46 protein-coding genes and 13 pseudogenes (1 of these 59 running past the window's edge) are annotated in these 57,671 nt (G+C 61.7%); 24 read left to right on the top strand and 35 right to left on the bottom strand.

The genetic code is table 11. From position 1 onward, the window contains the following. Nucleotides 1-336, bottom strand: the 5' portion of a protein-coding gene (locus A4G99_RS27945; protein WP_223302127.1) for a hypothetical protein. It extends 78 nt beyond the left edge of the window; 336 of the gene's 414 nt are visible here — the first part of the coding sequence; it begins with the start codon at nt 334-336; the stop codon falls past the left edge of the window. 383 nt (nt 337-719) lie between these two features. On the opposite strand from A4G99_RS27945, the gene dpsA reads away from it, so the two are divergent. After that, complete coding sequence (dpsA, locus tag A4G99_RS22090) at nt 720-1,265, top strand: DNA starvation/stationary phase protection protein DpsA (protein WP_066148384.1); 546 nt, start codon at nt 720-722, stop codon at nt 1,263-1,265. 46 nt (nt 1,266-1,311) lie between these two features. Here dpsA and A4G99_RS26250 read toward each other — a convergent pair whose 3' ends face one another. Beyond that, nucleotides 1,312-1,476, bottom strand: coding sequence for a hypothetical protein (locus tag A4G99_RS26250; RefSeq protein ID WP_190303848.1), 165 nt, complete (start codon nt 1,474-1,476; stop codon nt 1,312-1,314). A gap of 553 nt (nt 1,477-2,029) precedes the next feature. Here A4G99_RS26250 and A4G99_RS22085 point away from each other — a divergent pair. Next, a pseudogene (locus tag A4G99_RS22085) lies at nt 2,030-3,626 on the top strand (class I adenylate-forming enzyme family protein). Between the two features lie 60 nt (nt 3,627-3,686). Here A4G99_RS22085 and A4G99_RS22080 read toward each other — a convergent pair. Next, a complete protein-coding gene (locus A4G99_RS22080) occupies nt 3,687-4,265 on the bottom strand; it encodes a TetR/AcrR family transcriptional regulator (RefSeq protein ID WP_223302126.1) in 579 nt (192 codons plus the stop codon). Between the two features lie 221 nt (nt 4,266-4,486). On the opposite strand from A4G99_RS22080, the pseudogene A4G99_RS22075 reads away from it, so the two are divergent. After that, nucleotides 4,487-4,850 (top strand): annotated as a pseudogene (locus A4G99_RS22075) (hypothetical protein). A 5-nt stretch (nt 4,851-4,855) separates the two neighbouring features. On the opposite strand, the gene A4G99_RS22070 reads toward A4G99_RS22075, so the two are convergent. Continuing rightward, complete coding sequence (locus A4G99_RS22070) at nt 4,856-5,767, bottom strand: CPBP family intramembrane glutamic endopeptidase (protein WP_223302125.1); 912 nt, start codon at nt 5,765-5,767, stop codon at nt 4,856-4,858. Between the two features lie 323 nt (nt 5,768-6,090). On the opposite strand from A4G99_RS22070, the gene A4G99_RS22065 reads away from it, so the two are divergent. Both A4G99_RS22065 and A4G99_RS22060 read left to right on the top strand, forming a co-directional pair. Further along, complete coding sequence (locus tag A4G99_RS22065) at nt 6,091-8,037, top strand: bacterio-opsin activator domain-containing protein (protein ID WP_066148382.1); 1,947 nt, start codon at nt 6,091-6,093, stop codon at nt 8,035-8,037. A 98-nt stretch (nt 8,038-8,135) separates the two neighbouring features. After that, the gene (locus A4G99_RS22060) at nt 8,136-8,498 is read left to right on the top strand and encodes a hypothetical protein (RefSeq protein WP_150123202.1); all 363 of its coding nucleotides are present in this window, start codon (nt 8,136-8,138) and stop codon (nt 8,496-8,498) included. A gap of 247 nt (nt 8,499-8,745) precedes the next feature. On the opposite strand, the gene A4G99_RS22055 is transcribed toward A4G99_RS22060, so the two are convergent. Continuing rightward, on the bottom strand, nt 8,746-9,456 hold the full coding sequence (locus A4G99_RS22055) for a DUF2270 domain-containing protein (RefSeq protein WP_066148378.1): 711 nt from the start codon (nt 9,454-9,456) through the stop codon (nt 8,746-8,748). Nucleotides 9,457-9,565: 109 nt separating this feature from the next. Here A4G99_RS22055 and A4G99_RS22050 point away from each other — a divergent pair, with 109 nt between their 5' ends. Together A4G99_RS22050 and A4G99_RS22045 are read left to right on the top strand one after the other, a co-directional pair. Then, nucleotides 9,566-10,456 carry an SDR family oxidoreductase gene (locus A4G99_RS22050; protein WP_066148376.1) on the top strand — a complete coding sequence of 297 codons (891 nt, stop codon included), beginning with the start codon at nt 9,566-9,568 and terminating at the stop codon, nt 10,454-10,456. A gap of 765 nt (nt 10,457-11,221) precedes the next feature. Then, nucleotides 11,222-11,791, top strand: coding sequence for a cysteine hydrolase family protein (locus tag A4G99_RS22045; protein WP_066148374.1), 570 nt, complete (start codon nt 11,222-11,224; stop codon nt 11,789-11,791). Between the two features lie 7 nt (nt 11,792-11,798). On the opposite strand, the gene A4G99_RS22040 is transcribed toward A4G99_RS22045, so the two are convergent. The 3 genes from A4G99_RS22040 to A4G99_RS22030 all read right to left on the bottom strand — a co-directional run bounded on the left by A4G99_RS22040 (nt 11,799) and on the right by A4G99_RS22030 (nt 13,861). Then, nucleotides 11,799-12,707: a hypothetical protein gene (locus A4G99_RS22040; protein WP_066148372.1), complete on the bottom strand. Its 909-nt coding sequence runs from the start codon at nt 12,705-12,707 to the stop codon at nt 11,799-11,801. A 97-nt stretch (nt 12,708-12,804) separates the two neighbouring features. Further along, a complete protein-coding gene (locus A4G99_RS22035; RefSeq protein WP_066148370.1) occupies nt 12,805-13,251 on the bottom strand; it encodes a DUF4112 domain-containing protein in 447 nt (148 codons plus the stop codon). Nucleotides 13,252-13,318: 67 nt separating this feature from the next. Continuing rightward, on the bottom strand, nt 13,319-13,861 hold the full coding sequence (locus A4G99_RS22030; protein ID WP_066148500.1) for a GNAT family N-acetyltransferase: 543 nt from the start codon (nt 13,859-13,861) through the stop codon (nt 13,319-13,321). 425 nt (nt 13,862-14,286) lie between these two features. Here A4G99_RS22030 and A4G99_RS22025 point away from each other — a divergent pair, with 425 nt between their 5' ends. Then, on the top strand, nt 14,287-14,769 hold the full coding sequence (locus A4G99_RS22025; protein ID WP_066148498.1) for a hypothetical protein: 483 nt from the start codon (nt 14,287-14,289) through the stop codon (nt 14,767-14,769). 7 nt (nt 14,770-14,776) lie between these two features. Here A4G99_RS22025 and A4G99_RS22020 read toward each other — a convergent pair whose 3' ends face one another. From A4G99_RS22020 to A4G99_RS22000, 6 genes and pseudogenes are all read right to left on the bottom strand, one after another. Further along, nucleotides 14,777-16,123, bottom strand: coding sequence for a serpin family protein (locus A4G99_RS22020; protein ID WP_066148368.1), 1,347 nt, complete (start codon nt 16,121-16,123; stop codon nt 14,777-14,779). A 54-nt stretch (nt 16,124-16,177) separates the two neighbouring features. Further along, complete coding sequence (locus tag A4G99_RS22015; protein ID WP_223302124.1) at nt 16,178-16,657, bottom strand: MaoC family dehydratase; 480 nt, start codon at nt 16,655-16,657, stop codon at nt 16,178-16,180. A 308-nt stretch (nt 16,658-16,965) separates the two neighbouring features. Then, entirely contained in the window at nt 16,966-18,420 is a 1,455-nt protein-coding gene (locus A4G99_RS22010; protein ID WP_066148366.1) for an MFS transporter, read from the bottom strand. Nucleotides 18,421-18,447: 27 nt separating this feature from the next. Next, the gene (locus A4G99_RS29045; protein ID WP_255359183.1) at nt 18,448-18,645 is read right to left on the bottom strand and encodes a universal stress protein; all 198 of its coding nucleotides are present in this window, start codon (nt 18,643-18,645) and stop codon (nt 18,448-18,450) included. 104 nt (nt 18,646-18,749) lie between these two features. Then, nucleotides 18,750-18,899 (bottom strand): annotated as a pseudogene (locus tag A4G99_RS29040) (universal stress protein); the annotation flags it as partial. 92 nt (nt 18,900-18,991) lie between these two features. After that, nucleotides 18,992-19,576 (bottom strand): FAD-dependent oxidoreductase, encoded by a 585-nt coding sequence (locus A4G99_RS22000; RefSeq protein WP_066148365.1) that lies wholly within the window; start codon nt 19,574-19,576, stop codon nt 18,992-18,994. 122 nt (nt 19,577-19,698) lie between these two features. On the opposite strand from A4G99_RS22000, the gene A4G99_RS21995 reads away from it, so the two are divergent. Further along, nucleotides 19,699-19,893, top strand: a complete 195-nt coding sequence (locus A4G99_RS21995) for a hypothetical protein (protein WP_066148363.1) — start codon at nt 19,699-19,701, stop codon at nt 19,891-19,893. Here the strand turns inward: A4G99_RS21995 and A4G99_RS21990 are convergent. Further along, nucleotides 19,863-20,087 carry a hypothetical protein gene (locus A4G99_RS21990; RefSeq protein WP_066148361.1) on the bottom strand — a complete coding sequence of 75 codons (225 nt, stop codon included), beginning with the start codon at nt 20,085-20,087 and terminating at the stop codon, nt 19,863-19,865. The genes A4G99_RS21995 and A4G99_RS21990 overlap by 31 nt on opposite strands. 106 nt (nt 20,088-20,193) lie before the next feature. On the opposite strand from A4G99_RS21990, the gene A4G99_RS21985 reads away from it, so the two are divergent. Then, a complete protein-coding gene (locus A4G99_RS21985) occupies nt 20,194-20,982 on the top strand; it encodes an NAD(P)-dependent oxidoreductase (protein WP_066148360.1) in 789 nt (262 codons plus the stop codon). Between the two features lie 3 nt (nt 20,983-20,985). On the opposite strand, the gene A4G99_RS29035 is transcribed toward A4G99_RS21985, so the two are convergent. From A4G99_RS29035 to A4G99_RS21945, 9 genes and pseudogenes are all read right to left on the bottom strand, one after another. Continuing rightward, nucleotides 20,986-21,609, bottom strand: coding sequence for a glycoside hydrolase family 15 protein (locus A4G99_RS29035; protein ID WP_255359182.1), 624 nt, complete (start codon nt 21,607-21,609; stop codon nt 20,986-20,988). A 79-nt stretch (nt 21,610-21,688) separates the two neighbouring features. After that, nucleotides 21,689-22,891, bottom strand: a pseudogene (locus tag A4G99_RS29030) (glycoside hydrolase family 15 protein); the annotation flags it as partial. Continuing rightward, on the bottom strand, nt 22,884-23,459 hold the full coding sequence (locus A4G99_RS21975) for an HAD hydrolase-like protein (protein WP_066148358.1): 576 nt from the start codon (nt 23,457-23,459) through the stop codon (nt 22,884-22,886). The pseudogene A4G99_RS29030 and the gene A4G99_RS21975, both read right to left, overlap by 8 nt. A 225-nt stretch (nt 23,460-23,684) precedes the next feature. After that, on the bottom strand, nt 23,685-24,899 hold the full coding sequence (locus tag A4G99_RS21970; protein WP_066148356.1) for an NAD(P)/FAD-dependent oxidoreductase: 1,215 nt from the start codon (nt 24,897-24,899) through the stop codon (nt 23,685-23,687). Nucleotides 24,900-25,082: 183 nt separating this feature from the next. Continuing rightward, nucleotides 25,083-25,868 (bottom strand): SDR family NAD(P)-dependent oxidoreductase, encoded by a 786-nt coding sequence (locus tag A4G99_RS21965; protein WP_066148354.1) that lies wholly within the window; start codon nt 25,866-25,868, stop codon nt 25,083-25,085. An 85-nt stretch (nt 25,869-25,953) separates the two neighbouring features. Further along, nucleotides 25,954-26,817, bottom strand: coding sequence for an MBL fold metallo-hydrolase (locus tag A4G99_RS21960; protein ID WP_066148353.1), 864 nt, complete (start codon nt 26,815-26,817; stop codon nt 25,954-25,956). A gap of 84 nt (nt 26,818-26,901) precedes the next feature. Then, entirely contained in the window at nt 26,902-28,593 is a 1,692-nt protein-coding gene (locus tag A4G99_RS21955; protein WP_223302123.1) for an alkaline phosphatase, read from the bottom strand. Nucleotides 28,594-28,912: 319 nt separating this feature from the next. Continuing rightward, nucleotides 28,913-29,907, bottom strand: a pseudogene (locus A4G99_RS21950) (PhoU domain-containing protein). A 174-nt stretch (nt 29,908-30,081) separates the two neighbouring features. Then, nucleotides 30,082-31,455, bottom strand: a complete 1,374-nt coding sequence (locus A4G99_RS21945) for a glycosyltransferase family 2 protein (RefSeq protein ID WP_066148349.1) — start codon at nt 31,453-31,455, stop codon at nt 30,082-30,084. A 391-nt stretch (nt 31,456-31,846) separates the two neighbouring features. Between A4G99_RS21945 and A4G99_RS21940 the strand changes: the two genes are divergently transcribed. Next, nucleotides 31,847-32,077, top strand: a complete 231-nt coding sequence (locus A4G99_RS21940; protein ID WP_066148347.1) for a hypothetical protein — start codon at nt 31,847-31,849, stop codon at nt 32,075-32,077. An 82-nt stretch (nt 32,078-32,159) separates the two neighbouring features. Here the strand turns inward: A4G99_RS21940 and A4G99_RS21935 are convergent, their stop codons facing one another. Beyond that, nucleotides 32,160-33,323: an enolase C-terminal domain-like protein gene (locus tag A4G99_RS21935; protein WP_066148346.1), complete on the bottom strand. Its 1,164-nt coding sequence runs from the start codon at nt 33,321-33,323 to the stop codon at nt 32,160-32,162. Between the two features lie 947 nt (nt 33,324-34,270). Then, nucleotides 34,271-35,734: pseudogene (locus A4G99_RS21930) on the bottom strand (aldehyde dehydrogenase family protein). 149 nt (nt 35,735-35,883) lie between these two features. Between A4G99_RS21930 and A4G99_RS21925 the strand changes: the two are divergent. Next, a pseudogene (locus tag A4G99_RS21925) lies at nt 35,884-36,749 on the top strand (fumarylacetoacetate hydrolase family protein). A gap of 232 nt (nt 36,750-36,981) precedes the next feature. Here the strand turns inward: A4G99_RS21925 and rpiA are convergent. From rpiA to A4G99_RS21910, 4 genes and pseudogenes are all read right to left on the bottom strand, one after another. Beyond that, nucleotides 36,982-37,854 (bottom strand): ribose 5-phosphate isomerase A, encoded by an 873-nt coding sequence (gene rpiA / locus A4G99_RS21920; protein WP_066148343.1) that lies wholly within the window; start codon nt 37,852-37,854, stop codon nt 36,982-36,984. A gap of 3 nt (nt 37,855-37,857) precedes the next feature. Continuing rightward, the gene (locus tag A4G99_RS27940; protein ID WP_255359167.1) at nt 37,858-38,631 is read right to left on the bottom strand and encodes an NAD(P)-binding domain-containing protein; all 774 of its coding nucleotides are present in this window, start codon (nt 38,629-38,631) and stop codon (nt 37,858-37,860) included. Nucleotides 38,632-38,695: 64 nt separating this feature from the next. Continuing rightward, nucleotides 38,696-38,872, bottom strand: a pseudogene (locus A4G99_RS29025) (NAD(P)-dependent oxidoreductase); the annotation flags it as partial. A 129-nt stretch (nt 38,873-39,001) separates the two neighbouring features. Further along, nucleotides 39,002-39,775, bottom strand: a complete 774-nt coding sequence (locus A4G99_RS21910; RefSeq protein ID WP_066148341.1) for a hypothetical protein — start codon at nt 39,773-39,775, stop codon at nt 39,002-39,004. A 270-nt stretch (nt 39,776-40,045) separates the two neighbouring features. Between A4G99_RS21910 and lpdA the strand changes: the two are divergent. The 5 genes and pseudogenes from lpdA to A4G99_RS29020 all read left to right on the top strand — a co-directional run bounded on the left by lpdA (nt 40,046) and on the right by A4G99_RS29020 (nt 45,334). Further along, nucleotides 40,046-41,468, top strand: a pseudogene (lpdA, locus tag A4G99_RS21905) (dihydrolipoyl dehydrogenase). A 122-nt stretch (nt 41,469-41,590) separates the two neighbouring features. Further along, on the top strand, nt 41,591-43,780 hold the full coding sequence (locus A4G99_RS30045) for a thiamine pyrophosphate-dependent enzyme (RefSeq protein WP_066148339.1): 2,190 nt from the start codon (nt 41,591-41,593) through the stop codon (nt 43,778-43,780). A gap of 90 nt (nt 43,781-43,870) precedes the next feature. Next, complete coding sequence (locus tag A4G99_RS29295) at nt 43,871-43,987, top strand: biotin/lipoyl-containing protein (RefSeq protein WP_303645618.1); 117 nt, start codon at nt 43,871-43,873, stop codon at nt 43,985-43,987. Then, a pseudogene (locus tag A4G99_RS21895) lies at nt 43,977-45,137 on the top strand (2-oxo acid dehydrogenase subunit E2); the annotation flags it as partial. The gene A4G99_RS29295 and the pseudogene A4G99_RS21895, both read left to right, overlap by 11 nt. A 113-nt stretch (nt 45,138-45,250) precedes the next feature. Further along, nucleotides 45,251-45,334 carry a hypothetical protein gene (locus tag A4G99_RS29020; protein ID WP_394337483.1) on the top strand — a complete coding sequence of 28 codons (84 nt, stop codon included), beginning with the start codon at nt 45,251-45,253 and terminating at the stop codon, nt 45,332-45,334. A gap of 1,482 nt (nt 45,335-46,816) precedes the next feature. Here A4G99_RS29020 and A4G99_RS21890 read toward each other — a convergent pair. The 3 genes and pseudogenes from A4G99_RS21890 to A4G99_RS27930 form a co-directional block, all read right to left on the bottom strand. Then, nucleotides 46,817-48,331, bottom strand: a complete 1,515-nt coding sequence (locus A4G99_RS21890; RefSeq protein ID WP_394337482.1) for a glycoside hydrolase family 2 protein — start codon at nt 48,329-48,331, stop codon at nt 46,817-46,819. 120 nt (nt 48,332-48,451) lie between these two features. Continuing rightward, nucleotides 48,452-48,790: pseudogene (locus tag A4G99_RS30040) on the bottom strand (glycosyl hydrolase 2 galactose-binding domain-containing protein); the annotation flags it as partial. Continuing rightward, on the bottom strand, nt 48,673-49,260 hold the full coding sequence (locus tag A4G99_RS27930) for a sugar-binding domain-containing protein (protein ID WP_223302122.1): 588 nt from the start codon (nt 49,258-49,260) through the stop codon (nt 48,673-48,675). The pseudogene A4G99_RS30040 and the gene A4G99_RS27930, both read right to left, overlap by 118 nt. A 116-nt stretch (nt 49,261-49,376) precedes the next feature. On the opposite strand from A4G99_RS27930, the gene A4G99_RS21885 reads away from it, so the two are divergent. Then, nucleotides 49,377-50,333 carry a mannonate dehydratase gene (locus A4G99_RS21885; protein ID WP_066148494.1) on the top strand — a complete coding sequence of 319 codons (957 nt, stop codon included), beginning with the start codon at nt 49,377-49,379 and terminating at the stop codon, nt 50,331-50,333. Between the two features lie 103 nt (nt 50,334-50,436). Here the strand turns inward: A4G99_RS21885 and A4G99_RS21880 are convergent, their stop codons facing one another. Further along, entirely contained in the window at nt 50,437-51,195 is a 759-nt protein-coding gene (locus A4G99_RS21880; RefSeq protein ID WP_066148492.1) for a sugar phosphate isomerase/epimerase, read from the bottom strand. 99 nt (nt 51,196-51,294) lie between these two features. On the opposite strand from A4G99_RS21880, the pseudogene A4G99_RS30035 reads away from it, so the two are divergent. The 4 genes and pseudogenes from A4G99_RS30035 to A4G99_RS27920 all read left to right on the top strand — a co-directional run bounded on the left by A4G99_RS30035 (nt 51,295) and on the right by A4G99_RS27920 (nt 55,232). Then, nucleotides 51,295-52,370 (top strand): annotated as a pseudogene (locus A4G99_RS30035) (SGNH/GDSL hydrolase family protein). A gap of 54 nt (nt 52,371-52,424) precedes the next feature. Then, nucleotides 52,425-53,339, top strand: coding sequence for a HEAT repeat domain-containing protein (locus A4G99_RS21870; protein WP_066148337.1), 915 nt, complete (start codon nt 52,425-52,427; stop codon nt 53,337-53,339). A gap of 73 nt (nt 53,340-53,412) precedes the next feature. Continuing rightward, nucleotides 53,413-54,582: an ABC transporter substrate-binding protein gene (locus A4G99_RS27925; protein ID WP_223302121.1), complete on the top strand. Its 1,170-nt coding sequence runs from the start codon at nt 53,413-53,415 to the stop codon at nt 54,580-54,582. A gap of 98 nt (nt 54,583-54,680) precedes the next feature. Next, nucleotides 54,681-55,232, top strand: a complete 552-nt coding sequence (locus tag A4G99_RS27920) for a hypothetical protein (RefSeq protein ID WP_342764542.1) — start codon at nt 54,681-54,683, stop codon at nt 55,230-55,232. Between the two features lie 36 nt (nt 55,233-55,268). Here A4G99_RS27920 and A4G99_RS21860 read toward each other — a convergent pair whose 3' ends face one another. Next, entirely contained in the window at nt 55,269-55,508 is a 240-nt protein-coding gene (locus tag A4G99_RS21860) for a hypothetical protein (RefSeq protein ID WP_066148335.1), read from the bottom strand. A gap of 222 nt (nt 55,509-55,730) precedes the next feature. Here A4G99_RS21860 and A4G99_RS21855 point away from each other — a divergent pair, with 222 nt between their 5' ends. Both A4G99_RS21855 and A4G99_RS30030 read left to right on the top strand, forming a co-directional pair. Next, nucleotides 55,731-57,497, top strand: coding sequence for an ABC transporter substrate-binding protein (locus tag A4G99_RS21855; protein WP_066148333.1), 1,767 nt, complete (start codon nt 55,731-55,733; stop codon nt 57,495-57,497). 50 nt (nt 57,498-57,547) lie between these two features. Then, nucleotides 57,548-57,671 (top strand): annotated as a pseudogene (locus A4G99_RS30030) (ABC transporter permease); the annotation flags it as partial.

Here is a 57,671-nt window from a genome sequence, read left to right as displayed (position 1 = left end):
GTCGGTCGGTAACCGAACCGTCCGCAGTCGATTCGTCCTTCCGTCGCGCCAGCGCTGTCGTGTCTCCGGCCGTCTCTCCGACGAGGTGTACGTTTCCGGTGCCTCGCAGACGATGAGGTCGTGGTACGGTAGCTGTGGGTCGTACCGACGAAGCGCTGCTCGATACTGTTCGGCGAAGCGGAGTGCCGCCCGTGCGGTGTGTCGACTGTCGAACCGTCGTCCCGCGATGGGAACCGGACTGGTTCCCGTTCGGGCGCAGATGATGTGATATGCACCGTCGTCCGTTTCGAGCGATTCGACACTTCGGCGAATGTCGTGGAGCGTGTGTCCTACCATGCGTGTGTCCGTCGCGTTCCCGCGCTATCGGGGTTCGTGGGGGTTCTCCGGCGGTGTGAGGCGGAAGTGCTACGCGTGTTCACCGTTTCATCGTTGCCCTGTTCCATGGTTTTAGGCTAGCCTAAAAACCTAAAAGTGTTTTGTTCGATGCATAAATGGTGCGTATCTCGACACGATTCGGACGATTTCACCACCCCACCGTTTTCGTCATCTTGATCGGTTTACCACCGTCAGAGACCTGGAAACCGTCGAAAACGGTGGTTGTGACCCCCTCGAAAACGGGGGCATCGACGCCGACAGCGTCCAAATAATTTTAGGGCATCCAAAAAAATTGTTTTCCTTTGAAAAGATATATGTGGCTCCCCAACGGAGTAGTAGTTGCAATGAGTGTTCAAGAGGAAGTCCGGCAGAAGGCCGGTACGGTCGAGGAGAACCCGCTTCGCCTCGAAGAGGCGAAGGCAGAACAGATCATCGACGCGTTGAACACGGACCTCGCGGACGCGTACGTGCTCTACCATCAGCTACACAAGCACCACTGGAACGTCGAAGGGGCCGAACACCACGACATCCACCTCTTCCTTCAGGAAGCGTACGAGGAAGTCGAGGAGGCCGCGGATGCGGTCGCGGAGCGCGTCCAGGCGATCGGTGGCGTCCCGCACGCCAGCATGGCGGCGCTCTCGGCGGCCGCGACGGTCGAACCCGAGGACGAGGACGTGTACGACATCCGAACCTCGTTCCGCCACGACCTCGGAATGTACGGTGACATCATCGAGAGCTACCGCGACCACATCGAGCTCGCCAACGGTCTCGGCGACTACGCGACCGAAGAAATGCTTCGGGAACAACTGGTGGAGCTAGAGGAGTACGCACACACCATCGCCCACTACCTCGAAGACGACACGCTCGTCCTCGAATCCGCGACGCACTGATTCCGTCGCTCTTCTATTCGTTTCGTTTTCGAAGAATTGTCGAGTATTACCGCAACGACGAGACGACAGTATCCGTTGCGATCCAGCCATCCGTGTTTCCGTCCTCGATGAAAACGAACCGCTCGGGCCGTGTTTCGCAGAGATCGATATCCGGAGTCGTCGATCGGGAGGGGGTGGTCGTTCCGTCAACGGCCCGTGAGTTGACAGCCATCGGAGATTTTTAGGGTGGCCTAAAACAAAAAGGGTTCGATTTTCGTTCGGCGTCATCGCGGACGACGGCACGGAGTACTCCGTTCGTTCTCAGCTTGAAGTAGTATATTCTGGATATATTATCGGAGCACTCTAAATGGTGTCAAAACGATATATATTGCGGTAGTTGCGATAATATACTGTGTGACGAATTGATTAGTTGTGTTTGCTTGACCGAGCAAATAACTAAGTGCGATTGCTATAAGACCAAAAACTACTGCGAATAGTAACCGTTTCTTACTCACCAGTGTCGATGTGGTGTTTTGTGTGGAGGTGAGCGAATTGCTGGGACCCATACTATCTCTATATTCTCGTCAAATCTAATTCTTTGCTTACTTTCATTTCGGGCAGGGAATTGGGCCATCTGTTTTTCACACTCTGCCTAAAACAGCCCACTGCCAAGTTCTCGGAAAAATGCATCTTTGACACCAAAGGTCCACTGATTTTCTCTGTGGGGTGCTACCAAGAGTCGAAATCTTTACCCCCTCTTCCGAAAACCATCTACATGACAGTTCATGAAGAAGGAAATGACGACGTTGGATTTCCTCGACCGCGCCGTTGACTGCTACGATGACGTGGTCGGCGTCATCGCGGACGACGGTACGGAGTACACCTACGAAGAATTCAGCGAGCGGGTCGACCGATTCGCGAACGTTCTGGCGGATCTCGGGGTCGAACAGGGCGACCGCGTGGCGATGCTGGCGTCGAACACCCACTACTTCCTCGAAGCGTTGTACGCGACCAACCATCTGGGCGCGGTGTACGTCCCGATGAACTACCGACTCGTGCCCGCTAACTACGAGTACATCCTCAACGACTGCGAGGCGTCGGTCGTCATCGCGGATTACGACTTCGCCGAAAAGGTCGAAGCGGTTCGGGATTCGGTCCCGGCCGAGTTTTTCATCGGCTACGAAGCGGACAGAATCGACGGCGACTGGCAGGACTACATGACCCTCGTGGACGAGCGTCGGCCGACGCGCCGGAGCGGGCGGATATCTCGGAGGACGACGACGCGAGCATCAACTACACGTCCGGAACCACGGGCGACCCGAAGGGCGTCGTTCGAACCCACCGCACCGAACACTGGCACGCCATCGTGCTCAACCAGCACATGGAGATTCGGGACGACGACACCTACCTCTGGACGCTCCCGATGTTCCACTGCAACGGGTGGGGCCACACCTACGCCATCACCGGAACCGGCGCTACGCACGTCTGTCTCCGGAAGTTCACCCCGGAGCGCACGCTCGAAAAGATTCGAAACTACGACGTGTCGTTCATGTGCGGCGCGCCGACGGTGCTCAACCGCGTCATCGCGTTCAACGAGAACAACCCCGACGTGGGGACGACGGGCGACCGCGAACTGCGCATCGCCACGGCCGGAAGCGCTCCCGCGACGGCGACCATCGAAACCGTCGAGGACGACATCGGGTGGCGCATCATCCATATTTACGGGTTGACCGAGACCGCACCCATCATCACCACGTCGAACTCGCCGCGCTCCTCGCCGAACGCGGACGCTCCCTGAAGGTCAAACAGGGGAGCGAGGTCATCTGCACCGACGTTCGCGTCGTTCACGACGACGGCAGCGACGTCCCCCCGGATGGAGAGACGATGGGCGAGGTCGTCGTCCGCGGCAATCAGGTGATGGACCGCTACCTGAACAAACCGGAGGCGACCGACGAGGCGTTCAACGACCGACTACCGGGCTACTTCCACACGGGCGACCTCGCGACCATCGACGAGGACGGGATGATCTCGATTCAGGACCGCAAGAAGGACATCATCATCTCGGGCGGCGAGAACGTCTCGTCCATCGAAGTCGAGGACGTGTTGTACGACCATCCCGACATCGCCAAGGCGGCGGTCATTCCCACGCCGAGCGACGAGTGGGGCGAACTCGTGACGGCCGTCGTCGTCCCGAAACCCGGCGTCGAACTGTCCGATGCGGACGTGGAGGACTTCTGCCGCGAGCGGATGGCGGGCTACAAGATTCCGCGCAAGATCATCGTGGACGACGACCTGCCGGAAACTGCGACCGGCAAAGTCCAGAAGTACCAACTCCGGCAGGAGTTCTGGGAGGACGAGGACCGACTCATCGGCCAGGGGTAGTCGTCCAAGCTATCGGATTTCAGTTTTTTCGGAGCAGGTCGTTCTCGATGATGTCGTCGATCAGTTCCGCATCGTGTCCGGCACACCGCCCCTGTTCGTCGTCGTCCGGGTGTGCATCCCGTGGAGGAGGAGGGCGAGGATGTGTTCCGCCGTCGTTTCCGTATCCACATCGCGGAAGGTGCCGTCCTCGATGCCCGAATCGAGAATTCGGACGAGTATGTCCCGTAACTCGGTATCTATCTCCGTGAGTTTCTCCCGATACGCGTCGTTCCGTGCCGCCTGTGCCCACAGTTCGATGAAAACCGACGACACTGCCGGTTCGTCCCCCGACGACGATATCACGACCGACTCCGATTCCGGTCGCGTCGGGTCGAGAAACGTATCGACGACGGAGCGGAGGTCCGCTTCGGGGTCGCCCGTCCGTTCCCGAAGTTGCTTCTCGACGAACTTCTCCGAAAACACGTCCAGCAGTGAGAGGAGCAACTCGTCTTTGTCCTCGAAGTAGTGGTAGATGAGCGACGGACTCTGTCCCAACTCCTCGCCGATGATCTTGATCGAGAGGTCCGCGTATCCGTGCTTCGCAAGCGCCCGAAACGCGGCCTCCCTGATTCGTTGTTCCGTTCCTCGCTGCTCGTTCATCGTGGTTAGTCGGTATTCGGCAACCGTCGGTATAAGTGGCGAGGAAACCGCCGTCCGCACACGTCGGATTATCCCGTATGTCGGCGACTCGAACTGAACAACCGACAGACACACGATGGATGGGAACGTTATGAGCCTCGGGGGGAACACAGTGGAACGATATAACACGACAGTTGGCCGTCTCGAAACCGAACTCCGGCGGAACGGAGGAGGGCTGTAGGATGGCGTGGATAGATACGATAATCATCTTCCTCGTCAGCCTGCTCATCGGCGGATTCGGCATCTACGTCGGTGCGAGGGTGACGACGGACCGCGCGGGAAGCTACGGCCACGCCATCATCACCGCACTTATCGGGTCGATAGTGTGGGGAATCATCAGCTTCTTCGTCGGGTGGATTCCCATCATCGGCGCGCTGCTCGCGCTCATCGCGTGGATCGGCGTCATCAACTGGCGCTATCCCGGTGGCTGGGGAACGGCCATCGTCATCGGATTGGTCGCGTGGTTCGCGGCTGCCATCGTCCTCTACATCTTCGCGCTGTTCGACATCATCACCGCTGGGGGCGCTGGGGATTCCGGGCGTCTGAGCCGTTCAGCGGAGTTCGGGGGTCGAGACGGACGAAATCGCCCCGTCCGTCCCGCGTAACCGAACCCACCAGACGATGGCCGCCACGCCGAGACAGATCGCGGCGACGCCGACGAGGCCCGCCTCCGGACCGAACGGTCCGCCGGTGACGACGCGCGGACCGACCTGCCGAGTGGCGACGAGCGTCACCGGGAGTCGAAGGCCGCTCACCGAAAACCCGTACACGCTCGTCTGGAAGAAGTTCCACGAGATGTGCAACCCGATGGAGATACCCAACTCGCCGGTGAGCACGTACCCGGACGCGAGCATGACACCGGCGAGGACGGCGACGAGCGTACTCGTGAGCGTCGCGTTCGGATTGAAGACGTGCAGGACGCCGAACACCACCGACGAACAGAGCGTCGCGGCCGCAACCGCCGCGTCCGCGGATACCCATCGAAACCAGCGGAACCCCTCGGCGAGGTTCGTGAGCAGGTAGCCGCGTATCAGCAACTCCTCGCTGATTCCGACGAAGACGAAGAGCAGCATCGAGAGGAGGAACGCGCCGACGAACGACACGTTCGGCGCGGTTCGGAGATAGCCGACGACTCGAACCCAGCCGAACGCGACTTCGGCGAAAAATATCGCGGTCATGAGCGCCACGCCGAGGACGAGGCCGAACCCGAGGTCCAACCACCACGACCGCGAGAGATGAAACCCGAAGTCGGCGAACCGGCGGCGGTCGAGAAACCGCCCGACCAGGTACGTGAACGAACACACCACGATCAGTTCGACGACGACCCGGACCAACAACCGCCCTTCGGGCCCGAACGATCCGAGTCCCAATACGACGAATACGGGGCGGAGGATCGGCCTGAACGCGAGTATCACCCCGAACGAGAGGATGGCGAGGACGATTCGGCGACGACGAACCGCCACGGGAGCCGAAGCCGCCGGTCCATCCCGTTCCAGAACACCGCTTTTATCGAAGTGAGCACTGTGAATACAGTACGGCGACCCGACTGTTAATCCTTGAGTTCGAAACCCGTGGCGGCGAACCTGTTTCGTCGCTTCCTCATCCCTCCTGCCCTCAAAAATATCGAGAAATTGAACGAAACACTGTCGTTTTAGGTAAGAAGCCTGCGTTCTCGAAACGGAGAGCGATCGTGTTCGGTCGCGGATAATCGCCCCGATCGAGTAACGGGTGACCGAGAAGTCGCCGAGACAGTTCGAGAACGAATCCATACAGCACTCACCAACCCATGTCGTTTACCAAGTCAGTCGAACAGTACGCTATCTTCCAGCTCGATCCGGACGGCACCGTCGTCAGTTGGAATCGCGGTGCGCAGAACCTCAAAGGGTATCGGGAGACCGACATCGTCGGCGAGCATTTTTCGGTATTCTATCCCGAGGCTGCCAGAGCGGTGAACTGGCCGGACAGGGAACTCGAATTGGCGGTCGAGAACGGTAGCTTCGAGGACGAGGGATGGCGTGTTCGGAACGACGGCACTCGTTTCTGGGCCCACGTCAACATCACTGCCCGCTTCGACGACGAAGGATCACTCAAGGGTTTCACGAAGGTGACGCGGGACCTCACCGAACGCCGTGAGCACGAACTCCACTTGCGTGCCTTTCGGAAGGCGATCGAACAGTCGAGGCACTCGATCTATTTCACGAACAGGGACGGCACGATCGAGTACGTCAATCCCGCGTTTGAGGTTATCACGGGCTACACCGCCGAGGAAGCTATCGGCGAGGACCCCCGATTCCTGAAGGCCGACGATACCACCGCCGACTTCTACAGGGACCTCCAGCGGACGATTCATGGAGGGGACGTTTGGATCGGCGAAGTCGTTAATCGGCGAAAGTCGGGCGAAACCTATACCGTTCACCAGACGACAGCACCGATCAAAAACGCCGAAAACAGCATCGAACGCTTCGTCACCATCAACACCGACGTCTCGGAACGCAAAGAACGTGAACGAACGCTTCGTCGGCAGCGCAACGAACTCGAACGACACCATCAGATCACCGAAAGCCTCCGTTCGTTAAATCGGGTCCTGACACGGGCATCGACCCGAAATGAAGCCGAACAGTTGGTCTGTGATCGCCTCGCCAGTTCCGAAGCGTACCGCTTCGCCTGGATCGCCAACAACGGTCCCGGGAACGAAATCGTGCCACATACCTGGGCGGGTATCGAGGACGAACGACTCTCGGACGTCACGATTACGACCGACGATAGCGACCTTGAACACAGTCCCGCCGGTCGGGCGCTCCAGTCCGGGACCGTCCACGCCGTCCAGGACATTCTCTCCGATCCGACGTACGAGCGGTGGCACGAACGCGCGGTTCAGTGTGGCTATCGGAGTTCGGCGGCCGTTCCGCTGGTGTACCGGGACACCGTCTACGGTGTCTTGGTGTTGTGTTCGAGCCGTCAGTTTGCGTTCGACGAGCACGAGCAACTCCTCCTTCAGGAGGTCGGCGAGCGTATCGGTCATACGATTCACGCCGCCGAAAACCAGCGACTCCTCCATGCTGATACGGTCGTCGAACTCGAATTTCGGTGTACGGATCCGAACGCCGTCTTCGTCGATGTCTCCGAGCGGTTAGACTGTTCGCTCTCCATATCCAAGTTAACGCCGACGGCTGACGGTGCCTTCGTCTCGTATCTCGAAGTGACCGACACGCCGCCGACTAGCGTATGCGAGCATCTCGGTCGGAACCCGAGTATCGACGACGCTCGTGTCCTCCGTGAACAGGGGAGCAGCGGAACGATCGAATGTCTCCTGTCTGGCAACTCTCCACTTCTCACTCTCACCGAGTACGGGGCGACGATACGGACGGTGGAAGTCGAACGAGGGGGCGCGACGTTGGTCGCGGAAGTCGCGCCGGAGGCGGATACGCGGGGCATCATCGAAGGTCTCCGACGGGAGTTCCCCGCGACCGAATTTCGATCCAAACAGTCGACAGATCGTTCGAGAGGGAACGTCGGGACTGCCGAGAACCTCGACGACCGACTGACCGACCGCCAGTGGGAAATCCTCGAAGTGGCGTATCACGCGGGATACTTCAACTCCCCGCGAGACGTCACGGGCGAAGAGTTGGCCGCGACGCTGGGAATCTCGTCGGCGACGTTCTATCAACACATCCGGAAGGGAACCCGAAAGGTCCTGGCGGAACTCGTCACGGGAAGCGATGCATCGCCCTAGCCTAGTAGTCTAGCCTCCCCCGCGGTTTATGGTCGGAGTGACACTAGGCATCGAGGCTCCCTTTACTTTTCAAACTCCGAACAAAGTGGAAGTAGACAATGAGTAAACCGCAGTCTCGAAACACCGGCAACTGTGTCACGATGGAGCGCTCCTCTCTTACCGAAATCTTTCGACTGCTTGGCGACGACCGACGTCGGCGGATACTGCACGCGATCCGGGCGCGTAGCGGTCCGATACAGATCGGTGCTCTCGTCGCCGAACTCGTCGAGTCGGAGGGAGTCGAGTCCCGCGATCGAATCGAACTGTCGCTGTACCACAACCATCTCCCACGACTCTCCGATAGCGGGATCATCGAGTACACGTTTGGAGAGGACCACATCGTAATCCACGAACTACCCGAACCGCTCGTTTCCCACTTACTACTTGCCGAAGAGGTGGATGGGGTCCGTCAGCGGAGGTGACTCTTGCCATACCAGGTCAGTTGTTCAATCTGCATGTTCGAACGGGAAGTGGAGGAGCTATCGGAAGCGTTGGCCCTCGACGAGGAACACACCGAAGAGTGGGGCGAAGAGCACATCGTCGAAATTCAGCTCTTAGGGTGAAGGTATCGTACGCCGTCTCGTTCGCGTGCCGTAGCCCGAATTCCGGCGGCGCTCGTCTCGATATCGATGGTAATCGACGCGCGGAAACGGAACGACAAAGGATACATTACTTTTCGACCTTCCACTCGCCGGGTTTCTCGCCGTGGAACTCGCCCTTGGCTTCCCGCGTCGTCGGCCAGAACGTCAGGAGGGCAGTGGCGACGTAGAAACAGAGCACGCCGACGATGACGAACTCCCCCGAAATCCCCGGAACGGCGGCGGTTTCGACCGGCGTCTCCTTCGGCACGAAGGCCGTGATACGGAACAGCCACGCCACGACCAGCACCGTCTCCAGCGGGAAGTAGATGTGTTTGAGTCGGCGGGACAGCGCCTCCCACACCGAAACCTTCAGCGTCGGCGTCCGAAGGTCGTGACCGAGTTTTTGCCGCCAATCGCGGTGAACCGACCCCTTTGGATCGAACGCGTTGGCGAACACGTTCTCCTCGATCATCCGCACCCGTGACCGCGTCGCGTCGTAGGTGCGATACCGCCGCACGTCGAACAACAGGAACATCACCAGCGCGAACATTCCGATCAACAGGAAGTACGGCGGACTGCCCGTGCTCTGGAACGACAGCGCCAGCATCGCCACGATGACCGCGATGGCCCAATCGATGGTGAGATCCAACCTGTCCAACCGTGTGGACATCTGCGATACCTCGCCCCGGTAGTAGTGCGGCATCAGCGACATGAACTCGGAGCGCTCCTCGGCCACTTCCGCGGCGACGTCGCGGGCATCCGGTTCTTCAGGATTAAACTCGTCGTTTGGCTCCCCCATGGTTGATAGTTGTCCTGTGGTACCAACTGTCGTTCGGTGAAAATGGCTGAGAGAGTGTCGTGTCGAGAGTTCCACCACTGACTTCCCCTCCCGTTCCCTCCACCCAATCATGTCCACAAAACCCGACCTCAGAAATCAAGTGGCCCTCGTCACCGGCGGCACCAGCGGCATCGGCCGCGAGACCGCACTCAAACTCGCCGAGTACGGTGCCTCGGTCGCCATCGTCGGCAGGAATCGCAAACGCGGCCGCAAAGTCGCAAAGGAAATCGAGGCCCGGAACGGCGACGGTTGGGCCGAACTGTACGTCGGGGACCTCGCGTCCAAAGACAACGTCCGGAATCTCGCAGCGGAGTTCGAGGACCGCCACGACCGACTCGATTTGCTGGTCAACAACGCGGGGACGTTCCGCCATCAGCGAAGCGAGACCGTGGACGGCATCGAAGCCACGTTCGCCATCAACCACCTCGCTCCCTTCTTGCTCACGCATCTGCTGATCGATCTGTTGGTCGAGAGCGCGCCCGCCCGCGTCGTCACGACGACCTCGGAACTGCACGAGAACGGGACCATCGACTTCGCCGATTTGGAGCGCGAGCGCGATTACGAGGACATGGCGGCCTACAGCCAGTCCAAACTGGCGAACGTCCTCTTCACCGACGAACTGGCGCGACGACTGGACGGAACCGGCGTGACCGCAACCACGGCCAACCCCGGATTCGTGCCCGAAACCGCGTTCACGCGCGAGGCGTCGATTCGCGGACGACTGACGCTCGGCCTGTTCTCGATCCTTCCCCTGCCGTTCACGAAGAGCGTCGAGGAGGGTGCCGAAACCGTCATCCGCGCCGCCGCGTCGCCCGAGTACGACGGCGTGACGGGCGAGTACTTCAGCGACGGCGACGTCGCCGAATCCTCCGACGAATCACACGATGCGGAGGTGCGAAAGCGGCTGTGGGACGTGAGCGCCGGATTCGTCGGCATTTCGCCGGATTCGCTCGACTTCTGAACGGGGTTATCGTCGCCAGTCATCGGTTCCTCCCACATCTCACACTGGATGTGAATGACTTCTTCCTTCCTCCGCAAGTACAGCAACTGCGATGAAGACGTAAGAAATCCCCACTCACGACGAACAGCAGTGTCTGGTACTGTTGTGATTGCAGTTACTACAAAGCAGACTGCCTCGAAGGTCCCCGTCCGCTACGAAACGGAGTATTTGGTCATTTTGCGAGTGCAGCTCCCGAGGATACTACCTCGAAAGCCCCCGCCCGCTCGCGGTCGCTGACGCGAGATATCCGCGCTCTCCGCGCCGGAAGAGCGAAGCTCTTCCGAGCAGCCCCTCGCTCCTGCGTCGCTCGCGGCGACACAACCCGCGCGGATAGTAGCTCGCGCAGACGACCACGATGAACACGAGCGGACGGCCCCTTTCAGTTCACCCAAACCGCACCGCGCCACACGCCTCCCCAACCGACTCCTCGCTGACGCTCGTCGTCCACCGTCAGAGCATAGCTCTGACGAGCCGTTCGCTCGCTCCTGTGTCACTCACGAAGACCTCGCGCGCCGTGAGGTTGATCAGTATCTGTCCGTCCTTCCGAATGGCGCGCGCTGGTACCGGCCGGAGGCCAGCGGTCGGTGCTGATAGTGTGCGAGGGTTTCTTATGTCTTCATCGCAGTTGCTGTGTTCAACGAAACTCCGATTGGTGAGGAGAATCTCCCTTCTACTGACTGCAACCGTTTTCTTCGCTGACTCCCTATCTCGATTCGGGGGAGAACAATGACCGACGCACTGCTAGTCATCGACATGCTGAACGACTTCGTGACCGGAAAAATCGCGGCCGAGCGCGCCGAGCACATCATCCCGGAACTCGACCGACTCATCGCCGCCGCGCGCGAAACCGGGGTTCCGGTCGTCTACGTGAACGACGCCCACCGACCGGAGGACTTCGAGTTGGACGTGTGGGGCGAACACGCCATGCGCGGAACCGAGGGCGCGGAAGTGATTCCCGAACTCGAACCCGGCCCGGACGACCACCTCTTCGAGAAGCGAACGTACGACGCGTTTTACGGGACGGGGCTGGACGAACACCTCCGGAGTCTGGGCGTCTCCCGCGTGATTCTGACCGGCCTCCACACGAACATGTGCATCCGGCACGCCTCCGCTGGGGCGCTCTTCCGCGGCTACCACATCGCCGTCCCGGAGGACTGCGTTGAGGCGTTCAGCGAGGAGGCCCACCGTGGCGGGTTGGAGTACCTGCAGGACGTGTACAACGCGGAGATAACGAGCGCGGACGAACTCATCGAGGGATGGCGGGCGGCCGCTCTGGCCGAACAGGCGAGCGGGTAATCGTCTCCTACCGACGGAGGAGCGACTCGACCGTTTTCTGTAGCCGCTCGAACGAGGGATTCGAATCGGCGGCTTCGCCGCTCGATGTGGATTCGGCCGCCGAAGCGTCCCCCGTTGCTGGTTCGGTCGCCGAGGCTCGGGGGGACCGGGTATCCGAACGCGATGTGCGTCGCGTCCGTTCCCGTGTCGTCGCGGTGTCGGCCTTGGAGTCGGCGTCTTCCGTCTCGCCGCTCCCCATCACACCGTCCGGCCACCACGCCGGGAGGTTCACGGGGAGGTTCGACACGGTGATGCCGGTGACCAACCCCATCGAGGAGGCCAGCACTGACGCCCGGAGTTCGAAGTTCCCGAACCCGATGGGGTCGAACTGGAGCAACATCCACACCATTCCGGAGACGAACAGCACCACACCGGCGGCGCTCAGCCATTCGTCGGCGAGGGACGCGCCGTTCTCCCACCGGGTAATCCGAATCACGACGATACCCGCGACGAAATGGACGACGAACACCGCGACGAGAAACCCGACGGCGGAGATGGCGGCGAACGGGTCCCACGACGGTAGCATCGACGTGACTCCCGCGAGGGGGTCGCCCGGGGTGACCCCGGACACAAGTTGGAGGAACGCTCGGAGCACCGCCGCCGTCAGCCTGTCGGCAGTGTCGAGCATGCCGACGACCAGTCGAACTTCGCTATCGAGGAGGGTTCGCGCGAGACCTCGACTCGATTGACTCCCGAAGAAGTCGGCGAGGACGAAGAGGCAGAACGGCGGAATCACGCCGAGGACGAAAACGTATCGCGCGACTCGGGAAACGAGTTTACTCCGACGGACGCCCAGCGCGACGAACCAACCGATGGCGACGAGCGGGACGATTGCGAGCGGCGATTTCTGGAGGACACCGAAAGTCGTCTCGAACATGGAGTCGTAGACGAACTATCCCTCGCACCACCGCATCGAGAAACTTTCGACTTCGAAAGTGAATGGAAACGGACGTATCTCGGAGCGTCACCAACCGTTACTCGATCTCGATTTCGACGACCTCGGTTTCGCCGTCGAAATCGTCGTCCAGCGGGTCGTTGGCGAGGTCCTCCAGCACCAGTTCGACGTTGCGTTTGTTGGCCTTCCAGACGGCGTCGATGATGCCGCCGACGACCGGCACCGAACCGCCGACGACGTCGATGCTCACGTTCGCTATCATCCGGAGGAGGGTGGTGAACGAGACACCCAACCGGGCCGCTTCGAGGACGATGTACAGCGAAAGCCCGGCGCTGATGACGTCGCCGACGACCGGAATAGCGCCGAGGATGGGGTCGAGACCGACGCGCATGTCGGTGAACGGAATTCGCATGAAGTCGTCGAAGACGTGCGCAATCGTTCGCATTCGGTCGATCGCCGCGCGGTCGACCGTCGGCGGCAACTCGCCGTCGAAATCGAACTCGTTCTCCAGATCGGAGTTGCTCATGGGCGAACCTGATTCCGGAACGGCATAAATTCGATGGCTGAATGCTCAAAGGGGGGAAATTATGTTTCTATTCGGTTCGCTCGCGCCATTCCTCCCGGAGCAGACCGCACACGATCCGATCGACGTACCGACCGTCGACGAACCGATCCATACGAATTCGTCCCTCCTCCTCGAAACCGAGGGATTCGAGCAGACCGAGCGAGGCGTCGTTGAACGCGTAGGCTCCGGCACCCACGGCGGGAGTGTCGTACACGCGGAAGATGTAGTCGATGACGAGGGAAACGGCTTCCTTTCCGTATCCGTTGCCCTGAACGTCCGGAATCAACCAGTAGACGAGTTCGGGTCGCCGCCAACTCGCATCCTCGACGAACACGGCACCGATGGGTCGCGTGTCCTCATCGCCTTCGTCCTCGCCGTCGAGACAGACGAGGAACTGGTCGGTCCCCTCGTCTTCGGTCCACGTTTCGAGTTGATCTCGGTTCTTGAGCGGCGTGCCGAGCGGATAGCGTATCTCGGGGTTGGTGTATGCCCGCTGGAGAAACGGGAGATCTTCTTTTTCGAGCGTTCGGAGCGTGACTCGCTCTCCTGCCGTGATTCGTGCACCGGGCATGAGTTGATTTTTATGCATTTATGATAAATAACTTCCGCATCGAATCACCAGACGGCGGGGAATTTCTACCGAAAACACGGCTAGTTCACCGGATTTCGCCTGGTGACGATCTGCCACAAAGCATTTGGAAGATTCAGTAAATCCAATAGTTGTGGCGGCTACGACTGCGGTTGAAAAGTGACGACTGGTGGTCGTCACCGGAAAAGGGCGGGACGTCCGCTCATCGTATCACCGCCACATGCCTCTGACTTCCGAAACCGGTGTGGTTTCCCCACACCGTTTCATTCCGCACCGCATCGCTTCATCTCTCATCGCATCGCTCCGTGCTTCTCCGTTCTCATTTCACTGCTCCACATCGCCTTCCATCCCATCGTGCATGATCGATGCACAAAAACATCATTATTTTTCGGGACGTACATTCCGACATGCCACGGAGAATTGTCGTGGAAACCGTGATTCGGGAGTGCGGGGAGCATCAGTGGTTGGAGACGTTCAACGATTCGCCAGCACGTGGGGAGGAGTACGATGCCGTCTCGTCCCTCTCATGGAACGGGCCGGAGCACAATCAGGAGGGGACGCTACGACGGGGACAACTACCGAAACTCGACCTTCCGACATATATCAGCTACTGGTACTACCACATCAAATGGGACGTCGAACACGAGGGGATGGTTTCGCAACTGTACGCGTCCGACATCTACGGAACCGAAGTGGGATACATCGAGGAACACTTCCCCTATCTAACCATCGAGCGGGTGCTGGAGCGGCGGGGCTGGCAGTTGGATGAAGTACAGCGATTCGAGGACGGGAGCGCGCGCTACGTCTGGACGAAACCCAATACACGTGAGTCGGTTTCGGGGTCGGCAAAGCGACTCGTGGAGAGGATGCGACGCAGGCGAACGGCGTGAGTTCGAATCAGGGACTGACGACACGACCCAGAAACAGCGTCGTATCCGTCGGTTTGTGGCGAATCAGGAACAAAAACGGCCTATCGACCGTCATCTCGAACGGGTTCATCGGTGCCCCCGTCGCGACTACCTTGACGGCCGTCGCGGCCGCCGCTTCCGTCCCCTTCTCGTCGACGTCGATGTAGCTCTCGTGGAAGACGTCCCCTATCCGGAGGTCCTCGCCCGTTTTTTCGAGGTTCGCCATGCCGCCGAAATCGGCGTTCGAGGAGAACGCGCGCTCCATCCCGAGCGCGGAGAGCGTCGTTCCGAGTTCGAACGACGATTCGACGGTGAACTTGGGAAGGGAAATCGACCCGTGCTCCGTTTCCAACTCGTCCACCGTCGTCGTCAGTTCGTCCGCGTCGAGCGAGTCCGTGAACTCCTCGAACGTGCCCTCCTTCGGCAGGACGACGACCATGCCGACTTCGCCGCCGACGTACGGCAGTTCGATGAGTTGATGACCATCGACCGTCGCGTACGGGAAGGAACTCGATTGGGACATCATCGGCACCGTCGCTTCCGTGCCGTCGAGCGTGGTGAACGGTTTCCGTTCCGTGCGCTTTTCGGAGAACGTCTCGTCCCACGTCGCTTTGAAGTAGATGGCGTCGGTGAGCACGAGGCGGGTCATCGCGTCGAGCGAACCCTCGGGTAGTAGGTCCGTGATTTTGTCCGCCGTCCGTTCGGCGGCCCAGTTGTTGATGGCGTTCCTCGCCCCGTCGGCGTCGTGCTCGAAATCGCAGATGTGCAATCCCGCGCCGTAGTACGTCAGGAGCGTTCCGAGATAGTCATCGCGCCACGGATAGCCGTCCTGTCCCCAGACCGCGTTCGCCGTCGTCAACTGGAACGGGGTCCCTTCGTCGGAGTCGGCCGTGGACCGCTCCGCCGTGGACTCGATTTCGTCGTCGGTTTTCCCGAACGCGGCGTGAAGCGAGTTGCCGTCAAGCGGGAACTGGAGGACGTCGTGCATCTCGCTCCGCGTCTCGCCGCGAGCGCCCGCGTAGGTCATCGCCAGCGCGACGGAGATGCTGTACGGGGAGAAAAACTGGTTTTCCCCCGGAGAATTGTCCGCGAGCGACGAGAGCAGGGTCAGTCCGAACGCGGTGTTTCCCCGGGCGAGCGTTCGGATGGCTTTCTCGTCCGCCGACGCGGGATTCGGGTTCTCCGTTCCTGTCACGGTCTTTTCCGGCGTTTCGGTCATTAGTCCTCCCTTCGGGTTCGGTTTTTCCATCGAGAACGACCCGAGACAACCGGGGAGGAGCGCCCCGGCGGCGAGCGCGTTCGCGAGGGCGAGCGTTTGGCGGCGGGTGGGAGCCATATCCTCCCTTTCGTCGTTGCGAGCAAATATGTTCCCAAGGGACAAATAACCGCTTTACTTACCGTTCTCCCGCCGCGCGAAGAACACCTTCGGGTCCATCGTGAGTTTCGTCTCCCCGTCCTCGTTCTGCATTTCGAGGGAGAACGTGACGAGGCCGCGACTCGGGTCGCTCTCCAGCGTACGCTTGTCGGTGACTTCCAGCGTCAGCGAGAGCGTTTCACCTGGTTTGACCGGAGCGGGCCACGTCACGGATTCGACGCCGGGCGAACCCAAACTCCCGCTGTTCGCAAAGAAGTTATCCACGAGAATTCGCATCGAGATGGCCGTGCTGTGCCACCCGCTGGCGACGAGTTCGCCGAACATCGACTCCTCGGCGGCCTCCAGATCGACGTGAAACTCCTGCGGGTCGTACTGCTCGGCGAATGAGAGGATTTCCTCCTCGGTGACGGTGTAACTGCCGAACGTCTGTCGGTCGCCGACGACGAGGTCCTCGAAGCGCGGTCTGACATGGATGGTGGTTTGGGGAGATGGCACAAATAGCCGCGGGCTTGGGAAATTTTGGAGACCCGTCAACACTTGGAGTTTCGCTCCGACTGTACTCGCTTCGAAAAACGGTGTTTGGCTGGTGTATGATTGCAGTTACTGGAACGTAGACTACCTCGAAAGCCCCCGCCCGCTCGTGCTTGCTCTAGTCGCTGTGGAGGCTCTATTCGCGCGGGCGTTGTGGAGAGCGTGGATATCCTGCACAGCGACCGCGAACGGGCGGGGGCTTTCGGGGTCATGTTCGTAGTTGCGGAAATCACAAAGCCATCAAACACGTCTCGTCGCCGTCGATTCCGCATTCAGTCTCCGGCCGTCGCTTGTCCAGACGACTCGGCGCGCTTTCTGGGAATATAGTACGCGAAACCGACTGCGAGTATCGAGACGACCACCGAAAGCCCGAACACGGTCGTCAGGCCGTCCGTTAGAATCGAGGCCAACCCGGCGGGCGGTGTGGCCGACCCGAGCAACCGTTGTTGGAGTTCGCCGACGTTGGCGATGTTGGACGTTGCCGCGAGCCGATTTTGAATGACGAGGTTCAGCGCGAAGCCGAGCAGCGCGACGCCCATCGTCCCGCCGAGGTTACGGAAGAACTGTTGGGAGGAGGTGACGACGCCCATCAGTTCGGTGCCGAAGTGGTTCTGAATCGCCGTCAGTAGCGGCGGCGTCACCATCCCCATCCCGACGCCCATCACGAACACGTTGACGACGACCACCGGAACCGGCGTCGTCGCCGTCCAGAGGACGGTTGCGACGCCGAAGCTCACGACCAGCAGGCTACTCCCGACGGTGGCGAGTCGTTGCACGCCGACTCGGTTCACCAGTCGTCCGGAGAGGAAACTCGTCCCCGACCACCCGATGGAGATGGGGAAGACGGCCAGCGCGGCGCTTTCGGCACCGCCTTGGACGCTCTGGAGGTACAGCGGAACGTACGTGATCGCCGCGAAGAGGACGAAACTCGTGAGGAATCCGGTCACGTTCGTCGTGATGAACACCGTGTCGTCGAACATCGAGAGGGGGACGATGGGTTGGCTCGCCCGCTTCTCGACGGCGTAGAACGCGCCGAAGCCGACGATTCCGACGACGATTAACGGTAGTGCCCACGAACTCGTCGTTTCGAGCAGTTGGAGTCCGACGAGGAGCGTTCCGACGGCCACGGAGAGGACGGCCGCGCCGAGGAAATCGATATCGCGCTCGGCGCTCCCGGTCGATTCGTCCAGCGAAACCCAGACGAGGAGGACGGCCAGCAGTCCGACCGGCACGCTCAGATAGAACACGCCGCGCCACCCGATGGTCGAGACGATGAGGAACCCGAGCAGGGGACCGATGACGCTCGAAATTCCCCAGACCGTGCTCCCGAGGCCGATGGCACGGCCGCGTTCTTCGGGCGGGTACACGACGCCGAGGATGGTGTACGGGATGGCGAACATCGCGCCCGCACCGATCCCTTGCAAGGAGCGAAACGCGACCAGTTCGAGCATGCTTCCCGCCGCGCCGCACAGCGCGCTCCCGCCGACGAAGATGCCCGCTCCGACGAAGAACAACCGCTTTCGCCCGTAGATGTCGGCGAGGCGGCCGTACAGCGGCATCGACACCGCCGCGAACAGCATGTAGGCCGCGAACGCCCACGCGTACAGTTGCAGTCCGCCCAGCGACTGGACGACGGTCGGCATCGCCGTGCTGACGATGGTGCCGTCGATTGCCGCCGAGGAAATCCCGAGCAGGACGCCGAGCGTCGCAACCCGCCGGTTCGTCATGGATTTCCTTCGTCGCCGAGGACCTAATCAGTGGTGCTCGGACGAGTGGTGCTCGGTCAGGTTGACGGCCAGCACCGGCACCGTCGATAGCCGAATGACGCGTTCGGTGACGCTCCCGAGGACGAGATGGCTGACGCCCTTGTTCGCGTGGGTTCCCATGACGATGGCGTCGATGTCGTTCTCCTCGGCGTACTCGACGATTTCCTCGGCGGGGTTACCGTGCAGGACAGTCGACTCGGTTTCGAGTCCGCGCGCTCGGCCGCCCCGACTATCGACCCGATCGCCGTTTCGCCCGATGTTTTCAGGTCGTCGTTCACCATCGATCGGGTCGATTTCGAGAGCGACTCCGCGAGGCCGCTATCGACGACGTGGACGACGTGCACCGTCGCGCCCGTCAGCTCTGCGAGCGAAATCGCCTCCTCGACAAACTGCTGTTCTCCGCCGCTTCCATCCGTCGGAACGAGGATCGAATCGTACATCGGTTCCCCCAACGCGGGCAACGGAAATAGTGGTATTGGATGAGTGCTATTGAATGAGTGCTATCGGACGTTCGGAAGCGGAACTCGTCCCGTCAGTCCGACGCCTCGTCGTCACCGAGCGTTGGCACGTCGCCGGGGACGTTGAAGTCGTGGAAGTGTTCGCCCTTCTCCTTCGAGAGGATGTTGAGCGCCGCCGCGCCGCCGTCACCGGCCGAGATGACGGCCTCGTACTCCCCGGTACGGACCATCGCACCTGTCGCGTAGGCGTTCTCGACGCTGGTTCTCATCGTCACGTCGACATCCACGACGTCGTCGTCGGTCAACTCACAGCCGAGCGACTCGGCGAGACTGTGGTCGTTGCCCGTCGCGAAGACGACGTACATCGCATCGTACCCGCCGTCGTCGGTCGTGACGGTAAAGCCGTCGCCGTTCTCCTCGACGCTCGTGACTTCTTCTCCTTGCTCGATGGTCGCGCCACGGTCCTCGACCTGTCCGCGAGCGATGGACATGAACTCGGTTCCCTTGATGCTCCGAATCCCGAGGTAGTTGAACAGGTGTGCCTTGTGCATCCACGTCTCGTCGGTGTCGAACACCATCGTTTCGAGCCCGTTCTTCTGTGTGAACAGCGCCGCGCTCAGACCGGCGGGGCCGCCGCCGATGACTGCTACGTCTACCATGACAAACCGATGTACACACCACAAGAGAATAAAGACCGGGGTCGTTGTTTGAACGTCTCCTCTCGCTGAAACGGCCGCTTTCACACAAAGCCTTATCCTTTCGTCCGACGTTCTCCGATACCATGTGTCAACACTGCGCCCACGGGGACGACGGATGGGCGGACCTGGTAAAATACGACGAGACGTACTCCGCCGGACTCGATGGCGATTCCGACAGCGACCGGGACGACGGGGATTCGGACCGCGACGACGATTCCGACTCCGACGGTGACAGCGATTCGGACGCTCACCAGTCGGTTCGCACGACCAGCACGTAGGCGAACAGCGTCGGCACGTATTCCGACCGGGAGACATCTCGGCCGAAAGTCGGCCACGTTTTCCGCGGAATCGGTCGGTCGAGCGACTGCTCGCTCGTGAATCGGGAGGGGCGAACGTACCACGCGCCGAGGGCGGCAACCGTCCCTACACCGATCAGTTGGCGGCGCGAGAAGTACGGTTCGTCGGAGGGCATGTCCGCAATTCGTTTCAACTATTGTAAATCAGTTTCCATCAGTGACATAAAAACTGCTGGCTATGGCGGCCACCACATATGTCCCGTTGGCCCATGACCTGTCGATATGGCACGTATTGCGGTTACCGGCGCGTCCGGAAACGTGGGTCGGGAGGTCATCGAAGCGTTCGACGACACTCCACACGAACTCACCCTCATCACGCGCACGGAACAGGACGACATGGACAGCATCCCGGTCGACGTGACGAACCGAGACGCGTTCGTCGATGCGCTCTCGGACGAGGACGTTCTGATTCACCTCGCGGCGAATCCCTCGCCGTACGCCGAGTGGGACGATTTGACCCCGGTGAACATCCAAGGAACCTACAACGCGTACACGGCGGCCATCGAGAACGGACTCGACCGAGTGGTGTACGCGAGTTCGAATCACGCCATCAACGGCCGAGAGACCGTGGCCCCCGACGAACCGGAGACGATGTACGAGGACGCGCCTGCACTCCAGCACGACGCACCGCCGCACCCGGATTCGTGGTACGGCGTGACGAAAGTATCGAGCGAGGCTATCGGCAACCGATTCGCCTACCAGCACGACATCGAAACGGTGAACCTCAGGATCGGGTGGCTGATGTCGCGCGACGAACTGCGCGACTCACAGGAGAACCCCGAGACCGACTATCCGGAGGCGAACGCGCGCTTCGCCCGTGCGATGTGGCTCAGCAAGCCCGACTGTCACAGGGCGCTGCGCGCCGCCGCGCTTTCCGAACTGAAGGAGAACCCGGTCGCGGTTCACGCGATTTCGCGCAACGACGACCGCTGTCTCTCGCTCACGCACACGCTCCGGTCCATCGACTACAAACCGCGGGACAACTCCGCGGAAGTCCTCGACGGGGAGTAGGGACTATTCCGTCTCGGCCGTTCGATGTTCGCCCGTCCAGTCGTCACCCGTCCGTGACCCTTGCTGTGTCCCGTTCATTCCCATCGATTCGACCGAAAAGTCGTCCCGCTTGGCCTCCGCGATGTAGAGCGCGCTGTTGATGAGGCCGATATGACTGAACGCCTGCGGGTAGTTCCCGAGGAGTTCCTCCCGTTCGACGTCGACCTGTTCCGAGAACAGTTCGACCGAACTCGTGGTTTCCAAGACGTTCTCGAATATCTCCTCGGCGCGCTCCACCTCCCCGGATTGGGCGAGCGCGGAGACGAGCCAGAACGAACAGAGGATGAACGCGCCCTCCTTTCCGGGCATCTGGTCGCCGCCTTCCTGATACCGATACACGAACCCGTCGGGCGTCGTGAGGTGTTCCCTGACGGCCTCGATTGTTCCTTGGACTCGCTCGTCGTCTATCGGCAGGAATCCGGTCTGTGGGATCAGGAGTCCGGTCGCGTCGATTCGATCACCATCGAACGTCTGCGTGAAGCTGTCGTACTCCTCGTCGAATCCCCGTTCGATCACCACGTCCCGTATCTCCTCCCGCTGTTCCCGCCAACTGCCGAGCGGTGCGTCGAGGCCTTCCCGTTCGGCCAGGTCGATGGCGCGGTCGAGTTGCTGACCAGCACATCACCTTCGAGTAGACGTAGTGGGTCGGTTCCCGCCGCGGTTCCCAAATCCCCGAATCCGGGTCGTCCCACGTCTCACAGACGAACTCGGCGATGTCCCTGACGGTGCTCAAATCTTCGTCGACGACCCCCTCGTCCGACAGCGCCATCTGGTAAACCGTCTGAACGAGTTCGCCGTAGATGTCCAGTTGGAACTGGCTCGACGCGTCGTTCCCGACTCGGACGGGCTTGGAACCGCGATAGCCCGCGAGATGGTCGAGCGTCTCCTCTTCGAGGTCCGAACGGTGATCCAGTCCGTACAGCGGTTGGAGGTCCTCGGGGTCCGTCGAACGGCTTAGTTCCATGTAGTCGTTGAGATACTCGTCGGCCGCCGTCGTGTAGCCGAGATGCGTCAGCGCCTGCACGGTGAACGCGCTGTCCCGAATCCAGCTAAACCGATAGTCCCAGTTTCGAACCCCGCCGATGTTCTCCGGAAGGGAGGTCGTCGGTGCCGCACAGATGCTCCCGGTGTCCATCCGCGTGAGCAGTTTGAGCACGAGACCGGATCGGATGACGTGGTCGTGGCCTATCTCCTCGAACGGACAGTCCGACCCGCTACAACTGTGACTCCAGTCGTGCCAGTACTCGATGGTCTCGTCGAGCAACTCGCGGCAGGAACTCCCTCCCATCGGTTCGTGGCTGTCGTACTGGAACACGTACCAGTGAGTCTCGTTCGCGTCGAGCGAGTACGAGGCGTGGGCCGCGCCGTCCTCGATGACCATCGAAGTCGGCGTCGAGAGGAACGCGCTCTCGCCGTCCCCGTCTCCGGTCGCGCGAATCCCGCCGGACGTCGATTCCAGCGACGTCTCGGAACGGGCGTAATCGAACCGAGGCGCGAACGTCGCTTCCACGTCCACCGTCCCCTCGGTACAGGTCACCTTCCGATAGATAGCCTGGTCCGGATGCTCGTCGGCGACCGCTTCGCCGATGACCGGCATGAAATCGGTGACGGTCAACTCGCCGGACGCCGTCTCGAACGTCGTCTGGAGGACGTTCGTCCGGTCGAAATACTGTTGGTGGGCGTCGTACTCGGTGAGCGGCGCGATGGCGAACTCCCCGCCCCGTTCGGCGTCGAGTATCGATCCGAACACGCTCGGGGATTCCATATGTGGGAAACAACACCAATCGACCGCACCGGTCTTGTCCACGAGCGCGCAGGTCTCCAGATTCCCGATGAGACCGTGTTCCGAAATCGGCGTGAATTCACTCATCCGTGTCCGTTCCTCCCCGTTCGTCCGCGATTCTCGCCGTTGGGCGAGAACCGACGGTTCCGTCCATAGTCGTTCTCATTCGATTTCCCTTCAGTCGTTCGAATCCGCGTGTCCTCACACTGCGTTCGGTCACCGGTACACCACGTCCATGACGCCGTCCACGGACAGGTCGGCGAGCGACGGCACCACGAGGTCCGGAATCGGCGACGACTCGTCGGACACCCAGACGGTGGCGAACCCGTTTCCCCTCGCGGGACGATGTCGTCGGCGAGCGGTCCGCGACGTAAACGTACCCGTCCGCCACCCACTCTCGTTTCGTCATCTCGAACATCTCGTCCTTCGGCTTCATCGTCTCGCGCTCCCCCGAGATGAGGACGTGCTCGAAGTAGCCGTCGATACCGTGTGTCGCTAGCTTCTCGCGCTGGATGTCGCCCTCGCCGTTCGTGATGATGCCGAGACGTGTCGATTCCGCGAATTCGTCGAGAACGCCCTCGACACCGTCCACGAGTCGGGTGTTTTCCACCTTCCGACGCTTGAGCGAGGCGGTGAACGCCGTCGGAATCGACATCGAGGCCGAGATGTTTCGTGAACGTCTTCACGGCTTCGCGGTAGCCGTCCTCGACGTTCCGACGGAAGTACTGCCGGACGAACTGGTCGAACGTCTCTACCTGCTCGTCGCGCAGGTCGATGCCGAACTCGGCGGCCGTCGGTACGACTTCCTCCTCCTCGCGCCGCCGTTCGAGCAGCGTTCCGTCGATGTCGAAGTAGACGGCCACGGTCGATTCCTCGGGATTCACATGTCCGTCCATGCTTTCGCCGCTGCTGGCCACGAGTATGACTCGCCGATCCATCGAGCCGAGATGACCTTCTTGAGGACGCGAGCGCCCGGCCCGCTGAACGTGTTGAGCGGAATCCCGATGACGTCGTGTGCGACCGCCTCCTCCCCGACGGAGACGACGGTGCCCTTGTTGATGTACGACCAGTGGACGGGTTCGCGGCCGTCGATCATCCGAGCGACGTTTTTCCCGACGTGCTCGCCCTCCTCCATCGCCGCTTCGGCCGTCGGCGGCGGCACGTCGTCCGTGTCGGGATGGACGATTGCCTCCCAGGCGTCCTGTTCGGAGAGCGGACCCCCCTCCGCGTCCTGGTCCACGAGCGCCGCATCGCCGATGGCCAGCACCCGGTCGTCGCTCGTCTTGAACGTCGAACTCGAATAGGCGCGGTTGTGGTCCTTCTCGATGTCGGCGTCGGACAGCGCGTCCTCTCCGGTTACGCCGCCCGCCCAGACGAAGGCGTCGTACTGGAGCGGGTCGCCGTTCTCGAAGTAAATCTTCGCCTCGTCGACCTCAGAGACGACCGTGCCGGTCGAAATTTCGATGTCCTTCGCATCCAGTTTGTTCCGAATCGCCCCCTGAAACTCGTGATCGTGGCCGGGGAAAATCTCGTCTTCCATCTCGATGAGGTGGATTTCGACGGGCGCGTCACGTTCGTCGCGATACGCGGCCACCTCGCCCGCGGTCTGGATGCCGGACAGTCCGGCCCCGCCGATGACGACCTGTGCTGGATCGTCGTCGGTCGCGTCCGAAACCGCCGCCGAGAGTTTCTGATTTATGGTCATCGCGTCGCCCAGGCTCTTCAGCGTGAGCGCGTGTTCCTCCAACCCGTCGATGCCGTAGAAGGCGGTCTGGCTGCCGAGACAGACCACGCAGTAGTCGTACTCGACGTCGTCGCCCTCGTCCAGATGGACCACGCGCTCGTCCACGTCGAGTCCGGTGACCCGCGCCTGCACGAACTCGGTGTCGTCGTCCTTGAGTTCCTCCACCGGAATGACGACCTTCTCCCGGACCGACGGGTCCCGGATACAGCGATGCACCTCGTGCAACAGGAGGTGATAGTCGGTTTCCGATACCCACGTGATGTCCGCTTCCCCTTCCAATTCCTCTTCGAGACTCTGTAGGGCCGCGACCCCGGCGTATCCCGAGCCGAGGACGGCAATTTTCCGTGACATGTATGTACCTCGTAAATCGTCGTTCGTCGTCGGTTTCGCGTCGATTCCGCAACCGCAACTACCGCCACCGCTTGGAACCGCCTACCATGGGTACGATGTTAAGCGACGTGCCTGCACACGCCAGTATCGATTGAAAAGGGTTCGAGAAATCCCTCGTAAAACGGCCGTCCAGAACGATAAACGCTAAATCGCCGTCCAACCGCCGTCGATGTACAACAGTTCGCCCGTAATATAATCCGCGTCGTCGCTGGCCAGGAACAACGCGGGACCGGCGATGTCCTCGGGGTAGCCCGCCCGTCCCATCGGGACCGGTTTGATGAAGCCGCCTTCACCGGCGGCGTCCTCGGCTTCGTCGCTCCACCCCTCGGTGAACTCGGTGGCGATCTGACCGGGGGCGACGGCGTTGACTCGGATGTCGTGTTCGGCGAGTTCGAGCGCCGTGCCGCGCGTTATCATCTTTATCGCGCCCTTCGTGGAATCGTACTGGACCTGATCGTGCTGGGCGACCTCGGAACTGATGGAGGCGGTGTTGACGATACAGCCCGGTTCGTCGCGGTCGATCATGTCCTTGGCGGCGGCTTGAATACCGAAGAAGTAGCCCCGGATATTGGTGTGGTGGAGGTCGTCGAAGTCCTCCTGATCCACGTCGAGGAAATCCTCGCTGTGCTGCATCGCGGCGTTGTTGACCATGACGTCCACGCCGCCGTAGTCGCGGGCGGCCTCGACCACGGCCTCCAGTTCGCCGGGCTTGGACACGTCGGTCTCCACGAACTCGGCGCTCCCCTCGTGTTCGTCCCGAATCTTCTCGTGGGTTGGTTCGCCGTCCGATTTTGGCTCCTCGCGCACGTCGGCGTTGATGACGGTCGCCCCCGCCTCGCCGAACCGGAGGGCTATCGCGCGACCGATACCCGAACTCGCACCCGTGACGATGACCGTCTCGCCGTCGTAATCGAAGTGAAGGCTTCCCATTGCCCGCGAAACTACGGACAAATCCGGGTTAAGTGTACTCGCCGCATTTGCAAGCAGGAACCTTCCTCGATGTCGGATGGTCGTCTCAGTGCTCCCGAAGCGCCTTCGCCGGAACGACGCCGGGCCGGTCGATGACGAGTCGGTCGCCGATCCGGACGTCCTCGAAGACGTACGGGTACTCGTAGGAGGCGAGCGATTCCCGGAGCGCCTTCGGGTCGGCCTCGACCCCCTTCCAGATGTCGAAGTGGACTGGGGCGAACCGGTCGAGTTCGAGGTCGGCGACGGCCTCGGAGACCTGTTCGCCGTCGTTGTACCAGTCGGTGGGGTACGTCTCGCCGTCCTCGGTGTGATAGATGTTGCCGACGGTTCCGTGGGCGAGCACGCCGAGGTCGATGTCGAACTCGTCGGCGATGTCGGTGAACGCGTCGGCGGGGCGCGAGTCGCCCGGCGCGAAGAACGTCCCCGACTCGTGTTCGACGACGTAGCTCACCGGCCCACCCGAATCGGGGTCGTTCGCGGCGCGGACGTGAACGTCGACGTCGCGGACGGAGATATCGTCGCCAGCGGAAACGACGGTGCGCCGGTCGTCCGGCGCTCGCAGGTCGCCGTCGTAGGCGGGGTTCTCGAACGCCTCGTCCGGCGCGTAGAGGTGCGCCCCGAGGTCTTCCACGAGCGGGCCGTACGATGGTGGATGCATGTGGTCGATGTGCTCGTGGGTGACGAATACCGCATCACACATCGTCGCGGCCGTCGGGTCCACGGGTATCGGGATCATCCGCACCGTCCGCGGCGGCGACCCGTCGCCGAAGTACGGGTCGAGATAGATGGTGGTTTCGGGTGTTCGAACGATGTACCCGTTACAGCCGAGATACCAGATCGACATCCCGTCCACGTCAACCGACTCGACTTCGTCACGAACGAACCAATCGCCCCACGTCGAATGCACCATGACGGCGTGAAATAATCCGTGAAGCCGCTTAACGGTGGTCGCCGTTTCGGGTGATCGTAGCGCGGCGATGGGAACTAACTCCGATTACGACCTCGACGCCGTTTGCGGTTCCGACAGCGCTTCGAGCGACAGTTCGCCGTCCGGAACGCGGTACTGTGCCAGCGTTCGTTTCTCGGCGTCGGCCGAGTTCTCGTCCGCATCGACCCCGTAAACGGTGAACTCACAATCCGTCTCGGTGAACTCGATCACGGAGTAGCCGTGTTCGTACCAGTTGATGTATTCGAGATGTTCGTTCTCCGCTTTCGCAATTGCGGCCAACGCCTCCCTGTCCCAGTCTCCCGGGAAGTCCACGACGTCGGCGGCACACACGCTCGTAATCGACGGCGTCATGAATTCGATGCCGACGGTATCCCGGTTCCACGAGACTTCGCCGTACCCCGCGTGCTGGTAGCCAGCCATCGAGCAGTGGAGGTCCCCCGTGAGGGTGATGAAGTTCCGGAGGGATGCGTCATCGACGGCGTTCATCAGTTCCGCACGCTCGGCCTGGAACCCGTCCCAGGAGTCCTCCAGAAATTCCACTTGATACCAGTCTTCGCCCGCCGTCAGCGGCATCGTGAGTACTTCGTTCGCCCACGTCGTCCAGCGGGCGCTCGATTCCGAGAGCGAGTCGACGAACCACGATTTCTGCTCGGACCCCAACATCGTCCGGTCCGGGTCGTCCTCGTTGGTACAGGTGAGCGTTCGGTCTTCACACGGCGGGCCGTCGCGGAAGAGGCGCTCGTCGGTGATGACGAGGTCCACGAGGTCGCCGAACTCGAACCGCCGCCACAGGCGAAGTTGTTCGTGAAGGTCCTCCTCCGACGGGTCGTACTCGACCCGCATCGGCATGTGTTCTATCCACGCTTGGATTCCGCTCGCCGTGATCTCCATCGCGACCGATGGATCCGACCCGTCGTCCTTGTTCGGGAGGACGGGTGTATCCGTCGCGTAGTCCCAGTACCGGTTGTTTCCGATCTCGTGGTCGTCCCACCCCGCGATGAGCGTGTGGCGTTCGAGGGCCTCCTGCAACAGCGGGTCGGATTTGTATTTCTTGTAGAGAAAGCGGAAGTCGTCGAGGGATTCGGCGAGCGATGCCCCGCTCGGGAGGTCGAAATCCCGTTCGGGTTTGATTTCGCCCGTGGGCGAGACGTACGCGCCGTCCGACGACTCGTAGATGAAATCGCCGAGGTGGACGACGTAGTCGATGGATTCGTTCGCGATGTGGTGGAACGCGCCGTAATAGCCGTTCTGATAGTCCTGACAGGTCACGACGCCGAACGAGAGGTCATCGACGTGCTGGTCGGCGCTCGCCATCGTCCGGAGTCGTCCCGTCCGACTCGCCGTCCCGTCGTAGATGAACCTGTAGTAGTAGAAGCGGTCGGCGTCGAGTTCGCCGTCGAGGTCCACTTTGACGGTGTAATCGTGCGTTGCCGACACCGCCGACGCGTCGACCACCCCTTCGAAAGCGAGGTCGTCGAACGTCTCGTCGCTCGCGACCTGAACCCCCACGGACTGCCCCTCTCGATACGCTTCCTCGGTGATTCGAGTCCAGACGATGGCACCCGAATCGGTCGGTCCGCCGCTCATGACCGACTGCGGAAACGTCGCGTCCGCATCCGCCGCCGCATCGTACGAAAAGACGTCCGCTGAACCGTCTCGAAGTGGTGTCGTCGGCTGTGCGATAGCTCGCTTGGCGAGAAGCGCGGAAAGCCCACCGGCCGCGGTCGTTCCGGCCACGCTACGGAAGAATCCACGACGGTTGATTTCTCCACGATAACTGTTATTCTTGGAAACCATATTTGAGAATCATAATGATGTACTATATATTTGATGGACATAGTATATATTGAATCACGGGACGATACGTTCCACACTATAGGAGAAATATGATGGTGAATACGATCTGGATCTTTCTTCATCGATATCGGATGCAGTGCCGAACGATATCGGAGTACGGCGAACGGTTACGACGGGGGCGGGGAACTTCCGCGAGAACGAGACGATTCGTGTGGGCTGGCGATAGCGACGTTCGGACGGTTCCCGAAAACGACCGATCTTACGGTCGAGGGGCCGCATTCTGGAGCGCCGTCTCGGCGATGTTGCCGCCGTAGTCGGCGCACCTCGAAAGCGAATCGATGCTGAGCCGTAGCTGATGGGCCTGATACGGTTCGAGGTCACGAAGGAGGTCGTCGATACTGCGGCCGGATTCGGTTATCCCGAAGATCGATTCCCGTGCTTCGTTGGCGAGTCGGGTGGCTCGCTTCCGGTCGTCCGTGAGAAACGCCTCCATCGCGGTGGTGACGACGCGGCGGCTTCGGCGTGCAGTTCGGAAACTGCCTCGACCACGCGTTCGGGTATCGCATCGAGTTCGATGGCGACCTGACCGATCTTCGCCGCGTGGTCGGCGATGCGTTCGAGTTGACGCCCGCACGTGTAGAAATCGAAGCACGTCTCGCGGGGGAATCCGAGTTCTTCCGCCACCGCTGGCGTCCGTAACGTCCTTCGAAACGTCCGGGAGACGACGAACCACAGTCGGTCCATGTCGTCGTCCCGTTCGATGACGTTCCGAGCGGCGTCCTCGTCGGTCTCGGCGAGGGCGGAGACAGCGTCTTCCAGCATGGCCATCGCGATGACCTTCATCTGTGAAATCGCATCGTGAATGGACATCTGCGAGGCGTTGAGCAGGTCCTGCACGACGATCTTCTTGTCCGTTTCCTCGACTATCTCCAGCCCGACGAGGTTCTGTGTGGTCGTGCGGATGGCACGCCGTTTGCCGGGTGTGATGTGGTGAGTTTCGATCGTGATCGTGTTGAAACCGTTCACGTACATCGCGATGATGGCGCGCATCAGTTCATCGTCGCTCCGCGTGGCGATATCGAGCCGTCCTTCGATGCCCTTCCTGCCACGACGCGGCGTCAGAACCAGTCCGTACTCGTGGGAGAAAAACGAGATCGAACTCCCAACCGCGACGTCGTTTTCGTTCGCCCAGTCCTTCGGCAGGGAAACCGTGTACGTTGATCCTCCGGTGACCTGTACTTTCCGTGTCTCCATATCGTCCCCTTCGCGACTACCACAATAAATTTTACCACTAGTACATAGATTGGTAGATATATATTGTCCAATATGGTTATATGTGCGAGGATATATTCATCGACGTCGTCCCCACAGCGGTCGACATGTGTTGGTCCTTTCAGGGCCATTCAACGGCGAACTCCGCCCGTTCGATCAGTCGGCGTTGGTCGGGCTAACGGTATCGTCGGTTCGGCTCGTCGTTACGTACACCGCCGGTTTGCGGAGGACGTACTCGTCGATGAACGCGACGATGTACACGACGGAGTTCAGGATGAGATACGCGCCGAGGGTGAACGCGGCGGCATACTCCCATCGGGAGTGTGGCAGTCCCTCGCGTCTGTCCCGAAGTAAGACGGCGAGGACGGTGAGTATCGGAAAGGCACCGAGCACCGTCCAGATGACCTGACTGTACGGGACGTACGACGTAACCGGAAGGAACAACTGGATGAACGGGAGGGGAAGCCCCACGACGAGAAACGGAAGGACGAGCGTGTTCGAAAAGGTGTAGACGCCGTCGAGACGCTTTCGCCACGAGAGTTGTGGCGAGGTAACGACCGAGGCGAGATAGCGACTGCTCACTTGTAACCATCCGCGCGCCCATCTCTTTCGCTGACTCCACCACGACGTCACCGTCGCGGGGTGTTCCTCGAACGTGATGATGGACGGATCGACGACTATCTCCTTCCCGGCGAGATGGATCCGCGTGGACATGTCGATGTCCTCCACCAGCACGGATTCGTCGAACATACCCAGTCGCTCGAACACGCCCCGGCGGAAGAACGCCTGTCCCCCGCCGAAGATGCTGAACCCGTTCCAGAGTGAGCGCGCGACGAGGTCGGCCCGCTCCGTGACGTGGCGTTCGACGGTCGCGTGGAGCGAGATGAGCGAGTCGTCCGGATTTCGGCCGTAGCATCGGCCTTTCACGCACCAGATATCGTCGTCAGCCTCGAACCACCCGACGGTTCGCCGGAGCGCCGTCGGATCGAACTGATGGTCGGCGTCGATGCTCGCGATTATCTCGCCGGTCGCGTAGCTGAGCGCGTAGTTCGTCGCCTTCGCCTTCCCGCCGCCCGGTTCGTCGCGCTCGACCGCGACGATTCGGTCGTCGTCCGCGGCCGCCCGCCGTGCGATAGCGGCGGTTTCGTCCGTCGAGTCGGCTTCGTAGCAGACGACCACTTCGAGTTTATGCTCGGGATAATCGACCGCCCGACACGCGTCGATGGTTCCCTCCAGGACGCTCGCTTCGTTGTACGCCGGGATGACGACGCTCACCGTGGGAAGCTCGTCATCGTCCGAGGGGAACGACGGAGTGGCGTGTGATGCCGGTATCGAGACGAGCGCCGAGACGAACAGCCGACCGACCTGTGCGACCACGACGAGGAGGACGACCGTCTTGAGGACGCGGAGATAGGGAACGGAAAAGTAAACCGGGGCCAGCACTCCGACGACGAACATCGACGTGATGAGACAGTAGAGTAGAACGGCTCTCCGCGACGAGGACTGTTCTTGAACTGTTGTCACTTCCATTGGTATACGTCCCTTGACCGGCTCTCAAAGGTTTTTTGCTCCGATTCTAATGAGGAATATTGTTGGCACGGGATAGCTGTGTACTACTCCGTGGGAGGCAATAATTCGGACGGCCGATTCGACCGGCTACCGCCTTTTCGATCCGCTGAGCGGGGATCCGACACGTCCGGTCGTGGCGTCGTGAAATACCGGGGAGTAATGGCGAGGAGTATGTGACGTACGTTCAGGTATTGAGAACTCATAGCAAGGTTCATGGCGAAATAACCACCTGAATCGGGTAGACAAGAGTGATGTTGTCCGATTCTGCCGCACGATATTCCCTCGATTTCCGCGTTGCTGTCCGTCCCTACGCCGTCCCCTCCCTGTCATAACTGCGACACCAACCCATCCAATGAAACCCCTTCCATCCACCGACGCAGAATCGGAATCACGCGTCAAAGCCGCCCTCAGTGACCGGACCGCCCGATACCTTCCGTCGGTCGTCGCGATACTCCTCGGCGAAACCGTGTTCGCGACGGGACTGTGGCTTCAGACGACCACGTTCGATGCACTCCTCGCTAGCGGCGTCGGCGTCTGGTTCGCGCTTCTGAGTTACCGTCTCTTCGAGAAACGGAAGACGTAACGCGTTCGCTGAAATTCCGTCGGGTCGGTATTCGGCGTGTCGTCAGCCGTCACGTTCCGTTGCCTTGCTACCCGGCGTGTCGTCACTCGTAGGTTCGTCCGCCCGTCCTGTTCTCCTCGATGTAGTCCCAGTCGTACTCGACGCCCAATCCCGGCCCGTCGGGGACCGGCACGGTTCCCTCGTCGTCGATGGCGTCGATATCGTCCACGTACTCGCCCTCGTACACCGGCGGCGTCGTGTTCGAACACTCCGGGTGGACCAGCGCCATCTCGTAGTAGTTGGTGTTGCGCATCCCGGCCATGCAGTGGCGTTGGGCGGGACCCGGCGAGTGGATTTCCACGTCGATTCCGAACCCTTCGGCCATGCGCGCGATTTTCATCGCGCCGGTGATTCCACCGTCGTAGGCGGGGTCGGCCCGGAGGAAATCCGTCGCCTCGTTTCGCAGGAAGTCGGTGTGCTGTTCCAACCCGCGGATGTGTTCGGTCTGCAACAGCGGCGTGTCCAACTGCTGGCGCAGTTTTTTGTACGCGTACTGGGAGATGCCGCCGTCGCGGTACGGGTCCTCGTACCAGAAGAACTCCTCCTCGTCGCACGCGCGCCCGACCTTCAGCGCGTCGCCGAACGTCTCGTACTCGCAGGCCGGGTCTATCATCAGGTCCATCTCGTCGCCGACGCGTTCGCCCACCGCGTGGACGGTCTCGATTTCGCGGTCGATGTCACGCCGTTCGTCGGTCCCGCCCCAACCGTGGATTTTGAAGCCGGGGAATCCAATTTTGAGGCATTCCTCCGCGAAATCGGCGTACGCGTGCGGGGAGTCCAACCCGCCGTTGTCGTCGGCGTGGTACGTCGAGGCGTAGGCCGGGAGTCGCGTTCGGTAGGTGCCCAGCAGTTCGTGAATCGGCGCGTCGTAGTGTTTCCCGGCGAGGTCCCACAGCGCGATGTCGACCGGTCCGATGCCCATCCGGTCGTACTTCCGGAGCGCGCGCTTCATCTCCGACCACAACCGCTCGCGGCGTAGCGGGTTCCGCCCGATGAGGTTGTCCGCGAGCGTGTTGATCTGCGCAAACGCGGGTGAGTTCCCGCCGACGAACTCCCCGGTGACGCCCTCGTCCGTCTCGATCCTCAGCCCGAACAGTTTGCGCTCCGTCGTCGCCCCCGGTTCGTACACGAGGTTGTACCCGGCGTCCGACCCCACGTCCTCGATGGGATACGAGAACTCCGTGGACTCGATTCTCGAAATCTGCATACGACTATCGACGGTTTCCCGCGTGGTAAAATTTGTAGCCGAACTTCGGCGGCGAAGAGAGATATTTGATTCCGGTTCGATAGTAGGTGTTGCGAGGAAACTGTGGTGATACCTCGACAGTTCGATACGAATTGATGATTTTGGTTGGTGTGTCGTTGCAGTTGCCGAGAAGCAGACTTCCTCGAAAGCCCCCGAACGCTCGCTACACAGAGCGGTATTTGGTAGGTTTGTGAGTACAGTTACCGGGGAGACTACGTTGAAAGACCCCGTCTGTTCGCGGTCGCTGTTCGAGATATTTTGCCCTCTCCGCACCGGACGGACAAAATAGTGGCTCGTACAGACGACTAAAACAAGCGCGAACGAACGGCCCCTTTCAACCCACCCAGACGACAGCACCGCACCAGAATCCCCTCCCCAACCGACTCCTCGCCGACGCTCGTCGCCCCTCGCGCGGTTGGCCAAGTAGTGCACAATCCGTTCAACCGGGTGGCGCGCGCTGACGAGGTGGGTCGGCCGACCGCCTCGTCAGAATCGTGCGAGGGATGACGACCGAGGAGCGCTAGCGACGAGCGGAGTTCTCGTGAACGACGAAGGAGTGAACGAGAGCACGGGAGAGCGAAGCTCTCCCGGAGGAATCGGCTGGGGAGGGTGTGGCTGTCGCGGTGCGGTCGGGGTGGGACTTCTGAAAGACGAAGTCTTTCAACTCCCCGCTCGTTCCTCGCGGGGATGAAAGGGGCCGCCCGCTCGCGTTTACCGTGGTCGCTTGCACGGGCCAGTATTTTGACCGGGCGTTGCTGAGAGGGCAAAATATCCCGTGCAACGACCGCGAGCGGGCGGGGGCTTTTGGGGCGGTCTTCTCAGTAGTTGCAATCGCAAAACTCCCAAACACGCCTGTTCGCCATTATACGACGAGAAAAACACCCCTTGTTCGAAGGGTCGTGGTCGCGTTAGTAGTTGTCGTAGACGGTTTTGATGATGGTGAAGTAGTCCATGCCTTCCTCACCCTGCTCTCGGTACGTCTCGCTGGAGGAGGCGTTCATGCCGCCGAACGGGACGTGCAGTTCGAGGCCGGTGGTGGCCTCGTTGACCTTCACGATACCGAAGTCCACGTCCTGGATGAACCGGTTCGCCTCCGAGTGGTCCTGCGTGACGATACCCGCCGCGAGGCCGAACTCCACGTCGTTGACGAGTTCGACGGCCTCGTCGAAGTCGCTGTAGGAGGTGACGCCGACGAAGGGGCCGAACACCTCCTCCTGCATGATCTGCATGTCGTTTTTCACGTCGGTGAAAACCGTCGGCGTGACGAAGTAGCCGTTCTCGTGCTCGCCGTCCTCCAGCCGTTCCCCACCGTATTCGAGCGTCGCGCCCTCTTCTTTCCCGGTTTCGACGTACTCCAGCGTGGATTCGAGTTCGCTCTCCGAGACGTGCGGTCCCATGCCGGGGTCATCCAGTCCGGGGCCGATGTCGAGGTCCTCGGCGAACTCGACCAACTGGTCCACGAAGTCGTCGTACAGCGAAATCGTGAACGATGACTCGCTCGGTCGCGGTACACGCCTGTCCGGTGACGCCGAACGCGCCGGAACCGACGACGTTCACCGCCTCTTCGAGGTCGGCGCTGGGGCCGATGACGGTCGGGTTCTTGCTCCCCAACTCCGTCTGGATGCGCTTGTGCTGGTCGGTGGCCTGCTCGTACACCATCTCGCCGACCGCTCGGCTTCCCGTAAAGGAGACGGTATCGACCTCCTCGTGGTCGATGATGGCGCTCCCGACGTCCTCGCCGCTCCCGACGACGAAGTTGAACACGCCGTCCGGGGCACCGACCTCGTCGGCCGCTTCGTCGATGCACTCGACTACCTTCGCAAAGACGGTCGGCGCGTCCATCGCGGGTTTGAGGACGACGGTGTTGCCGGTCGCCAGCGCGGGCGCGCTCTTCCACGACGGGATGGCGATGGGGTAGTTCCACGGGGTGATGAGTCCGGCCACGCCCATCGGCTCACGGACCGTGTACAGGTTCTGGCCCTGCGAACTGGGCTGTTTTCGCTCCCCAGCGTAGTCCATCGCTCGCTCGGCGTAGTAGTAGAAGATGTCGATGGCGCGTTGACCTCGCCGTTGGCTTCGCTTCGGGTCTTTCCTTCCTCCCGAACCAGCGTCTCGGTCAGTTCCTCCTCGCGGTCGTCCATGCGTTTCGCGGTCGAACGCAGCAGTTTGCCGCGGGTCGCGCCGGGCGTGTCGGCCCACTCCTCCTGTGCGGCGGCGGCCGCCTCGACCGCTCCGCGTGCGTCCTCCGCGGTCGATAGCTGGAACTCCGCGACGACCTCGTCGGTGTCCGCGGGGTTGCGAACTTCGAACGTTTCGCCCGATTCCGATTCTCTCCACTCTCCGTCTACGTAATTGCTGTACGTTTCGGGCATCGGAGAAAGTACGTGCGTGGGGTACTCCGTTCTTGTGGCCAAACCGTCGCTCGGTCGTGCGGTCGAATCTCTCCCCACAATACTCTTGTGGCCTTTTTCTCCTCGGTTTCGCCGTCGGAGCTATGTGGTTCAAGGGCGAATATTTTCCCATGCGATACCATCGCATTCCTTCGGACGACGGTCCCCGCCTGCTCGCACAGGAGGGACGGAAGGTGTACGACCTCACGACCGCCTCGGGTATCGCCTCCGTTCGCGAGTTGGCGCTCGCCGCGAGTGCGACTCAGGGGGGACTCGACGACGTGGCGCGGATTCATCTGGACGACGCGCCCTTGCTCGACACGAACCGACTGCCACGGATGCACCCCGTCCGACCGTCCCCGACGAGGTGTGGGCGGCCGGTGTCACCTACGAGACCAGCACGTCGCGCGCGAGGAGGAGAGCGGCCGGGGGTCGATGTATCAGGCCGTGTTCGAGAACGAGCGCCCAGAACTGTTCTTCAAAGCCACGCCGAGTCGGACGGTCGGCCCCGGCGACGCCATCGGCATCCGCGCCGACTCCGAGTGGGACGTGCCGGAACCCGAACTGGCCGTGGTCGTCGCGCGCGGCGACATCGTCGGGTACACCGTCGGCAACGACATGAGCAGTCGGTCGTTGGAAGGCCAAAATCCGCTGTACCTCCCGCAGGCCAAAGTCTTCGAAAAGTGTTGTGCCATCGGTCCGTGTATCGCCTCGCCGGAGACGGTCGGCGACCCGCGCGAACTGGAACTGTCGATGCGCATCCGGCGCGACGACGAGACCGTCTTCGACGGTTCGACTTCGACGTCGAAGATGGCCCGTTCCCTGCGAGGAACTCGTCTCGTATCTGAATGATCACAACGAAGTTCCCGACATCGCGGTGCTGTTGACGGGCACGTCGCTCGTTCCCCCGGACGACTTCACGCTCGCGGAGGGTGACAGCATCGAGATCGACATCGAGAACATCGGAACGCTCCGGAATCACGTCGAGACGGAGTGATTCCGGGAAGTGGTGCGATTTCGGGAAACGATGTGGTTCCGGGGGACGGTGTGGTTTCGAAATCGCGCCGTCTCGGCGCGATTTCGGGAACGCGTAGAATCGGGATATTGTGGAATCCGGCGGTCGTTCCCGAACTCACAAACGAGTTGTGAGATCGAATCGTGATCGGATACGGTGTCGCCCGAAACGAATCCGCCGCGAGAAGAGCGAAACCGCGTCGTCGGGATGCGGTTCAGAACCGGACCGTCTTCACGTCGTCGTCGGTGCCGTAGACGACTTCGTCGACCATGTTCACGAACAGGCCGTGTTCCTGTGCGCCGGGGATTCGGGCCAACTCCGTCGCCCGCTCCTCCGGATTTTCGATGTCGCCGAAATCACAGTCCACGATGAGGTTGCCGTTCGCGGTGAACAGCGGGCCGTCCTTCTTTTCCGCGTACCGCACCGACGGGTCGCCGCCCTGCTCCCGAATCCACTCCTTGACGACCTCCCGCGATTCGGGCAGGATCGAGAGCGGGACGGGATACGACAACGGCGTCGATCGTTTTTGGTCGTCCGTGGCGATGACGAGTTTCTCCGCCATCGAGTCGATGAGTTTCTCCCGTGCGTGGGAGGCCCCGCCGCCCTTGACGACGTGCGGGTTCTCGGGGTCCCACTGGTCCGCGCCGTCGATGGCGACGTCCAGTTCCGTCACCTCGTCCACGTTGATGAGCGGAATCCCGACTTCCTTCGCCAGTTCGTGAGATTGGAGCGACGTCGCGACGCCTCGAACGTTCGTGAGCGTCCCCTCGTCTATCTTCCAGCCGATTTTGGCGATGGCCCACGCGGTGGTACTTCCCGTACCGAGGCCGACGTCCATCCCGTCCTCGACCACTTCGGCGGCCTCCATCCCGCCGCGGCGGCGCTTGTCCATCAACACGTCCTCGGCCGAACTCTTGATCCGGCGCGGCGACGGGATGACGCGGATGTTGTCGCGGATTTCGTCCTCGTCCAAGTCGAAATCGCGGTCCGCGAGTTCGTCCTTCGCCTCCTCGACGGTCTCCTCCTCGGTTTCCGCCCAGACGCTGACGTCGTGGCCTCCTTGCCGGTAGCTGAACTGTTTTGCCATGGTTTAATCGTCTAGGTCCATGCGGTCTTTCGGTCGGACTGCTTCCTTGCGCTCCTTGTCCTTCTCCAGGTGCGAGCGGGACACGTTGTCCACGCGTCCGGTGACACGCTCCTTGAGGATGTCGTCGTCCTCGCCGAACGGATGGGTCCCGAAACCGTGACGCATCGCCGCGATGGCCTGGTAGGCGTGCTCCTGATTGCCACGCGACTTGAACAGTTCGGTGACCGACTGGCTGATGACCGGGATCGGCGTTTCGCCCTTGAACGCCTCCTGTACCAGCCAGTTCACCTCGCCGGTGTCCTCGATGTAGTTCGGCACGTCCTCGTAGTTGTCCTCCCCGATCTGGTCGCGCATGAGTTCGACCAGCCAGCTTCGAATAACCGACCCGTTGGACCAGTTGTTGAACACGTCCTCCAGATCGACGTCGAAATCACCGGCTTCGAGCAGTTCGACTCCCTCGGCGATGGACTGGAGCATTCCGAACTCGACGCCGTTGTGGACGAGCTTCACGAAGTGACCGCTTCCCGGCGGGCCGACGTGCAGCAGTCCGCCGTCGACGGACAGTTCGTCGAGGATGGGTTCGGCGATTTCGAACCCTTCCTCCCGCCCACCGACCATGAAACACGCCCCGTCGCGCGCACCCGGCGGGCCACCGCTGGTGCCGGTGTCGAGGTAGTAAATGCCGTCCTCCCACACGCGTTCCTCCCGGCGCATCGAATCCCGCCAGAAGGAGTTGCCGCCGTCCATCACCACGTCGCCTTCGTCCAGGTGCTTCACCGAGGTCGTCCAGTTGCTCGTCTATCAGCTCTCCGGCCGGGAGCGACAGGTAGATGACCCGTGGTGCATCGAGGCGGTTCGCCAGCTCCTCGTACTCCCCGCTGTCGAGTACCGTCACGCCCTTGTCTTTCAGTTCCGGGCGGTCGGCCGTATCACAGCCGACGACGTCGATGTCCTTTTCGGTCGCTTGCTTCGCCAAGTTCCCACCGATCGAACCGAGTCCAATTATTCCGAGTTCCATGTGTACAATCTCTCGCGCGTCGTTCGTTTTCCCGGCGAAATTCCCGCGTGGAAACGGCGTTCCGCCGGTGCCTATTCTATCTCGCTTCGGTAAAACGACAACACAGCGAAGGACTAAATCATTCCGGCCCTATCGGCCGAAAATCACCTCGTACGCGCTGCTATCGCCGTCCTGTCCGTCGTCCGTTCGGAGTGTGTTCGCCGATTCCGTTATCGCCTCCTCGCGGAAATCTCGCCGATGGTCGGGAGCGATATCGAATCGACGTACTGGGACAAGGGTTCGTCGGCCCGTTCGATCGGGTACAGCTCGCGAACCAACGGGAGAACCGAGACGCCAGCACCGATGGCCGCTCCGGCGACCTTTCCCTTCGTCCCAAACCGCTTGCCTGCCTCGTATCCCGTCCTCACGTGTCCGACGCCGTCCAGATACCGCCCGACGTCGATGCCTTCGTTCGGGTTTGCGGCTTCCGGATCGAAGGTGTCCCTGGGTGCTGTTGTACGCACCGTACACCGTCCCCGCTCCCGCTCCGAGAACCGCACCGTACGGACCGGCTGCATACCCCTGCCGAGCGCCGTTGAAGGCGCTCTTGGCCGCGTATCGATGATCCACTTCGTCGAGAAACTGCCGGATTTCGACTGTGAGCGCCGTCGTCGCCTGTCCGGTCGTCTCCGCGACGACCGATGGCTTCGGTATGGCTTCGACGCCCTCGCTCCCGTCCACGCGGCCACGGACGGACTCGGCTGTTTCTCGTACCGTTCGCAACGCTTCGCCGCCCGCTTCCGACCCCGTGTCGGCCGTTTTGCGCGCGACTGTTCCTCCGACACCACGCGCTCTTCGCGCCGCCGTCATCGTCCGCTCTTTGGCGTCGTTGGCGACCTCGTGGGCGTGGTCTCGGAGTCCCATGTCTACCCCTACGTCGCTAACGGGTGTGTCTCTTATCGTTGCTATCGAAAGCACCGTAATTACCCCCTGCCCGTCGGCTTCCGGTTTCCCTCCGATTCGCTCGTGGGCTCGGGTGGGCCGTTAGAAATTACCCGCTGGATACCGGTATCCAACCCGTCCGACGTGTAAGCAGGGACCGGATTCGCTCAAATCCATCCTCCGTCTTCCCGTCGCACACGACGAACTCGAAACGCCCGGCCAACCGACCGCGATTCCACCCACACACATCTCATGCCAGAAAATAACGTCCCCGAGGAAACCGACGTCGTCGTCATCGGCGCGGGACCCGGCGGCTACGTCGCCGCCATCCGCGCCGGACAACTCGATTTCGACGTAACGCTCATCGAAAAGGACGCCTACGGCGGCACATGCCTGAACTACGGCTGTATCCCGTCCAAGGCACTCATCGCGGCGACCGACGCGGCCCACGAGGCCGCGACCGGCGAGAACCGCGGCATCCACGCCGACCCCGACATCGAATTCGGTCGGACGGTGGAGTGGAAGGACGGCGTCGTGGACCGCCTCACCGGCGGCGTCGAACAGCTCTGTGAGGCGGCGGGCGCGACGCTCGTCGAGGGTCGCGCCGAGTTCGCCGACGGTTCGGCGGTCACGGTTCGGACCGACGATGGCGAGCACGAGTTGGAGTTCGAACACGCCGTCGTGGCGACCGGTAGCCGCCCCGTTTCGCTCCCCGGGTTCGCGTTCGAGGACGACCCGATTCTCGACTCGCGACAGGCCCTCGCGCTCGAAGACGCGCCCGATTCGCTGCTGGTCGTCGGTGCGGGTTACATCGGTATGGAACTCGCTAGCGCGTACGCAAAGGCCGGGACCGACGTGACAGTCGTCGAGATGCTGGACGAAATCCTCCCCGGATACGGCGACCGACCGAGCGAACTCGTCCGCGACCGGCGCCGAAGACCTCGGCGTCGAATTTCACTTCGGCGAGGGAGCCGAGGAGTGGACCGACGACGGCGGCGGAATCACCGTCGTAACGGAGGACGAGGACGGGAACCGAACCGAGTACGAGGCCGAAAAAGCGCTCGTCGCCGTCGGCCGCGAACCCGTCTCCGACACGGTGAACCTCGACGCAATCGACCTCGAATCGACCGACAACGGGTTCATCGAAACCGACGACCGCGGCCGAACCGACCGCGAGAACGTCTTCGCCGTCGGCGACGTGGCGGGCGAACCGATGCTCGCGCACAAGGGAATGCGCGAAGGCGAAGTCGTCGCGGAGGTCATCGCCGGGGAACCGGCCGCGCTCGACCATCAGGCCGTCCCCGCCGTCGTGTTCACCGACCCCGAAATCGCCACGGTCGGGATGACCGAGGACGAGGCGGTCGATGCCGGATACGACGTAACGACCGGCGGGATGCCCATGCAGGCCAACGGCCGCGCGATGACGCTGGACGACGACGATGGATTCGTCCGCGTCGTGGCCGACGCCGAGGACGGCTATCTGCTCGGCGCGCAACTCGTCGCTCCCGAAGCGTCCGAACTAGTTGCCGAGTTCGGCCTCGCGCTGGAACTCGGGGCGACCGTGGACGACGTCGCCGCGACGATTCACACCCATCCGACGCTCTCGGAGGCCGCGAAGGAAGCCGCCGCGAACGCCCGCGATCACGCGATCCACACGCGAAACAACGACCGATGACGGAGAATACAGGACCATGACCGACCAGACACCCTCACCGAACTCGACACATCCAACGGCGAACGCACCGAGTCGCATCGTTTCGGAAGTACCGGCGGTTTCCTCCCCGGAGGTGTCCGACCATGTCTGAGGAGACGTGGGACGAAGCGGCCCGGTCCCGCGACTTCCATCAACTGTTGGACGACGACGGCGGCGTCCTCGACGGTGCCGACGTGCCGGACCTCGGAGACGACGAACTCCTCGGTCTATACCGGACGATGGTGGGGACCAGAACGCTCGAAGACACGATGCTGAACCTTCAACGGAGCGGTGAGGCGAGCCTCGTCGCGCGCGAGCGCGGCGAGGAAGCCACGCCGCTCGGTGCCGCCACCGCCCTCTCGAAGGGCGATTGGATCTTCTACACCTACCGTCAGAACGCCGCGCTCCTGCACTGGGACGTACCGATGGCGAAGATCGTCGCCGGGACGACCGGACAGGAACCCGAAACCATCGCGGAGGGACTCGACGACTGGGAGTCACCCGTCAACTTCTCTCCGGACTACACGCCTGTCGGCGTGAACGTGACGAACGCGGCCGGGTCGGCCATGACCGACCGCTTCCGCGACCGCGACACCGTCTCGATGGCGTTCATCGGCGACGGCTCGACCAGCGAAGGGTCGTTTCACGACGGGCTAAACTTCGCGGGCGTCTTCGACGCGCCGCTCGTCGTCGTCGTCCAGAACAACGGGTGGGCGATTTCGGAACCGTCCGAGCGCCAGACCGGGGCGGAAACGTTCGCACAGAAGGCAGAAGCGTACGGGATTCCGCACGAACGCGTGGACGGAAACGACGTGCTCGCCGTGTACGACGCCGCGAGCAGAGCCGTCGAGCGCGCCCGAGACGGCGGCGGGCCGACGCTCATCGAGTGTGTTACCTACCGGATGGGAAACCACAACACGTCGGACAACGCCGACCTCTATCGGGACGACGAACTGAAGTCGGAATGGGCCGACCGCGACCCCATCGAGCGGCTTTCGACGTATCTCGGCCACCGAAACCTCCTCGACGACGACCGGCGCGAGGAGATTCGGGACGAAATCGACGCGGCGGTGAACGACGCCGTGGAGGAAGCGCGAAGCGTTTCGAAGACCGACCCGATGCGGATGTTCGACCACCACCTGCACGGCACTTCGTGGCGCGAAGCCCACCAGCGGGCGGAGTTCCAGCGCGAACGGAACGGGGAAAACCCGTTCACCGATTTCTCCGGCGACGCGTTCGACACCGAGCAGTGGGACGACCACGGTCCCGATTTGGGCGTCGATTTCGAACCGCTGAATTCGGACGACGACGACGTCGAAACGGAGGATATGAACGTCGTGACGGCGGTGAACCGAGCACTCCACCAGGAGATGGAACGGGACGACGACACTCGCATCCTCGGCTACGACATCGGAATGCTCGGCGGCGTTTTCCGCGCAACCGAGGGACTGCTCGACGAGTTCGGGCCGGACCGCGTGATCGACACGCCGTTATCGGAAAACGGCATCGTCGGCACCGCAGTCGGGATGGCGATGCGGGACGACCGCCCGGTTCCCGAAATCGAGTTCATGGGTTTCTTCTACCCTGCCTTCGGCCAGTTCATGTACGCCGTCGCCAAGATGTACGAGCGCACCGGCGGCGATATCGAACTCCCGATGACGATCCGCATGCCGTACGGCGGCGGCATCAAGGCGCTCGAATACCATCAGGAATCGACCGAGACGTTCGAGATTCACGCGCCGGGCGTCCGCGTGCTCTGTCCGAGCACGCCGTACCAGGCCAAGGGACTGCTGGCGTCCAGCATCCGCTGTGACGATCCGGTGGTCTTCATGGAGCCGAAACGGATCTATCGCGTTTTCGACGACCCTGTCCCGACCGACGAGTACACGCTCCCGCTGGACGAGGCCCGGATCGTCGAGGAAGGGTCGGACGTGACGGTGCTGACGTGGGGCGCGATGGTCCGTCACGCCGAGAGCGCCGCCGAGGAGGTGGACGCCGACGTGGAGGTCATCGACCTCGTGACGCTCTCGCCGCTCGACGTGGAGACGATTCTGGAATCGGTGAAGAAGACCGGCCGTTGCGTCGTGCTCCACGAAGCGCGCCGAACGCTCGGTCTCGGGGCCGAACTCTCGGCGCTCGTCAACGAGTACGCGCTCGACAGGCTGAAAGCCCCCGTCAAGCGCGCGACGGGGTACGACGTGCACTTCCCGAACAACGACATCGAGGACGACTACCTCCCCGACGCGGAGCGGGCGAAGTACGCGATAGAGGCGGTGATGAGTTATGAATTCTGAGCAACAGACGGACTCGACAGGCACGAACCGACAGTACAGCCCCTCGAAACCGCCCGTTCGTTCCCCCGCCGCGGGAGCGAGGTGGTCGCCGTGACCGACTACGAGTTCGAACTCCCGGACCCCGGCGAGGGGTTGACGGAGGCCGAAATCGTGGAGTGGCACGTCGAGGAGGGAGACGACATCGGACGAACACGACGTGCTCTGTGAGGTCGAGACCGACAAGGCCGTGACCGACGTCCCCTCGCCGTGTCCCGGAACCGTCGCCGAGCGGCAGGCCGACGTCGGCGATGTCGTACAAGTCGGGGAAGTCTTCGTCGTCATCGAAACCGACTCCCCGCCGAGCGGCGGGGAGGAGGCCGAAGCCGCCGAAGAAGCGCAAGAAGACGCCGACTCCGAGCAAGAAACGGAAGCCGAGGAAGCGGAACCTGAAGAAGAAACGGAGACTGCCGAGCAGGAAGGCGAGACGGAGGAAACCGAGGAACCTGAAGAAGAAACGGAAGCGGAAGATGCGGAGGAAGAAACGGCGGAAGGCCAAGATGATGAAGTACAGGCCGAGGAGGAAGCCGACGGCGAGACCGAGGGCGAGGAATCGGAATCCCCGGCGACGACCGACGAGCGAGTGTTCGCGGCACCGCGAACACGAGCGTACGCCCGCGAGGAGGGTGTGGACCTCTCGACTATCGACGGTTCCGGGCCGAACGGACGCGTGCTCCGCGAGGACATCGACGTGCGTGTCTCCGGACGCGGTGGTGGGGAGGACGGTGGCGGAACGGCGGAAGCCGAGGGCGGAGCGGCCTACGCCATCGAACATCCGACGACCGAAATCGAGCCTGTGGCGATCGACGAGGACGAGGAGCGCGCCGAGCGACGCGACCTCTCGGGGCTTCGCGGGCGCATCGCCGAAAACATGTCCCGCTCGGCGGCCGTCGTCCCGCAGTTGACCTCCGGGTTCCAGGCCGACGCCACCGAACTCGTGGACCTCAAGGAGCGACTGGACGAGAAACACGACGTTCACATCACGTACACGCCGATTCTGCTCAAGGCGGTCGTCCCGGCGCTCAAGGAGTTCCCGATGGTGAACGCCAGCATCGACGACACGACCGACGAAATCGTGGAGAAGTACTACTACAACGTCGGATTTGCGACCCACACCGACGACGGATTGCTGGTTCCCGTCATCAAGGACATCGACAGCAAATCCATCGTGGAGGTGGCCCGGGAGTTGGAGACGCTCGCCGAGGGGGCCCGCGAGCGCTCCATCGACGCCGCCGACATGCAGGACGGGACGTTCACCGTGACCAACCTCGCGACGTTCGGCGAACACCGAACGTTCGGGACGCCCATCGTCAACTACCCCGAGGTGGCCATCATGGGTATCGGACGGGTCCGAGACGAACCCGTCGCCACCGAGACGGCGAAGTCGAAGTCCGCCCGCGGATCGACCTCCACCTCTCCTACGATCACCGCCTCGTGGACGGAGCGAAAGCGAACCAGTTCATGGAGTACGTCATCGAAGGCATCGAGGACGAAGACGTCCTCCTGTCGCGACTGTAAGTCAAGAGAGGGAAGCAGAAACCCCGCCGCTCTTTCGTGCTTTCGAACCGGTTCGAAAGTAATCTATCAGAATATTGCTCATTTCTCAACGGCGGTTCAGTCACCCTTCGGATGCAACGTGCTCGGCGGTACTTTTCGCGTGCTAATCTTTCGCACATGGGTTTTATGAAACTGCTCGGCCGTCAATCGGAATCGGAACGGACGGAATAACCGGTTCGATCCCTTTCTTTTCTCTGTTGCTGACCACGATGATCCCCCGGAGTGTTTTCCGGTCGCGTTTTTGAATCGGCAAAATCGGTGATACACACACGGTTTCCGTCGATCGACGAGGTGTTATTATTACCGTTAATTTCGGAATCCAACGTCCTGAACCGGTTGTGGGCTTCTCCTGCGCTCAAAGTCGCTATATGTGGCTTCTTACGGCTCTGCAAATAATAAATTTAGATCTCCACTCGTGTGGTGTGAGAATGTCCATCGGTAATATCATTTCGTCGTTCTCTTTTCGTCAGGTGTGGTTTCGGTTCCAAGTACCGGCCGGAAATATACGGCAGTTGATAATTACCCAAATTCATATATTGCCTTTCATGTAAATCAACATACAATATCTGTTCGTGTTTCCTTGGTGTGGGAGGTTCCCACCCGTATATTTACAAGCATAATAATGTAAAGCTCAGTTCGATCCCGATCGTCTTCAACATCGGTGGGGGCACGCGATCGATGCCGGTCGTGACCGACAGTGGTTGTCCCGACGCAACGGTGTGCGACCGGTATATTTGATCAGATCAAACGAAATTCGCCTCGATACCGTTCGTCCGTTTGATCAACTGATCTCAGCTGTTACAACCATATTTATGTAATGGCTTTCCGGTTGGCTCTCCTAATCGGCCGAATACACCTGACGCTTCCGTTCGTTGTTCCGCTGGCGCTTCGCTTCGTCCCGGATTTCGATCTGTATTGTTTGACCAACTCAAACCAACTCGTGTATTGTCTCCTTTTGGTTGACCATGTCAAACCCCGTTCGTCCACGGGTCCCGTCTCGGAAACGCGTCCCGTTCGCCACTCTTCGAACGAACAAACCCGTCGAAGCGGTCTTGGTACGTATCGTCGCCTCCTCAGTTCCCACGCTATACCGCCCTCGAATCGACGGCGCTGGCTGTGCGACCACACGTTGTTTGAAATAATCAAACGATCCTGTGAGTACGGCACTTCCTCCGCTTCCATCCCGTGCCCATTCGGCGGTCGTGATTCGTCCCGTGGCCACGATCTTGTCCCCAATCCGACATAAAATACGGCGGCTACTGTCGTCCGTCGGCCTCGGACGATGGCTTTCCGTGATCACAGGCGCGTTATCCTCCGGAGTAGCGGAGCCGTAACGGGATATCTCGGTACTGATCACATTGCCGCGGAGCGCCGAGTACCGAGTGCCGAGACGGAGTCGGGACGACCGCTCCGTCACCACGCCACGACTGTCGAAGCCCTAACTCAGTACGTTTCCGCGAGGTGACAGACCGAAATCGATTCCTCGACCGTTTTCCCGTCGGCGGTTCCATCGATTTCGTATCCGACCGTCCGTTCCTCGCCCGGAGCGAGGTGGAAGTAGTTGTCGCCGAACCGCCCGCCGCGGTCGTCCTGCAACTCGACGAAGAGCGCGGCGGCCGACGCGCTGACGGTGAGTTCCCCGTCCGACTCCGACATCGACAGTTCAACCGCCGCGTCCGGCAGCGAGAGCCGTTTGTACGGAACGAGGAAGTGGAACGCGGGGCGAGCCTCGAAGTCGAGCGGCGTCGCCCGAAACAGCACGTCTGCGCGCGAGGCGTCGCCGAGCGCGTCCTCGATATCGACGCGACCGATGCGGACGCTTTCGCTTTTTCCTCCTTCCGTGTCGAACTCCCCCTTGAACAGTCGCTTTCCGTCCATCGTGACGGCTTCGACGGCGACCGTTCCGGAGAACGACTCGGTGCCGTCGGTCGTGAGCCACAGTTCGAGGTCGTCCCCGTCCTCGACCATCGAAAGCAGCGTCGGGGCGTAGAACCGGCGGGCCATATGGTGGAGCGCTTTCCACCCGCCGCCGTACTCGACCGACGACCACGAGGCGCACTGCCAGAGGTCGTTGAGCTGCCAGTAGATGGCCCCCATGCAGTGGGGTTTCAACCGACGCCAGTGTTCGACCGCGGTTCGGATCGCCATCCCCTGTTGAATCTGACTCAGGTAGACGAAATCGTCGAAGTTCGACGGCATCCGGAAGTGGTCGGCCATCCGTTGCAGGATGCGCTTGTTCCCTCCCTCGTTGCGCTGGTGGTGTTCCATCAGCGGCGCGGTCGGATTGTGTTGGTCCTCCGGAACGACGTCGGCTACGGTTTCGACGGACGGGAACGATTGGTAGCCGAACTCGGAGACGAACCGCGGTTCGGTTTCCTGAAACGCCGAGAACGGCTTTCCCTCGTGCCAGACACCCCAGTAGTGGATGTCGCCGCGGTTCTCGTTTTCCGGATCGACACGGTCGGGACCGCTGGACGGCGAGGCCGACCAGTACGGGCGCGAGGGGTCCTCCTCGTCCACGACGTCCTTCAGCGTCCCACGGAACAACCGGTCGTAGTCGGCTTCCAACCGGTCGATGTTCTCGCTGTCCGCGAACCAACTCTCGACGCCGACTTCCAGTTCGTTGTTACCACACCAGAGCGCGACCGAGGGGTTCGAGGAGAGGCGACGAACCTGATAGCGCGCTTCCGCCTCGACCGACGCCACGAACTCGTCGTCGGCCGGGTACTGCGCACAGGCGAACATGAAATCCTGCCAGACGAGCAACCCCTTCTCGTCGCACAGTCGGTAGAACTCGTCACGTTCGTAGTACCCGCCGCCCCACACGCGAATCGCGTTCATGTTCGCGTCCACGGCGCTCGACAGCAGGTCGTCGTAGACCTCGGTCGTCGCGTTTCGATAGAGGGCGTCCGCCGGAATCCAGTTCGCACCGCGGGCGAAAATCGGTTCGCCGTTCACGCGGAAATGGAACCCCTCGCCATCGCCGTCCTCGTCCGGTTCGCGGACCAGTTCGATTTCTCTGAACCCGATCCGCTCGGTCACCGAGTGGGATTCCGCGCCCTCGACCGTCACGTCGAGGTCGGACAGCGGTTGGTCCCCGTGCGTGGACGGCCACCACAAGTCGGGGTCCTCGACGGTCAGCGACAGTTCGATTTCGTCGTCGGAATCGAGCGCCACCTCCCGGGTTTCGACCGCTCCATCGACCGCCGCCGTTACGGTGTACTCGCCAGCCGTCGGGACCGTGAGGCCGACCCGAACGTCGAGTTCGACCGCTCCCGGTCGGTGGCGTTGTACCGGCGTCACGTACTCGACTCGCGGCGAGGAATGGGCGACCAATCGAATGTCGCGCCAGATGCCGACCGTCGGGAGACACGGCCCCCAGTCCCACCCGAAGTGACACTGGGCCTTCCGGATGAAGTTCCGGGCGGGTTGGTCCACGGGGTAGCGGAGCGTCGGAACGTCGTATGGGAACGCCGCCGAGCGCTCGCGGCGTACTCCACCGGCGAGCGGAATCGAACGCGAATCTCGTTCTCCCCGGCCGTCAGGGCGTCGGCGACGTCGAACTCGTACCCCCGGAACATGTTATCGCTCTCGCCGACGACGTCGCCGTTGACGGTGACGGTCGCGACGGTGTCGAGACCGTCACACTGGAGGGTGATCCGTTCGTGGTCGAAGAACTCCCCGTCGAGGGTGACCGTCCGGCGATACTCCCAGTCGGATTCCCCGACCCACTGCACGTCCAGTTCGTTGTCCCGTTCGTACGGGTCGTCGATCAGATCCGAGTTCAGTAGATCGCCGTATATCCCGCCGGGAACGGTTGCCTTGTGCCAGTTTTCGCTACCGTGGCGTCGAAACTCCCAGCTCCCACTAAGGGTGGCTGTCTGCATACTGGCTACTGAATTCCGATGCGACGATATAATTCTTCCCCTCCCCGCGGTTATCAAACCCCCGCCAATCGATACTATTTCGGTCCCGGCCGCGAGTATTGAAACCGGTGACCCCTATCAAACCTGCACTCGTGCTTCCGCCCGAACCCTGTGAACGGTGGAAACAGGCCGCACAGATCGGAATCGAACACGTCGTGGTCCACACGCTCGAACTCGGCGACGGGAGTCGTCCCTACGAGTTCGACGAACTCCTGCGGATGAAGACCCGTTTCGAGGACCACGGCCTCGAAATCGCCGCGTTCGAGGGCGGGGTCCCGCTCACGGACGCGACGCGTCTGGCGACCGACGGACGCGACGAGGAAATATCTCGGTTCAAAACTCTACTGCGAAACCTCGGAACGCTCGATATCCAGGTCGTCTGCTACGACTGGATGGCCGGACTGCGATGGGCGCGGACGTCGACGACCGTCCCTGCTCGTGGCGACTCGCGCACCTCCGCCTACGACGACGAACTCATGCGGCGCGGTCCACGCCCCGCCGCGGCGGACACGACGGCCGAGGAACTCTGGACGAACCTCGAATCCTTCCTCGCCGAAGTCGTCCCCGTCGCCGAGGAGGCGGGGGTGAAATTGGCACTGCATCCCGACGACCCGCCAATCGCCGACGTTCGCGGGATGCCGCGCATCATCAACTCCCCCGACGCCTACGAGCGCGTGCTCGACTGCTACGACAGCGAATACAACGGCATCACGTTCTGTCAGGGCAACTTCGCCGCGATGGGGGTCGATATCCCGGCGACCATCCGCCGCTTCGGCGACCGCATCAACTTCGTGCACTTCCGCGACGTGGAACGGACCGAAAACGGCTTCGTGGAAACGTGGCACGACGACGGTCCGACGGACATGCTCGCCGCGATGGAAGCCTACGCGGACGTCGGCTTCGACGGCCCGATTCGCCCGGATCACGTGCCGACGATGGTGGGCGAACCCAACGAAAACCCCGGCTACGAGATGAACGGCCGCCTCTTCGCGGTCGGTTACATGAAAGGACTACTGGAGAGCGCCGAGCGCTGACCGCTGACTATGACCACGGACTGTGACCGCTGACCGCTGTCAGTGATCCACGCGGAATCGTTTTCATCGCTCGTTGCGGTCGTCCTTCGAAAAAAGTGAATGGTTACTGCTCGGCGGCGGTTCGGATGTTATTCCCGGCCTCACGAAGCGCGTTGAGCACGCGGTCGTCGGGCAGTTCGTACTCGATCACGAGCGGCGCGTCCACGTTCGCGTGTTCGTCGAGGAGGCCGAGAACGGTCGGGAGGTCGAGCGTTCCGGCACCGGGCAGGTCCTCGATCTCGTCGTCGCTGGTGTCCTTCAGGTGGACGGCGACGATTCGGTCGCCGAAGGCCGAAATCACTTCGTCCGGCGACTCGTCCATCACGAGGAAGTGGCCGGTGTCGATGCAGACGCCGAGTCGGGGGTGGTCGTATCGGTCGAGCACCGACCGAACGTCATCGATGTCCGAGAACACCGTCGAGAGGTCGTCGTGGTGGACGGTCGAGTAGTTGTGGATGCCGACGTCGAGGTCGAACTCCTCGGCGAGTTCGACGAGTTCCTCGGTCACGTCGTCCCGCGCTGGCGGGTAATTGACGGTAATGTACCCCGCGCCGAGGTCCTCGGCGAACTCGAAGTGTTCACGCGCCTCGCCGGTGTCTTCGAGGTCCACGACGCCGTAGCCGCAAATCTCCACGGAAGAATCCTCGATGCGTTCCTTCCCCGCCGCGATGGTCGCGTCGTCGTTTTCGGGCGAGAGGTGGTGGCCCCACAGTTCGAGGGAGTCGATATCGGTGTCTTCGAGCGCGTCGAGGAGGTCCGCGAGCGACCGGGATTTGAACACGACGCTTTGGACGCCGACGCTGTCGGGTGATCTGCTGGACATACTATTCTCCACGATGAGCGGGAGGAAAAACCCTCCGGCGAACGCCACCCGTTTCTCACACACTTATCATCCGCTTCCACCAAGGTGGTACCAATTCACATGCACTCCGATACGTATCCGAGCGTCTCGTTGCACAACGTCGCCGAAACGGTCCCCGCCGACTGGGTGGACGGGGGAGCGGGAACCGATGGGACTGCCGGGACGGACGGAACCGCCGAAACCACCGAAACCGGTGACCGACTGTGCCGCGTTCCGGCGTCCGTCGGAGCGAACCTGAACGTCGATGCCCGCGAGCGGCTCCGCCACCCGACCGGCTGTGAGGTTCGGTTCGTTCCCGAGCGCGACGACACCGTCGTCTCCGTGACGCTCTCGGCGGCCGAAACGACCGTCTTCCGGCCGTTCTGGGGCGAATTTCAGCCGTCCGAGCCGCTCGAACTCGGCCCGACGCCGACGACGTTCGAGTTCGCCATCCCGGAGCGGATTCCCCTTCTCGACGACGCGACGACCCGGGCCGGAGCGTTCTCCCCCCGCGTCTGTCGGCTTCGATTCGAGGCGTGGGTACCGGTCGCCATCCACGGCGTTTCGGGCGACTGCGACCGCCCGACGCCGACGAACTCCCCGACCGCCGCTATCTCGCCTACGGAACCTCCATCACGGAGGGTGCATCGGCTTCGGCGACGCATCTGACGTACGTCGCTCGCGTCGCCCGAGGGCTCGGCCTCGACGCGCTGAACCTGGGCTGTTCGGGGTCGGCGTTCTGCGAACCCGCGATGGGCGAGCACCTCGCCGGGCGCGACGACTGGGACGTCGCCACCCTCGCCCTCTCGGTGAACATGGCGAACCGAGGGTTCACGCTCGCACAGTTCCGCGAACGTGCGAGCATGCTCGTGAATGCGGTCGCCGACGCACATCCGAACCGCCCGGTCGCCTGCGTGACGCTGTTTCCGTACCACGCGGACGTGATTCGCGGCGACGATGCGGAGCGCGCGGCGGCGTTTCGCTCGACACTGCGGGCCATCGTCGCAGACTCGCCGCACGACGATTTGCACGTCATCGCGGGCGAGGACCTGATGGAACCGACGGCGCTGACGGCCGACGTCCTCCACCCCGGCGACGCCGGGATGGAAGCCATCGGACGGGGAATCGCGCGCCGTCTGGACGAACTGCTCGACTGAGCGGAGTCGAGCGACCGTCACGTATTTCACCCGAGGTTCGTTGTATTCGGTCGAATGACGGGCGATCACGACCAACTGATGGAACTCGACCCGGAAACGGTCTCGGCCGACGACGTGGAAATCGACACCCTTCGGGAGGGACTCCGAAGCGAGGAGAACCTCGTGCGGACCCACACGGCGCAAATAGTCTCGGCGCTCGCCGCGGACGACCTCGAAACCGTCGAACCGCTGATTCCGACGCTCGTGACGGTTCTCGACGACGAGCGGATCGTCGTGCTCAGGGAGTCGCTGTTGATCCTCGCTGCCGTCGCGGACGACACCCCCTCGGCTGTTCGGGACGCGATTCCCGACCTCCTCTCCCTGCTGACCCACGAAACCCCGTTGATCCCGGCGCTGGCGGCGGACGTCGTTCGCGTGTTGGCGGTCGGTCACGCCGAATGGTTCGTCCCGTACGCCGACGAACTCGTGGCGGTGATGGCGACGGAGCCGACGGACCCGGTCGAGGATGCCACCGCTGCCCCTAACACGCAGGCACGGGAACACCTCGCCAGCGTTTCGAGGGAGGAGATGGAACGACAGACCACCGCGCGAACCGTCGTGGCGAACGTCGTCTACGAGGTGGCGAGCATCGACGCCGCGGCCGTCCTTCCGCACGCATCACGGTTGTGTTCGCTCGTCCGCGACGGTTCCGGGGCGGTGCTGTCGGCGAGCGTCGGCGCGATCAGCTTCATCAGCGAGGAGCATCCGGACGCCGTGGCCGACGCGGTTGCGCCGCTGTGTGATCGACTGGCGACGCCGGATAGAGCCGTGCAAGTTCACGCCGTCTCCGCGCTCGGTCACATCGGCGATCCGTCAGCCGTCGATCCGCTTCGGGAGTTCGCCGACGGCGACGCGCCGCTCGACGAGGATATTCGGTCCATCGCTTACGCGACGGTAGACTGGCTGGCCGACGAGTCATCGGCGGAATGAATCTCGGAATGGGGGTTCCGGCCAGTGCCGTGCGAATATTTATCTACTTTCCCTATTTTGAATCGAATGCGCTATGAGAGACGAATCAACGAGGTACGGTAACGTAGTTAGCCGTCGGCGCGTTCTCACGATGGCGGGAACCGTCGGCGTCGCTTCCCTCGCCGGGTGTAACGGCAACTCGAACGGCGACGGAAACGGGTCCGGCGATGGAAACGGCAGCGGAAACGGCGACGGGATTTACGACGTTCAACTCGTCAGTCGCATCAATCAGGTTCCGACGAACGTCCAATGGAACCCGTCCAATCCATCGAGCGTCGCACAGTGGTCCCAATACCTCCTGTTCGACCGCTTCGCACAGTACAACCACGGGGAAGGGAAGTTCATCCCGTACGCGATCACGGACTGGTCGTTCGACGACAAATCGTTCACGATGAAACTCCGGGACGGCTTGACGTGGGCGGACGGTGACGACGTGACCACCGACGACATCGCCACCCAACTGAAACTCGGAATGCACACCGGAACCGGCTACAGCGATTATACGAAGTCCATCGAGGCGAAGGACGACTCGACCGTCGTCATGCATTTCTCGCAACCGGTCAATCGGACGATCGTCAAGATTCACGTCCTCGCCAACAACCTCGTCCAGCAGAAAAAGAGCGTCTTCGGGAAGTATCTGGACGAAATCGAGAAGAACGAGAAGAACGGTCTGCGGAAGCTTCAGAACTTCGCGTGGAAAGAGCCGATCGCGAGCGGACCGTTCGCGTTCAAGAGCACCAGTCAACAGCAGTTGGTCACGGAGCGCCGTGACGGCCACCCCGATTCCGACGAGATCAACTTCGAGAAGTACGTCTTCCGGTACATCGGCGGCGGCAACGAGGCCGTCCACCAGCAGATGACGTCGAACCAGATAGACGCGTGTGCCGTATTCGCGCCCAAACGCATCGTCGACCAGTTGCCGGATACCTGGCAACAGGTGGAGTTCTCGTCCGGCGTCGGTTACGGACTCGTGCCGCAGTTCGATCATAAACACGCGGGCGACCGGGCGGTTCGACAGGCCATCGCCTACGTCCTCGACCGCGACGCCATCGTGAAGAACGCCGGACCCGCCTCGAAGAAGCCAGCGGAACTCTCCGCCGGACTCGCGTCCGACACGCTGGACAAGTGGTTGGGTGACGCGCGGAGCGACTTCACGGATTACGGAAAATCCGAATCGAAGACTGACAAGCTACGAAAGTCCTGAAGGACGCGGGCTACGAGAAACAGGGTGGCACGTGGCACGACAGCGACGGTGACGTCGTCAACCTCCCCGTACAAGTCCCGTCGGAGTGGTCGGACTGGGTGACGGCGACCCAGACCGTCGTGGATCAACTCAAGAGCTTCGGGTTCAAATCGAACGTGGACGGTCGGAGCTTCGGCAATCTCCAAGGCCAGGTGTGGCCGAACGGCAACTTCGTCCTCGCCTCCGGCGGTTGGCTTCCGGGCGGCGTACAGGCGACGTTCCCGTACTTCTCGCTGCGCCAGATGTTGTTGGAGAACTACCGCGGATTCACGTACAACTACCCGCCAGCGAACCCCGACCGTGGCGGGAAGCGCGGTACGGTGACGGTGCCGAAGCGGAGTGGGTCGGGTGAGTTGACGGTCAACCCCTCGGAACGCCTGAAGGAGATGTCACACGCGACCTCGGATTCGAAGGTCAAAACGATCGCAACCGAGCAGGCGTGGGTGACGAACCAGGACCTCCCGATACTCCCCGTCGCGGAGAAACAGACGCAGGTGTTCCTCACCGACGACCAGTGGGACGTTCCGAAGGAGGGAGCGACCGTCTCCAAGGTGCGGTGGACGCACACGTGGCTTCCGCGTCGTGGCAAGATGAACTACAAAGGGAAGTGAAAACGAAGAGCAGTGAAAAGCGCCCCCGAAATCCGCTCACTGTCGATTCTGGATGTGGCGTTTGGTGCTGTACCAGTGCATGACGAGGGTGACGGCACCGAGGGCGAGGACGAGGATGATATCTAAGAGGAGCATCGTGGCCGACGCCGCCTCCGACTGTCCGAACACGAGGGCGACTCCCGAGAGCACGAGCAGGAACAGCAGGAAAAAGAGGACCAACTGCAGATATCTTCGTGCGCCGTACACGAGTTCCCAGAACCGATCGTAGCTGTTCATACCACCGTATTGCCCCTTCGGGGCAAGAAAGTTTGCAAACAGTTCCGATGGGAAGCAAATGAGGTCGTCATGCTGTTTCAGTTCGTCTCTCCACAATGAAAAGAGAATAATGGTTGATGGTGTGGAAACATTTATCTATAATCACTGTGCTGGTTTTATTGGACCATGAGAGACCGCTCTATGAGCTATAGTGACGTATGTAGCCGTCGGCACGTTCTTACGGTGGCAGGAACGGCCGGTGCGGCCGCATTGGCAGGATGCAGTGGTAACGGGTCGAACGACGGTGATAACGGCGACGGGAGCGGAGGGGGAGACGGCGACGGAAGCAACATCCACGACGTCCAGCACATCAGCCGCGTGAACCAGGTGCCGACGAACATCCAGTGGAACCCGTCGAACCCGTCGAGTTACGCACAGGCGTCACAGAACCTCCTGTTCGACCGCTTCGCACAGTACAACCTCGGGAAGAACGAATTCGTCCCGTACGCGATTTCCGACTGGTCGTTCGGCGACAAATCGTTCACGATGAAACTCCGAAAGGGTCTGACGTGGGCGGACGGTGACGACGTGACCGCCGACGACATCGTCACCCAACTCAAACTCGGGATGAAGACCGGTTCGGGATACAGCGACTACACGAAGTCCATCGAGGCGAAGGACGACTCAACCGTCGTCATGCATTTCTCGCAACCGGTCAACCAGACCATCGTCAAGTTCCAGGTGCTCAGCAACAACTTCGTTCAGCAGAAAAAGAGCGTCTTCGGGAAGTATCTGGACGAAATCGAGAAGGACGAGAAACAGGGACTGCACAAACTCCAGAACTTCGCGTGGCGGGACCCCGTCGCGAGCGGACCGTTCGCGTTCAAGAGCACCAGTCAACAGCAGGTGGTGACGGAGCGCCGCGACGACCATCCCGATTCGGACAAGATCAATTTCAAGACGTACTCGTACCTGTACATGGACGGGAACCAGTCGGTGTACAACGCGATGATATCCAACCGGATCGATTCGGTTGCGACCGCGTTCACGCCACCGCACATCCTCCAACAGTTGCCGAAAAGCTGGCAACAGATAAAGTTCCCATCCGGCGTCGGCTACGGACTCGTGCCGCAGTTCGATCATAAACACGCGGGCGACCGGGCGGTTCGGCAGGCCATCGCGTACGTCCTCGACCGCGACGCTATCGTGAAGAACGCCGGACCCGCCTCGAAGAAGCCTGCCGAACTCTCCGCCGGAATCGCCTCGACTGCGGTCGATAAGTGGATCGGCGACGCGCGGAGCGACTTTACGGATTACGGGAAGGCCGAATCGAAGACCGACAAGGCTGCGAAAGTCCTGAAGGACGCGGGCTACGAGAAACAGGGTGGCAAGTGGCACGACAGCGACGGAGACATCGTCAACCTCCCCGTTCAGGTGCCGTCCGGTTGGTCGGACTGGGTGACGGCGACCCAGACCGTCGTCGACCAGCTCAAGAGCTTCGGGTTCAAGTCGAGCATGGACGGTCGGAGCTTCGGCAATCTCCAAGGCCAGGTGTGGCCGAACGGCAACTTCGTCCTCGCCTCCGGCAGTTGGCTTCCCGGTGGTGGCCAAGCGACGTTCCCGTACTTCTCGTTGCGCCAGATGATGCTGGAGAACTACCGCGGGTTCACGTACAACTACCCACCGGCGAATCAGGACCGCGGCGGAAAACACGGGACGGTGACGGTGCCGAAGCGGAGCGGATCGGGCGAGTTGACGGTCAATCCGTCGGAACGCCTGAAGGAGATGTCACACGCGACCTCGGATTCGAAGGTCAAAACGATCGCCGTCGAACAGGCGTGGGTGACGAACCAGGACCTTCCGATGCTCCCCATCGCGGAGAAACAGACCCAGTCGTTCCTCACCGGGGACGTGTGGGATATCCCCGAAGAGGGCTCGGATGCGTCCAAAGTCCGATGGCCCGAGAGCTGGCTCCCACGGATGGGTAAGATGAACTATTCGGGCAAGTAACACACTGGTACATACTATTATAATACTAGGAAGCCTACTACATCAAAAATATGGTCAACTATTATTTGAAACGGACGGGACGAGCGATCTTCACACTGTGGCTGGTCGTGACGCTCACGTTCGGCATGATCCGACTGCTGCCAGGTGGCCCGCTCACCCAACTGCGCGGCAAAC

The sequence above is a fragment of the Haladaptatus sp. R4 genome, from assembly GCF_001625445.1.
Taxonomy (GTDB): Archaea; Halobacteriota; Halobacteria; order Halobacteriales; family Haladaptataceae; genus Haladaptatus.
Note: the sequence above shows the minus strand (reverse complement) of the source record. Positions and strands in the feature narration are given on the sequence as shown.

Excerpts from the sequence above, each read along its gene's own strand:
- dpsA (WP_066148384.1), top strand. The coding sequence starts at position 720 with ATGAGTGTTCAAGAGGAAGTCCGGCAGAAGGCCGGTACGGTCGAGGAG.
- A4G99_RS26250 (WP_190303848.1), bottom strand. The coding sequence starts at position 1,476 with ATGGCTGTCAACTCACGGGCCGTTGACGGAACGACCACCCCCTCCCGA.
- A4G99_RS22080 (WP_223302126.1), bottom strand. The coding sequence starts at position 4,265 with ATGAACGAGCAGCGAGGAACGGAACAACGAATCAGGGAGGCCGCGTTT.
- A4G99_RS22065 (WP_066148382.1), top strand. The coding sequence starts at position 6,091 with ATGTCGTTTACCAAGTCAGTCGAACAGTACGCTATCTTCCAGCTCGAT.
- A4G99_RS22060 (WP_150123202.1), top strand. The coding sequence starts at position 8,136 with ATGAGTAAACCGCAGTCTCGAAACACCGGCAACTGTGTCACGATGGAG.
- A4G99_RS22055 (WP_066148378.1), bottom strand. The coding sequence starts at position 9,456 with ATGGGGGAGCCAAACGACGAGTTTAATCCTGAAGAACCGGATGCCCGC.
- A4G99_RS22050 (WP_066148376.1), top strand. The coding sequence starts at position 9,566 with ATGTCCACAAAACCCGACCTCAGAAATCAAGTGGCCCTCGTCACCGGC.
- A4G99_RS22045 (WP_066148374.1), top strand. The coding sequence starts at position 11,222 with ATGACCGACGCACTGCTAGTCATCGACATGCTGAACGACTTCGTGACC.
- A4G99_RS22040 (WP_066148372.1), bottom strand. The coding sequence starts at position 12,707 with ATGTTCGAGACGACTTTCGGTGTCCTCCAGAAATCGCCGCTCGCAATC.
- A4G99_RS22035 (WP_066148370.1), bottom strand. The coding sequence starts at position 13,251 with ATGAGCAACTCCGATCTGGAGAACGAGTTCGATTTCGACGGCGAGTTG.
- A4G99_RS22030 (WP_066148500.1), bottom strand. The coding sequence starts at position 13,861 with ATGCCCGGTGCACGAATCACGGCAGGAGAGCGAGTCACGCTCCGAACG.
- A4G99_RS22025 (WP_066148498.1), top strand. The coding sequence starts at position 14,287 with ATGCCACGGAGAATTGTCGTGGAAACCGTGATTCGGGAGTGCGGGGAG.
- A4G99_RS22020 (WP_066148368.1), bottom strand. The coding sequence starts at position 16,123 with ATGGCTCCCACCCGCCGCCAAACGCTCGCCCTCGCGAACGCGCTCGCC.
- A4G99_RS22010 (WP_066148366.1), bottom strand. The coding sequence starts at position 18,420 with ATGACGAACCGGCGGGTTGCGACGCTCGGCGTCCTGCTCGGGATTTCC.
- A4G99_RS22000 (WP_066148365.1), bottom strand. The coding sequence starts at position 19,576 with ATGGTAGACGTAGCAGTCATCGGCGGCGGCCCCGCCGGTCTGAGCGCG.
- A4G99_RS21995 (WP_066148363.1), top strand. The coding sequence starts at position 19,699 with ATGTGTCAACACTGCGCCCACGGGGACGACGGATGGGCGGACCTGGTA.
- A4G99_RS21990 (WP_066148361.1), bottom strand. The coding sequence starts at position 20,087 with ATGCCCTCCGACGAACCGTACTTCTCGCGCCGCCAACTGATCGGTGTA.
- A4G99_RS21985 (WP_066148360.1), top strand. The coding sequence starts at position 20,194 with ATGGCACGTATTGCGGTTACCGGCGCGTCCGGAAACGTGGGTCGGGAG.
- A4G99_RS21975 (WP_066148358.1), bottom strand. The coding sequence starts at position 23,459 with ATGTCGATTCCGACGGCGTTCACCGCCTCGCTCAAGCGTCGGAAGGTG.
- A4G99_RS21970 (WP_066148356.1), bottom strand. The coding sequence starts at position 24,899 with ATGTCACGGAAAATTGCCGTCCTCGGCTCGGGATACGCCGGGGTCGCG.
- A4G99_RS21965 (WP_066148354.1), bottom strand. The coding sequence starts at position 25,868 with ATGGGAAGCCTTCACTTCGATTACGACGGCGAGACGGTCATCGTCACG.
- A4G99_RS21960 (WP_066148353.1), bottom strand. The coding sequence starts at position 26,817 with ATGGTGCATTCGACGTGGGGCGATTGGTTCGTTCGTGACGAAGTCGAG.
- A4G99_RS21945 (WP_066148349.1), bottom strand. The coding sequence starts at position 31,455 with ATGGAAGTGACAACAGTTCAAGAACAGTCCTCGTCGCGGAGAGCCGTT.
- A4G99_RS21940 (WP_066148347.1), top strand. The coding sequence starts at position 31,847 with ATGAAACCCCTTCCATCCACCGACGCAGAATCGGAATCACGCGTCAAA.
- A4G99_RS21935 (WP_066148346.1), bottom strand. The coding sequence starts at position 33,323 with ATGCAGATTTCGAGAATCGAGTCCACGGAGTTCTCGTATCCCATCGAG.
- rpiA (WP_066148343.1), bottom strand. The coding sequence starts at position 37,854 with ATGGCAAAACAGTTCAGCTACCGGCAAGGAGGCCACGACGTCAGCGTC.
- A4G99_RS21910 (WP_066148341.1), bottom strand. The coding sequence starts at position 39,775 with ATGGGACTCCGAGACCACGCCCACGAGGTCGCCAACGACGCCAAAGAG.
- A4G99_RS30045 (WP_066148339.1), top strand. The coding sequence starts at position 41,591 with ATGTCTGAGGAGACGTGGGACGAAGCGGCCCGGTCCCGCGACTTCCAT.
- A4G99_RS27930 (WP_223302122.1), bottom strand. The coding sequence starts at position 49,260 with ATGCAGACAGCCACCCTTAGTGGGAGCTGGGAGTTTCGACGCCACGGT.
- A4G99_RS21880 (WP_066148492.1), bottom strand. The coding sequence starts at position 51,195 with ATGTCCAGCAGATCACCCGACAGCGTCGGCGTCCAAAGCGTCGTGTTC.
- A4G99_RS21870 (WP_066148337.1), top strand. The coding sequence starts at position 52,425 with ATGACGGGCGATCACGACCAACTGATGGAACTCGACCCGGAAACGGTC.
- A4G99_RS27925 (WP_223302121.1), top strand. The coding sequence starts at position 53,413 with ATGAGAGACGAATCAACGAGGTACGGTAACGTAGTTAGCCGTCGGCGC.
- A4G99_RS21860 (WP_066148335.1), bottom strand. The coding sequence starts at position 55,508 with ATGAACAGCTACGATCGGTTCTGGGAACTCGTGTACGGCGCACGAAGA.